This window comes from Herbiconiux daphne, assembly GCF_024979295.1.
In the GTDB taxonomy this organism is placed as follows: Bacteria; Actinomycetota; Actinomycetes; order Actinomycetales; family Microbacteriaceae; genus Herbiconiux; species Herbiconiux daphnes.
This window is the reverse complement of the sequence record NZ_JANLCJ010000001.1, coordinates 281,743-335,176: the sequence shown is the minus strand read 5'-3', so window position 1 is coordinate 335,176 and position 53,434 is coordinate 281,743. Positions and strand designations below refer to the sequence as shown.

Here is a 53,434-nt window from a genome sequence, read left to right as displayed (position 1 = left end):
ATCCGGCCGAGCAGATCGACGTCGGCGCGATCGCCGCCGCGCGCCGTCACGACCTCACTCTCGCGGATGTACGACCGCGCATCCTCGCTGATGTGCTGACCGACACCGATTTCGTTGTCACTGTCTGCGACAACGCCCACGAAGAGTTGGGCGTGACCGGGAACCTCCACTGGTCGATCCCGGACCCGGTTCGGATCGGCACCGTTGCCGCATTCGACACCACCTACACCGAGCTGCAACGACGCATCTCGGACCTCGCTCCGCGGCTCGCCGCATCCTGAAAGGGAGCACCCCATGAATCCCGCCATCACCCTCGATCAGCAGTACGCATTGAAGACCGCGGCCACCAGGCTCGAACGCGAGTTCGCCGGCACCTTCAACGTGGAGACGATCGAACGGTTCCTGCATTCCTCCTACGACCAGTTCGCGGGACGCGCGAAGGTCACCACGTTCTTGCCGCTGCTGGCCGAGAAGTTCGCCCGCCAACGGCTGAGTGCCCTGGCCCGGGTCGAGGGAAAGCACCTCGACGGCAAACCCACCGTGCTGTTCCTCTGCGTCCACAACGCCGGCCGATCCCAGATGGCCCTCGGGTTCTTCGAGCACTACGCCGGCGAGAACGCGGTCGCCTGGTCGGGTGGTTCAGAACCGGGCGACCACGTGAACGGGGAAGCGATCGCTGTAATGACCGAGCGCGGTATCGACATCTCGAACGAGTACCCGAAGCCGTGGACGGATGAGGTCGTGCGCGCCGCCGACGTCGTCATCACGATGGGCTGCGGCGACGCCTGCCCGATCTTCCCCGGAAAACGCTACGAGGAATGGGTGCTCGATGACCCGGCCGGGTTGACCGCCACCGATATCCGGCCGATCCGCGACGAGATCGAGCGTCGCGTGCTCGCCCTGCTCGACGAGCTCCACGTCGCCCCTCGATTCACCAGCTCGCACGCCTGACCCACCTCTCCTACTGAAAGCGATCCATGACCGCCACCCCCACCGTCCTGTTCATCTGCCAGCACAACGCCGGCCGCTCCCAGCTCGGGGCCGCGCTCCTCGGCCACTTGGGCGGCGATCGGTTCACCGCGACCTCGGCCGGGCTCTCGCCCGCCGATGAGGTGAACGCGGCCGTGGCCGCGACGGTGGCCGAGCTAGGCGTGGATATTTCGGGGAACGTGCCCCGCGCGGTCACGACCACAGACCTCGACGAGGCCGACATTGTGGTGCTGATGAAGCCGGGACTGGCTCTGCCGTCGACGCCGCGCGGCGAGCTGTTGGAATGGTCGTTCCCGAACCCGGAAGCGTGGGACGCCGACGCGGTGCGGCCGCTGCGCGAGGCCGTGTCGGAGAAGATTCAGTCGACGATCCTCGCCCGCTGACTCTGGCCTGCTGAACCCTCAGCGGGCCAGGATGCGCGCCGATCTGCGAGGAACGCGCAGCCCGCGCCTGCGAGGGCGATGCCTGCGAAGACGGCCGCGGCCATCGGGTAGGAGGCAAAGCCCACGCCGAGGGCAACCCCGGCGACCGGGGCGACCGCTGTTGCGGCCGTGATCGGCGCCGAGAACTCGCCGTTGAGGGCGCCCAGCCTGGCTGTTCCCCATCGGGCCGGCACTGCGGTCGCCTGCATCAAGGTGAGCGCTCCCCGAGCGGCGCCGGCCAGCACCGAAACGACAGCGATCGCCCACACCGGTCCCGGCACGACCCCGAAGAGAGCGAGGGTGAGCGCGACGAAGGCGCCGACGGCGAGAGGCCGATAGTGCGCTGGGACGGTGCGGGTCAGGACGGTCAGGCCGATTCTGCCGGCGACTTGTCCGACCCCCACGAGTGCGAACGCGAGAGCGGCGACCGCGGCTGAGTAGCCGCGCTCCGTGATGAGTGGCAGCAGGTTGAGCGTCACCGCGTAGGAGCTGAACGTGATCGCGGTGATTCCGCCGGCCAGGAGCACGAACCGGCGCGATCGCACGACCGGGCCTCTTTCTGCGCGGTTCGGCCGTGGGGTCGGTGGGGTATCTCGGGTGGTGGGCAGGAGGACGTGCAGCGGGATGGTGATGGCGGCGAGGATGCCGGCGAGCACGAGGTAGGTGGCCCGCCAGTCGAGCACGGTGAGCAGCGCGAGCGTGATCGGCACGAAGATCGTCGACGCCAGGCCGCCGGCGAGGGTGAGGATCAGCATCGGTTTGTCCCGGCCTGCGCCGTAGTGGCGGGCGATGACCGTGAACGCGGGCTGATAGAGCACCGCGGCCTGAGCGACCCCGATCAGCAGCCACGCGGCCAGGAACGCCGGCACCGTCGCGGCCGTAGCGAGCAGCACGAGGCCGAGCACGGCGAGCACCGATCCTGCGGTCATGACGACCCGCGGCCCCCACCGGTCCAGGAAGCGGCCGGCGAGGATGCCGACCGCGGCCGAGACGATCAGGCCGGCCGAGAAGCAGGCGGTGATCGTGACGACGGTCCAGCCGGTGTCGGCGCTGATCGCTCCCACGGCTGCGGGTAGGGAGTAGTAGAGGCTGCCCCAGCTCACGACTTCCGTGATGCACAGCAGCACCACGACCCGGTCAAGCCCCGACCACCACCTCATCGCTGCGATTTACACGCTGACGGGCGCGCGGCCGATCTGGATCAACTGCTGCTCCGGCAGAGCGCAGCAGCTCCCACCGATCGCGGTCCCAGTCGAATCAAACAGGCCCGCTCCCCCACACACACCCGTGTCGGGCAGCACCAGCTCGACCCGGGCAGCGGCCTCGTGGTCACCGGCAAGCTCCGCGACGACGGAACGCACCTGCTCATAGCCGGTCATCGCCAGGAACGTCGGAGCGCGCCCGTAAGACTTCGCGCCGACCAAGTAAAAGTTCGGCTCCGGCTGAGCGAGGTCGGCGGCGCCGGTCGCAGCGACCGAGCCACAGGAGTGCAGATTGGGGTCGACCTCGGCAGCGATGCGCACGGGTGCCTGCAACGTCGCGTCCAGTTCCAGTCGCAGCTCCGACAGGAACGACAGATCGGGCCGGAACCCGGTCAGCACCGCAACGTGATCGGCGGCCGGGAGGGTGCGGCCATCCTCACTCGTGAGCAGCACCTGGTCGCCGTCGCGATCGATCTTCTCGACCCGGAACCCTGTCACCATGTCGATGAGGCCGGCGTCGACGAACTCTTTCGCGGTGATGCCGAGCTGGCCGCGAGCGGGCAGCTCGTCGGCCTCTCCCCCGCCGAAGGTGTTCCCAACGGTGCCGCGGCGCAGCACCCAGGTGACCTTCGTCGACGGGTCGCGCCGCGCGATCCGGCCGAGCGCGATCACGGCCGTCACGGCGGAGTGCCCGGAACCGACGACGACGCTGTGCTTGCCCTCGTACTTCGTGCGGGCCCGGTAGTCCGGGATGCGGTACTCCAGCAGCTCCGCGACTGGGTGCTCCCCCAGCGCGGGCAGCCCGTCGGCGCCGGCCGGGTTCGGGGCCAACCAGGTGCCGGAGGCGTCGATCACTGCGCGTGCATCCACGCGGTACTCGGCGCCGTCGGTGGCTTCGATGTGTACGGTGAAGGGCTGCTCTGCGCGTCCTGCGTCGACCAGGCGGTCGCGGCCGCGGCGCGAGACGCCGACGACCCGTGATCCGTAGCGGATGCGGTCGCCCAGCTCGGCGGCAAGCGGGCCGAGGTAGCTACTGATCCACTGCGCGCCCGTGGGGTAGCCGGTCGTGGGAGTCTGCCAGCCGGTGGGCTCGAGCAGCCGGGCCGCGGCCTTGTCGACCAGCTCGCTCCACTCGGAGAACAACCGCACGTGCCCCCACTGGGACACCGCCGCCGCGGCACTCTCGCCGGCCTCGAACACCAGCACCGGCTGGTCGCGCTCGACCAGGTGCGCTGCAGCAGCCAGCCCTTGGGGGCCGGCACCGATCACGACTACGGGTAGCTCGTTCCGCACTGATCCGCTCCTCACGCATCGATGAAGTTCGATGTATCGAGATTGATCGATGTATCGACGTTTGTCAATATGACATGCAAGAATTGGTCCATGATGATCGCTCTCCCATTGCTGACTACGGATGCTGCCGCCTGCTGCAGCCCGGTCACCGGGGGTGTACTGACGTCCGATGAGGCCGAGCGGATCGCCCACACGTTCAAAGCGCTTGGTGACCCGACCCGGGTGCGGTTGCTGTCGCTGATCGCGGCGAGCCAGGGCGGGGAAGCGTGCATCTGCGACCTCACCGAGCCGGTCGGCCTGTCGCAGCCGACCGTCTCGCATCACATGAAGCTGCTCGTCGACGCGGGCCTGGCCATGCGCGAGCAGCGCGGCCGCTGGGCCTACTACCGGGTCGTCGACGACGCCCTTGACCGAGCGGCCCAAGCCCTCCGCCCATGACCGGCCCGGTGACCATCCGGCCGATGACCGCCTCCGACTGGCCGGCCGTCGAGGCGATCTACCGCGCCGGGATCGCCACCGGCAACGCGACCTTCGAGGCCGAACCGCCGAGCTGGGAGCACTTCCACGCCGGCAAGCTCTACGCCGGCCGCCTCGTCGCCACCGACGACACCGGGACCGTGCTCGGATGGGTGGCCGCATCCCCCGTGTCAACCCGGGAGGTCTACCGGGGCGTGGTCGAGCACTCCGTGTATGTCTCTCCCGCGGCCGCCGGACAGGGCATCGGCCGACAGCTCGTCGACGCCTTCATCAGCGCCGCAGAAGGCGTCGGCATCTGGACGATCCAATCCAGCATCTTTCCCGAGAACGCCGCCAGCCTCACCCTCCACAATCACGCCGGCTTCCGCCGCATCGGCACCCGTGAGCGCATCGCCTTGATGACCTACGGCCCGTGGGCCGGCCAGTGGCGAGACACCACCCTCATCGAGCGCAGGAGTGCTGCCCACGAGTCTTAGAGAGGAGCTTGCACGAATTGCGCAACGGCCTGTTGCGCAAATCTTGGCTACTTCACGCAGACCCGCGCCTTGGGCAGCGAAAAGGGGCGGTGACATGAATCAAGCCATGTGCGCCGCCCCCTTCAAGGGAATCTTCCGCGAGCACCCCGTCACCCACGGGCGAGAGTGTTCGACAGAAGGTCGAACTCAGTTCACTGCGACGAGTTCCTCTTCTACCGCGACCAACTCGGCGATCTTCTTGGCAATGTCTGCCATCGAGTCATCGGCGGAATCGAGTCCATTCCTGGATCCGAGCAGCGGGCTCACCTTCCGGAGGTCGTCATAGGTGGTCTCATGCACCACCGGAATGAGGAGATCGCGGGAAAGGAGCTCCGAAAGCTCCTTGTCCGAAACCCCGCCATTGTCGACTCGCTTGAGCAACGCCGGGGTTACAAGGACGAGGCCAGTGCGAGAGCGAGCAAGACCTCGATCGATCTCGCGGAGGAACGGTTGGCCCAGAACGATGTCCTTCTCGCTGAACCAGACCGTCACCCCCACCGCTTCGAGCAGGTCGTGAAGCTCGGTGGCAGCTCCCCGCCGATCATCCCACGCGTGACACAGGAAGACGTCGCGAAGCTCGGGCGCTGGTGCCGCCCTGACGACAGCATTCCGGTAGGGCGTCAGTGACCGAACCTGCTCCGTGGTGTAACTCACTGAGGATGCGCTCGGCTGCCAGCTAGGCCGGCTCCTGCCGCTAGACGAGCTACCTCCCCCGCTGCCGCCTCCGCTCGATACCCGCGAGTATGACGACGTCGGGTACGAGTATGCCGGGGGCGAGTAGTAGCCGTAGCCGCGTCCCCTGCCGCGACTGCCACGGCATACCGGGCAGTTTGCTGCTCCGCTCGAAGTTCGGTGCCCCTCCACGGGGGCTGTACATCCACTCATTGGCGTTCTATCCATTCCGGAACGTCACGCCGTCCGGATCCTGGTGCCCGCGTGTTAATCCATTTCACGGGCGCCAAGCCGGGGTATCCTCGAAGTGAATCCGGACCCGCCAAGATTGAGATTCACTCCGAGGAGCCCAGGAACGGCGTCAGCCCGACTTGGGCTTTTCATTTGTTCCACCTCAATTGTCCTGGCGATACCGGACATCGAAGTCGACGACACGCCGAGGCCATTCTTTAAGTTCCCGCGGCGCCGTGCGATCATATTTGGCCCATAGCATGGCCCTCCGACACTCCACCTGAGTGTTTGCTGGTCGCGTAGGGGCATGCGCGAGCCCGCCGCCGGAGCCCCTTCACTCCGCCGGCCTGCGATGGCAGCGCGCTGGCGAAAGTGCTATCGGTACCTGAAGTGGCGCTGGCCGGCCGGCCGCCTCACCCGCCTCGAATTCGCACCCGACCCCATACGGCCCACGCGCCAGCGGGCCAACCAACCCCCTCCCGGATCAATGACCCCTCCGTCATGACGGGATTTCCCAGGCTGAGGAGAGTCGCTGCGTCCGTTCGCGATACCCCGTTCACTCAAGATGCGAACACCGGCCGGCAGATAACGCGATGGTAGCTGTCCTACCTCCTCGTGCTGCTGGTCTTCATCCCGGGCCTCCCAGGGATCGTCGGAGCGATCTTCGCGAGAACCTGGGTCGTGGAAGTTGGAACGCCCGAAGCTCAGCTGCAGGAGGCACTCACCTTCGGGTCAGGGCTCGTGGGGCTCTTCATCTGGGTGCTGCTCTTCGAGCGGCGCAGCATCCCCTCCCTCGGCTTCCGACACCCCGGGCGGGGTTCGCTCACGCTCATGGCCGGCATCGGCGCAGGCATACTGCTCAACACCATCCCGACCGTGTTCCTGTGGGCTGTCGGCGCCTACGTGCTCGTCGACCCACCGACCGGATCACAGTCCAGGGAGCCAGATGGCTCAACAAAGCCCGCTCGAGGTGATGGAGCAGGTCACGCTCATGATTGAAGCGACGGCCGCGAGTGACGACGAGCTCAACGACGAAGGCGATACGCAAGAGCCCCTTCACGTCGAGCGAGTCACGACGAGAGCCGCCGGTACCTGTTCCCAGAGAACTGAGTGCCGAGGGGCCGTCTCGTACATCACCCCATCACCGGAATCTGTTCGGACGGGTTAAATGAGACCCACCGCGGCGGCGTGTCGATGTGTCTCGGCGGCAATCGGTGCACGATCGGCTGTCGGAATAGCCGCACGGCCTAAGCGTTGCTGCTGCCGCGCTCGAACTTGACCACGGGTGTGTCGAACGGGCCGCTGATCGAGCAGAACGTGGCCGTCGTCAATTCGCTGGTGTCGGACTCCCAAAGCACGTGCATCATTAGCGCGTTTGGGTCGTCTGACACGTCGGTCGTGATCTTCTCTTCGGCAATCGGGTTGGTGTCGGCGGGGTCAAAGGGTTTGAATGTCCCGGTCATGCCCGCCAGGTCGTCGGTGGCGTACTGAACGCACGTCGCGTAGGCCGCTTCAAGGTCGTATGACCCTGCCGCTTCCGGCTCCGCCGCGGGGGTCGGTGTCGCCGTGGGCGTCGGAGTGGCAGTCGCTGTGGGGGTCGGGGTGACAGTAACGGTGGCTGTGGGGGTCGGTGCCGGCGTAGATGTACACCCGGCCATCAGGATCCCAGCGGTCAGAGCGGCAGTGAGGAACATGAGGCGTGCAAGGCGGCTAAGTCTCATGGTGCGAGCGTATGACGACTGTCGATCTTTGCCCGCCACTCCTTGATAACGGTCCGCTCTCCGATCCCCTATCGAGACGCCCCGCTGCCGTCGCCGAACTTCTTTCCGATGACCGGGTCAAAACGGAGTCATCTCAGCCAGGATGGTTTGAAGCTGTTTGAGTCGAGGGGGACGCCATGACCGATTCGAATGTGTCCGAGCGATTGATCACCTCACGGGTGGTGGAGGCTGCGATCTGGGGAATCCCGGGCGTCAATTCGCAAGCCATGCTCGAGGCATTTACCACAGCCGTGGGTGGCGGCCCGAACCAGCTGCTGTTCTGGCCACGGCCCAGCGATTGGACAAATCAGTCGCTGACTCCGAACACCGACGCGTTATACCTGATGCCCTTCTATGACACCTCTGAGACAGGGCCCCTGGTGCTTGAGATCCCGCCGGCGGATGACGGCTCGATTGTGGGGTCTGTGATGGACCTGTGGCAAACCCCTCTCGATGAGGTCGGCCCCGCCGGCCGCGACGCAGGCCAAGGCGGCAAGTACCTGCTCACTCCCCCGGGCTACAAGGACACCATCCCGGAGGGGTACTTGCTGCTGCCGTCGGAGACGTTCCAGGGGTATGCATTGCTGCGGTCGATCCCAGCCAGTAACTCAGCAGCAGACCTCGACGCCGCGGTGGCCTACATGAAACGGGTGCGACTCTACCCGCTCGCAACAGACGCAGACGGCCCGAGCGCCGATGCTCCGTTCGTCGACGGCACCGGCGTCATCTTCGACTCCACCATCCCGTACGACCTCCGGTTCTTCCAGTCGCTGGACCGGATAGTGCAGAAGGAACCCTGGATCGACCGCGACCGCCGCATGATCGACCTCCTCGCGTCAATCGGCATCCGCAAAGGTCAACCGTTCGCCCCCAATCGCGAGCATGCGGAGCGGCTGCTGGCCGGCCTGGCCGATGCCCGTGAGTGGTTGGATCAGCAGTACGAGTCGTTCTCCCCGTTCTTTCCGGGCACGCATTGGTTCCTTCCCGGCGATCCCGACCTGATGCGCTCCTGGGCGGTGAGCTGGGGCGACCCCGACCACTACCCCGCCGATGCGCGCGGGGTGATCTACTACTGGGGCTTCAGCTCCCTGAAGCACGCCGGAACCGGCGGACACCAGCTCTACACCTTCACCACTCGAGACAACAACGGTGACCCCCTCCACGGCGCCGACTCTCACACGCTGGCTGTTCCGCCGAACGTGCCGGCGGCGCAGTACTGGTCGGTCACCGCGTATGACCGTGCAACCCACGCTCTCATTCGCGAGGTTCCCGTTGCCAGCCGTTCCTCGCTCGAGTCAGGGCTTGCCGCGGCCGATGACGGGACGGTCACCATCTACTTCGCACCCACCGCCCCGGACGGGTTCGAGGGCAACTGGATACCCACGCGACCTGATAAGGACTTCGAGCTGATCTTCCGGTTCTACGGAGTCGAGAAAGCAGTCGGCGATGGCACCTGGGCCCTCCCCGACGTGCAGACCGCCGGCGCACGCTCATGACCCAACCCGCGCTGGCTCCCCACCGCTTCACCATGCGCTACTGACCGGGAGGAAGGAAAATCGTCATGGGCTCAGTCATCGGAGAGGTCCTCCCGCTCGCGCTCGGTATCGCGATCAGTCCCGTCCCGATCATTGCCGCGATTCTGATGCTTCTGTCACCGAGGGCACGGGGCACCAGCCTCGGGTTCCTCACGGGCTGGCTGCTCGGCATCATCGTCGCGGTTGTGGCGTTCGCCCTCCTCGCGTCCGTCCTCCCCGACGACGACTCGGATGCGTCCAAGCCCATCGCCGGGGTCATCAAGATCATCTTGGGGGTGCTGCTCCTGCTGCTCGCGATCAAGCAGTTCCGATCGAGGCCTCACGGCGATGCAGAACCGCCGTTGCCGAAGTGGATGTCGGCCATCGACACCATGACCCCCGTCCGCGGAGTAGTTCTCGGTTTCCTGCTCTCCGGGCTCAACCCGAAAAACCTCCTGATGGGTGTCGGGGCCGGCGTCGCGATCGGCTCCGGCACCCTCACCTTCGGGGAAGACGTGGTCGTGATCGTGATTTTCACCATCATCGCGGCGTCCACGGTCGCCATCCCGGTGATCGGCTACCTAGCGGCCTCCGCGAAACTCGCCGGCCCGCTCGAGTCACTCCGCAAGTGGCTCGTCCCCAACAACGCCACCGTCATGGCGATCCTGCTCCTCGTCATCGGCGTGGTGATGATCGGAAAGGGCGTCGGCAATATCTAGGGCGGCGGCCGACCATCGCTACCCGCGGAGCACCTACGACCGTCCGGTCAAGCATCCCCTATCGAAACACTGTCTGTCGCTCGATTTCCGTTCTTGTGTCGATTTCTGTTCGCGTCATTCGTCCTTTGGGTGAGAAGGTCGAACAGCGGCCTTCTGGCAGATGTCACTGAACGAGATAGGGAATCGAATTGACCAAGTACATGCTGATCTGGCGAGCGACCGACGAGTCGATGGCGGCCATGATGAACACCGACTTCAACGAGATGCTCGAGTCGATGGGTCGCTTCAACGACGAGCTCATCCGAGCCGGCGTGCTGCTCGCCGCTGAGGGCCTCGACGACCCGAGTCAGGGTGTCGTCGTTGACTTCACCGGCGAGACCCCCGAGGTCACTGACGGGCCGTACGGCGAGACGAAGGAGCTGTTCAACGGCTTCTACATCATCGACGTCGCCTCGATTCAGGAGGCCGTCGAATGGGTGAAGCGTGCCCCGATGACCGTCGGGAGCAAGGCCGAGATCCGCCGGGTGCCCTCGATCGACGAGTTCCCCCAGGACAACGAGTGGGTGCAGAAGGAGCGCGCCTGGCGTGAGCAGACCGGGCAGCTCTGACGCCAGGGCCGCCGTCGACGCGGTCTGGCGGATGGAGTCCGCCCGCATCGTCGGCGCCCTCGCCCGGTACACGGGTGATTTCGAGTTGGCCGAAGACTTGGCTCAGGAGGCGGTCGCGGCGGCGCTCGTCTCCTGGGCGGTCGACGGGGTGCCGGCCGAACCGACCGGCTGGCTGCTGACTACCGGCCGGCGACGCGCCATCGATTCCTTCCGCCGCCGTGGGGTGCGCGACGAGCGTTACGCGTTGCTCGCCCGCGATCTCGACGAGGCGGCGCCGGGCCCGGACGCGCTGTTCGATCCGGATGCGATCGATGACGACGTCCTCGCCCTGATGTTCGTCTCGTGCCACCCGCTGTTGTCGAATGACGCGCGAATCGCCCTCACCCTCCGGGTGGTCGGCGGGCTCACCACGAGCGAGATCGCCAAAGCCTTCCTCGTTCCCGTGCCCACCATCCAGGCTCGGATCACCCGGGCCAAGAAGACGCTGTCGGCGGCGCGCGTGCCCTTCGTGATTCCCGAGCCCGGCGACCGTGCGGCTCGCCTGGGCTCGGTGCTGCAGGTCGTCTACCTGATCTTCACCGAAGGATCATCGGCCTCCAGCGGCGACGAATGGATGCGCACCGATCTGGCCGGCGAGGCCCGGCGACTGGCCCGGAGCCTGGTCGCGCTGCAGCCGGAACCGGAGGTCTTCGGTCTGCTCGCGCTGCTTGAGCTGACCTCCGCCCGCTTCCCCTCCCGCCTCGACGCCGACGGCAACGCCGTGCTGCTGGAAGATCAGGACCGTGGCCTTTGGGACCGAGCGGCGATCCGCCGCGGCCGGGCCGCGCTCGGCCATGCGGTCGCCGCGGGCCGGGGCCTCGGCTACTACGGTTTGCAAGCATCCATCGCCGAATGCCACGCGGTGGCGCCGTCGGTCGCTGAGACGGACTGGTCGCGCATCGTGGTGCTCTACGACGCCCTCGGCCGGCTCAGACCCTCCCCGATCATCGAACTCAACCGGGCCGTGGCGGTCGCGATGGCCTCGGGCCCGCTGGAAGCACTGTCCCTGGTCGATGACCTGGCCGCCCGGGGCGGGATCGCGGGCTCCCACCTGGTGCCGACCGTGCGCGGAGAACTACTCGCACGTCTGGGCCGCACGAACGACGCCCGTGTCGAGTGGCAGCGCGCCCTCGCATTGTGCAGCAACGGAGCAGAGCGGACCGTACTCGAGCGGAAAATTTCCAGCGGAACCATTTCCTAGCCGGGCGAATGCCGCGTCCGGTCGCCGAACCCCTGTCAAGACGACTCAATCTGGGATGCTGCAGGTAGGGCACCCTTGCGGGCTATTTCACCGTGCGGGAATCCAGAAACGGCAGGCCGGCAATACGTGCAGATTTTGTTGCTGCGCGCTGGCCGACCACCTTACGTCCTTAGCTAGGCGCCAAATGCACCGTGGCTTTGTGGCGAGCATCATGGGGGGGTATGTTCGAGAATTTCACCGTTGAAGACATCTCAACCGACGACGCCCGGTTGCACGTCCGGCACGGGGGCGACGGACCTCCGGTACTGCTTCTCCACGGGCATCCCCGAACTGGTGCAACCTGGCACAAGTTTGCGCCCCGATTAGTCAGCGCCGGATACTCGGTAGGTAACCGAGTCGCTTGAGGGTCTCGACGTTGCGGATGTACATCGGGACGTCCATGACTCCGCGAGGCACGAAAGTGCCTGGTCCGCGAACCGCGAGCTCCCGGAGTCTCACGAGGCACCCTTCTGCGCGTGCTTTCACGTCGATCACAACCCGGGTCTCACCGAGCGGCCATCCCGCCGGTTGGACGACCATTCGGTGCGGAGGGTTCCATTCAAGAACGGTCGTCGTGTCGTTGATGAGGAGCGGCGATACTCCGAATGAGTGATGCAGTTGACTTCCGACGTGTGGCCATGCTTCGTTCACGTCACGCATGCGGGATGCGCCGACCACCCACACCGGGAACAGCCACCCATCAGCGAGGACCTCGAAGAGGTGTTCAGGAGTGCAGCGAATGTGTCGGACGTTCGTTGACATCAGCGGGTTTCAGAGGATGGGTTTTCCGCCGGTGACGGCGATCACGGCTCCCGAGACGTAACTGGCCTCGTCCGAGGCAAGGAAGACGTAGGCGGGTGCGAGTTCGGCGGGCTGTCCGGCCCGGCCGAGGGGTGTGTCGGCGCCGAACTTCTCCACCGCTTCCGGTGGCATGGTGGCCGGAATCAGCGGCGTCCAGACCGGTCCGGGGGCGACGCTGTTGGCGCGGATGCCCCGCTCGCCCAGCTGCTGAGCGAGCGACGCGGTCATGCTGGCGATCGCGGCTTTCGTCGCCGCGTACGGCAGCAGAGTCGGTGAGGGCTGGTCCCCCTGGATCGATGACGAGCCGATGATGGAACCGCCCGAGGACATGTGTGGGAGGGCGGCCTTGGTGATGTGAAAGAAGGCGCTGAGGTTGGTGGCGATCGTGCGGTCCCATTCCTCGTCGGGGATCTCTTCCGTGGTTTCCCGGACCATCTGGAACGCCGCGTTGTTGACGAGGACGTCGATGCGTCCGAATTCGGCGACCGTACGGGCGATCAGGTCGCGGCAGTGGGCCGGGTCGGCGAGATCGCCCGGTACGAGCAGGGCTCGCCGGCCGGCCTTCTCGACCCAGTCGCGGGTGTCTTCAGCATCCTCATGCTCGCTGAGGTAACTGACGACGACGTGCGCGCCCTCGCGGGCGTAGGCGATGGCGACCGCTTTGCCGATGCCGCTGTCGCCGCCGGTGATGACGGCGATCTTGCCGTCGAGTTTGCCGGTGCCGGTGTAGCTGGTCTCGCCGTGGTCGGCCTTCGGCTCGAGGGCGGCCTCAGTGCCGGGAACTTCCTGCTGCTGGGCGGGGCGCTGGGTGTCTTCACTCATGAGGTTCTGCTCTCTGAATCGGTTTGGGCGCACGTCGTGCTGCAGTATCCGGGCCGGCCGGCGGCCAGGCTCGAGCGCAGCGTTACGGTGAGGGGGCAGTCGGGGTTGAGGCATGGGCGTCGCCAGTCCTCGCGCGGCGTGGTCCGTCGCGCGGGTTCCGGCATCATCGCCGTGCCGTTCATGCCCACCAGTGAACCCCTCCGTGCTCTGAACCGCCAGGACGGCGGGAGGGCGCCCCAGGGTCGCCCTCCCGCGTCACGTCACTTGGTGGTGGGGCCGTAGAACGCCTCGACGTCGGCCAGTTCCTGCTCGGCCGTCTTCTGGATGAGGGCGAGTAGCTCCGGGTCGAGTCCCGGCGCGAACTCCTCGAGCCGCTCGGGGGCGATGAATGACGGCGTGCCGACGGGGGCCTGCTCGGCTGCGACCAGCGTGGTGCCGTCGTTCGACGGGCTCGCTCCCTGGAAGATGCGACCGGCCTCCGATTCGCCCTTCAGGTCGAAGGAGAACTGGCGGCTCTGCAGTCCCAGGTCGAGCAGCTCCTTGACCTCGGGGAACTTCTCGGCGTTGGTCTTCGGAATCGGCAGCGTCTTCTTCCAGTCGATGCCGAGGGTCTCGAGGGCCTTCGCGTAGGCGTTCTCGTGGGCCTGGTCCCGCACGATCAGGTAGGCGATCGTCGAGCGGGCCGTCTTGTTGGCCGTCATCTCGTAGATGCGGCACTTCTGCAGCCGCCCGGTCGACTCGAGCATCAGGTTGTAGAGCAGGTCGAGCACCAGGTTGCCCGAGTTGTAGACGTAGCTGCCGAGCCACGGGTTGCCGGCCGCGTCCACAGGCAGTGCGCCCTGCGCGCCCACCAGGTAGTGGTGGATGTTGCTCGTGTCGAGTGCGATGTTCAAGGGAGTGGCGCCCTTAGCGCCGGGGGTGTCGAGGGGGTCGGTGAGCTTGCCCTTGTACTCGGGCGAGCCATCCAGGAGCCGCGAGATGGTGGTGCCGATCAGTTCGACGTGGCTGATCTCCTCGGTGCCGACGCCCTGGATGAGGTCGCGATACGGCTTCGCCGCGGGACCCCGGAAGTTCATCGCCTGGAAGAGGTACTGCATCATCGTGCGCATCTCGCCGAACTGCCCACCGAGCCCTTCCTGCAGCGCGTTCGCTGCGGCGGGGTCGGGCTCGTCGACCGCAATGTCGTTGATCCATTCCTGAGCGTGGAAGTACATGGGTGATCTCCGTCCGTGGACAGCAACGGTCTGTTGCTGTCCTTCCCACACTGCGCCGATGATCGGTTTTCTCTGCCCCCTTGCTTTTGGGCGCGAAGCTGCGGCGAGAACTGGCTGTCGGGCCTATGCGCGTGCTGTGTGTTACAGCTGCGGCAGCTTGGCGATGGCGGCGTCGGCTTTGTCTTCGCTGACACCGAGGTCGTCGATCAGGAGTGCTCGCGCCGGCCCGTGGTCGCCGCGGCGGAGGGCCTGGTAGGCGGCGTCCGCGGTTGCGCCGAGCTCGGGGGTGGGCTGTTTGGTGACGCCGAGCTGGTCAGCGAGTTCCTGCGCGGTAGTGACGCCGTAGGCGGCTTTAAGGGCGGCGGGGAGGCGGTAGCTGCCGAGAGGTCCAAGGTCCATGAGGTGTCCTTCGTTGTCGTGGTGAAGTCACCGTACGGCTGATGTTTCTCCCTCGCGCAGGCTCGACAACAGTGCGACCGAGGAGTACGCATCGTGGCCGTCGCTCTTCCTCTTGCGCGATCGGGGCCTGTCAAGCCCGCGCCGCGTTCCGCGGTTTGGCCGACACTGACGGAGACGAAGGGATTCACCATGGTGAACAAGACAGCAGCCGGTATCGTCGCCGGAGGAGCCGTCGCTGCGATTGCTGCGGTCGTCATTCGACGCACGGCGGGGGGAGGTCAAGGCTCTCCCGGTCACGGCGCCCGGTGGCGGGTCGTCACCATCAACCTCGAGGCGGCCGATGTACTCCCGGGCGGCATCCTGCCCCCGCCGCTGGCGGAGCTTGAAGAGCTGATCGAGGTACGCACAAGCCCGGCGCCAGGCGGGCGGGGAACCGAACTCGCCGCACGCGCACTACCTCTCCCCGACGCCAGCGGCGACGATCTTCCCGGCCTCATCCGCCGCGCCCTCCGCGAATCGAAGCAGCTGCTCGAGACCGGGGAGCTCCCCACCAACGAACCCCAGCCCGAGGGCCACCGCCCGAAGACCCCGGCCGGCCTGCTGGTCGACGCCGTCACCCGACGCTCACCCGAGGAGGGAGTGCTGTGAAAGCGCTCTGCTGGACAGGAATCAACAAGCTCACCGTCGAGAACGTCGACGAACCCACCATCCTCAACCCCTCCGACGCCATCGTGAAGGTCACCCTCTCGGCCTCCTGCGGCTCCGACCTGCACCTGCTCGGCGGCTACGTGCCCGGCATGCGCGCCGGCGACATCCTCGGCCACGAGTTCATGGGCGAGATCGTCGCCGTGGGCTCCGGCGTGCAGCAGCGGCAGGTCGGCGACCGCGTCGTCGTCTGCTCGTTCCTGAGCTGCGGCAGCTGCTGGTACTGCCTCAACGACCTCACCTCGCTGTGCGACAACACCAACCCGCATCCGGGCCTCGGCGAGGGCCTGTTCGGCGCGTCGACCGGCGGATGCTTCGGCTACAGCCAGATCACCGGCGGCTTCGCGGGCAGTCACGCCGAGTACATCCGGGTGCCCCACATCGACACCGGGGCCTTCCTCATCCCAGACGGCGTCACCGACGAGCAGGCCGTGTTCGCCTCGGATGCGGTGCCCACCGGCTGGATGGGTGCCGACCTCGGCGGCGTGAAGCCCGGCGACGTCGTGGCGGTCTGGGGTGCCGGCGGGGTCGGCCAGATGGCCGCCCGCGCCGCGATGCTGCTGGGCGCCGAGAAGGTCATCGTGATCGACCGGCTGCCCGAGCGGCTCGAGCAGGTCCGCACCGTGATCGGCGCCGAGACCCTCGACTACTCCGACGGCCACGTCATGGCCGAGCTGCGCGAGCGCACCGGCGGCCGCGGGCCCGACGTCGCCATCGAGGCCGTCGGCATGGAGGCGCACTCGGAACGCCCCGACTACCTCTACGACAAGGTCAAGACCGCCCTCAAGCTCGAGACCGACCGGCCCACCGCGGTGCGCGAGGCGATCATGGCCGCGCGCAAGGGCGGGAGCGTCTTCGTGCTCGGGGTCTTCGGCGGCTTCGTCGACAAGTTCCCGCTCGGCGCCGTCATGAACAAGGGACTCACCCTGCGCTCCGGCCAGCAGCACGGGCACCGGTACATCCCCATGCTGCTCGAACGGATCGCGGCCGGCGAGATCGAGACCGGGCACCTCGCCACCCACGTCATGCCGCTCGCGGAGGCCCCCCGCGGCTACGAGATGTTCAAGACCAAAGAAGATGGATGCGTGCGCGCCGTATTTCGGCCGTGACACGTCCTGCTGCCTGAACGCCGGGACGCGAAAGCCCCCACCCGTGTTGTGTTCGGGTGGGGGCTTCGGGCGTTCTGGTCAGGCGCGGCGGTTCTTGCGGCCGAAGATGAGGCCATAGATGAGTAGCACGATGATCGAACCGCCGATGGCGAGAGCCCAGGTCTGGAGCGACCAGAACTCCTCGAGGTTCGCGTTGAACAGCAGGCCGCCGAGCCAGCCGCCGAGCAGGGCGCCGATGACACCCAGGATGAGGGTGATGATCCACCCACCGGCCTGCTTTCCGGGGAGGATGAGGCGGGCGATGGCGCCGGCGAGGAGACCGAGGATGAGGAAGGCGATGAAGCTCATGGGCAAGAGTCCATTTCTGTAGGGGGCGGTTTGAGCTTGGCCCGCGAATTCCATCGTCGCAACGATAGGGCGAGGTCCGACAGCCCACTAGTCATTGCAGCGGGGCGGGGTTGCCCTGGGATCGATGCGCGGCGCGGCGTAGGCTCCGCATCATGTCGCCGACTTCGGCTCCCCACAGCAGAGCACTGCTCACCGCGGGTATCATCGCCACCGCCATCGGCGCTCTCTGCCTTCTCGCTGGTGGCACGTGGATCGTGGTGTACGTGGTGACCGGTGGCGCTGCCCCGGTTCGACATCTCGAGAGCGCGAACCTCTTGATCGGTGGGGGCGCCGTCCTGATGGGACTCGTGCTCGGTTCCACGGGTGTGGCGATGACGCGGCTCAGCAGGCGCGGCGAGTAGCCAAGCGCGCGACCGCGATCGAACCTTACCCGCCCTGTAATCGACCGAACCGTGAACTCACGTCCCACCCGTGCCGTAGGCGGGCTCTTGCTGTTGTCAGGCCGGGTAGTCGTCGAAGTCGAGGAATGCGAGGTCGCTCCACGGCCCCGTGTCAGCGTCGATGTGGTGGATGGGAATGTCGTGGATGGAGACGTGCATCGCCGGGGTAATGAGAACAGCGACGTCGTGGCCTGTTTGAGTGAGCTGCACGAATCCGCCTCCGTCGCGTGTGGCCGCGGTGACGTCGCGTTGCAGTTGCGCGGAGTCGGTACCGTCTCGCAGGCCGTACCGTTCGATATCGACCCAGACTGTGACCATCTCAACTCCTGTTGACGCGTTGTGCTTGCGCCACGGTGACGTCTCTAAGCCCATCGTACGCGCACGGGTCTCGCGCGACGTGGGCTTGCTATTCGACGGGTGAAGGCGCACGCGCGCGTGGCGCCCCCGTGGCGAAGGGCGAGAGCGCGAACCTTACGTTCGGGGATGCCATTCTGTTGCGACTGGGGTTCGGGTGTGGTCGGTGCGGCGATGACGCGGTCCGGCAGCGCGGCTAGTCGCCTTGAGCGATCTCGTCGGCGGAGGGCTCCGCGAATGGTGGTGCGGCCTCGTCGGGGGCATTCCAGGCTTTCACGATTGCCCACGCGACGGCGGCGATCGGGACTGACAGCACGGCGCCGACGATTCCGCCGAGGATGGTGCCGGCCGTCAGCGCCACCAGGATGACCAGGGGGTGCAGCTTCAGCGAGCGGGCCTGCACGACCGGTTGCAGGAAGTTGCCCTCGAGTTGGTTGACCAGGATCACGATGCCCACCACGATCAGCGCAGCGACGGGGCCGTTGGCGACGAGAGCGACGAGAGCGGCGAGGATGCCCGCGACGGTTGCGCCGACGATGGGGATGAACGCGCCGATGAACACGATGACCGCCAGCGGCAGCGCGAGCGGCACCTGCAGGATGCTGAGTCCGATGCCGATTCCGGCAGCGTCGACGAACGCGATGATCGCCGTTCCGCGCACATACCCGCCGAGGGTTCGCACGGCGGTGGCGCCGATGCGGTGACCTCGGGCAAGGCTTCGGCCGTGGAACGGGCGGAGGAAGAACGCCCAGATGCGGCCCCCGTCTTTGAGGAAGAAGAACAGCACCACGACGGCCAGTAGGGCGCCGGTGATGAGTTCGGCGGCGACGGAGACGCCGGCGAGGGCGCCGGTGCCGAATTGGCTGCTGGTGACGAATCCGGTGAGAGCGTCGCGGGCGTTGTCGAGTTGAGACTGCTCGATCGGGAGTGCCCCCGATTGCAGGAAGTCGCCGATGTGGTCGATGCCTTCGACGGCGGAGCTGGAGAGGTCATCCCATTGCCCGCGGACAGCGAACACGATGAGGGTGACGATGCCGCCGAACACGACAATGCCGCCGATGAGGGTGACCCAGGTAGCGACCATCGCGGGCAGGCCGCGGCGCCTCATCCATCGAATCACCGGTGATAGTGAGGCCGCCAGGATGAGGGCGATCAACACGGGGATGACCACGAGCTTCAGTTGTACGAGTGCGAACACAATCACGGCAGCGAGGGTGAGCCCGAGCAGGATCTGTGCGCTCCGGATGCCGACTTCACCCAACCGATCGGTCAACAGCTCACGGATCGTGGGCCGGGGCCGTTTCGTGTCAGGCGGCACGGGTGTGGGGGTGATGGGTTCGTCTGCAGTCATGTCACCACCATCCCACTGCCTCACGGTTGACGGTTCGGAGAGCGCTTGGGCTTTCGTGCGTTGCGAGCGGGTAGTCAACTCCAACCCAGAACAGGTGTCAAGCCGCGTGCGGAATTGGATTTTGCGAGTTGGCTCGGATTCACCGGTCGTGTTGGTCGGTGATCGAGAGGAAAGACTATGTCGGAAAGTTATGTTCCTGTGCCGCCGAGCGGCTTCGAGCCCGGTGCGAACGATGACCAGGGGAAAGTCGACACCGCTAAACAGGAGGCCGCCAACCTGAAGGACACTGCCACCGAGCAGGCGAGCAACGTCGCGGGGACCGCCAAGGACGAGGCGAAGAACGTCGCGCACGAGGCCAAGTCCCAGGCAAAGGACCTCTATGCCCAGACCACGTCCGAGCTGAAGGAGCAGGCGGGCGTGCAGCAGCAGCGCGTCGCATCCGGGCTGCGGTCGATCGGTGACGAGTTCGGCTCGATGGCGAGCAACTCGGACCAGCAGGGCCTCGCCTCGGATCTGGTGCGCCAGGTCTCTGACCGTGCCGGCAGCGCCGCGTCCTGGCTCGACGGCCGCGACCCCGGTTCGTTGCTGAACGAGGTCAAGGCGTACGCGCGGCGCAAGCCCGGAACCTTCATTGCCGTCGCGGCGATCGCGGGCGTTGTCGCGGGCCGTCTCACCCGGTCACTCGCCGCCGCAGCTGCGGACGAGAAGGAAGCCGAAGCATCCGCACCGTCCGCCGCTACCACTGCCCCCGTGGTGACCCCTCCCCCCGTGGTGGACCCGCCGGTCGCCGCCCCGGGACTGGTGGATGAGACTCCTCTCTACACCGAGCGGGCCTCGACCCTGAACGATGACGGGTACACGCTGCCGGGAGATGAGTACCCGCGATGACTGACGACTACACACCGTCTGAGCAGAAAGCGGCGAACACGTCGCTCGGCGATCTGCTCGGTGAGGTCACGAAAGACCTCTCCACGCTGATGCGGCAGGAGCTCGAGCTCGCGAAGGCCGAGTTGAAGCAGTCCGCGACCCGTGCCGGGAAGGGTGCGGGGATGCTCGGTGGCGCCGGTTACGCGGCGAGCATGGTGATCCTGTTCCTGTCGATCGCCCTGTGGTGGGCGCTCGGCACCCTGATCGGCGGCGGCTGGTCCGGCGTGGTCGTGGCCCTGATCTGGGCGATCATCGCGCTGATCCTGTTCCTGGTCGGCAAGAAGCAGCTCAAAGAGGTTAACGGCGCACCTAAGACCGTCGAATCTCTGAAGAAGATCCCTGAGACATTGAAGCGAAATGAGGAGAACCGATGACTGATTCACCTGAAGAGATCCGTGCCCGCATCGAGGCCACCCGCGCCGAGCTCGGCGGCGACGTCGACGCCCTGGCCGACAAGGTCACCCCCTCGAAGATCGTCGGACGTCAGACCGACAAGGTCAAGGGCGCCGTCGGGTCGGTGAAGGACCGCGTGTTCGGCGTCGCCGACGACGCTCACTCGTCGCTGTCGGACAAGGGCTCCTCGGCTGCCGGGGCAGTCTCCGATGCCGCGAGCACGGCGAAGGCGAAGGCGGAGGGCAACCCGCTCGCGGTGGGTCTGATCGCGTTCGGTGTCGGCCTTCTGGCGGCGTCGCTGATCCCGGCGTCGACGAAGGAGAAGGAAGTCGCCTCCGACCTCAAGGACAAGGCGCAGCCCCTCATCGAGCAGGCGACGGACGCGGCCAAGGAGGTCGGCCAGAACCTCAAGGAGCCCGCCCAGGACGCCGCCGCCGCAGTGAAGGACGCCGCGACCGGCGCCGTCGACAACGTCAAGTCCGAGGCCACCTCGGCTGCTGACGAGGTCAAGGACCAGGCGCAGCAGTCGAAAGACACCGTCCAGAACAGCTGACGGTAGTCACTCCCCGGACGGCGGTGGATGCGGGGGCCCCCTCGCACCACCGCCGTTCTGCCTCCTCGACCACACGCCCACCCCGGATCTCGAACCGAAGGACTCCTGATGAGCACCGACGCCTCCCAGAGGGTCAACAAGAACGCCCCAGACCCCGACGACGCCAGGAAGGCCGACGGCCCCACCGACCTGAAGAAACGCTCCTGGGTGTATGTGCTGAAAAAGACAGCCCGGGAGTTCTCGGCCGACCAGTGCACTGACATCGCCGCGAGCCTCACCTACTACGCCGTCCTCGCCCTGTTCCCCGCCCTCATCGCGATCTTCTCGCTCCTCGGCGTCGTCGGGCAGGGGCAGGCCGCCTCGAACGCGATCCTCGGCATTGTCGACGACGTCGCCCCGGGCGGCACGGCCGACATCATCCGCGGCCCCATCGAGCAATTCGCATCCTCCCCCGCCGCCGGCTTCGCCCTCATCAGCGGGCTCGTTGTCGCCATCTGGTCGGCGTCCGGTTACGTAACCGCGTTCAGTCGGGCCATGAACCGCATCTACGAGATCGAGGAAGGCCGCCCGTTCTGGAAGCTGAAGCCCGTGCAGCTGCTCGTCACCGTCATCGCGCTCGTGCTCATCGTGATCGCCGCCATCATCCTCGTCGTGTCCGGACCCGTCGCCGATGCAGTCGGCTCCGCCCTCGGCATCGGCGAGACCGCCACAGTGGTGTGGTCGATCGCGAAATGGCCGGTGCTCGCTCTAGTGCTCGTGCTGATCCTGGCGATCCTGTACTACGCCACCCCGAATGCGAAGCAGCCGAAGTTCCGGTGGATGAGCATGGGAGCCCTCCTCGCCCTCATAGTCCTGGCGATCGCGACCGTGGCGTTCGGGTTCTACGTCGCGAACTTCTCCAACTACGACAAGAACTACGGCTCCCTCGCCGGCGTCGTGATCTTCCTGCTCTGGCTCTGGATCGTGAACAACGCCATCCTCTTCGGCGCCGAATTCGACGCCGAACTCGAGCGCGGCCGCCAACTCCAGGCCGGCATCGCCGCCGAGGAAGACATTCAGCTTCCGCCGCGCGACACGAAGAAAAGCGACAAGATCGCCGCGAAGGAGCAGAAAGACATTGAGGAAGGACGCCGCATCCGCCAGCAACACGGCGAGTAACCCGCCGTTCACCCGCGGACCGGCAGTCTATGCCTGCCAGCCGGGGATGTGAACCCGGCTGTGGGAACCGGTTTCGGTGGCTCACTGAAGAACATGCCCACGTCAGTGGGAATGAACACTCGAGAAGGAGAATGCCATGATCGACAGCAGCAGGCTCGACGCTCTCACCGGCGCCACCGTTTACGACAACGACGGCGACAAGATCGGCTCCGTCGGCCAAGTCTTCCTCGACCCCGCCACCGGAGGCGCCGCCTGGATCACCGTGAAAACCGGCCTGTTCGGCACCGGCGAATCGTTTGTGCCGGCCACCGAAGCGAACTGGGACGGCGACGACGTGCGCGTGCCCTACGAGAAGGACTTCGTCAAAGACGCCCCCCGCGTCGACACCGACGGCGAACTCGACCAGAACGACACCGACAACCTCTACACCTACTACGGCTACAACGCCGGATCGGCCGACTACGACAGCCCCACCGACACCACTGTCGGGCACGACACTTCGGGCCCGAACACGGACGATGCGATCACCCGCTCGGAGGAGCACCTCCGTGTCGGCACCGAACGAGTCGAGACCGGGCGGGCCCGCCTGCACAAGTACGTCGTCACCGAGCAGGAGACCGTCACCGTCCCTGTCAGCCACGAGGAGGTGCGGGTCGTCACCGAGCCCATCACCGACGGCAACATCGGAGACGCCCTCGACGGGCCCGCGATCAGCGAAGAGGAGCACGAGGTTGTCCTCACCGGCGACCGGGTGATCACCGACACCGAAGCCGTCCCGGTCGAACGCGTGCGTTTGGACACCGAGACGGTCACCGAGCAGGAGACCGTCACCGGCGACGTCCGCAAGGAACGCATCGACATCGACGGCGACACCACCTCAGGCACCACGAACACCGACGGCACCGCGCCGCGGATCTGATCCCGACGCTGCGAAGGAGGGCATGACGATGACGAACGACAACACCAACCCCGACCGCACCACCCCGCCACGCGGGTCCGTTCCCGCCACCGGTGGGTCGGTTCCGGCCGGGGGTTCGGTTCCGCTCGAGGAGCGCAGCACACTTCGCGAGGAAGTCGTCGGCCGGGAGAAAGAGAAGTTCGGCGGGTTCAAGTTCGGGTCCGCGTTCTTCGGCTGGCTGACCGCTACCGGAACCGGCGTCATCCTCACCGCCCTCCTCGCAGCCACCGGCGCCGCCATCGGTCTCGGCGTCACCGACAACGGCCAGAACCTCGACGAAGGCGACACCACCACCATCGGGATCATCGGCGCTATCGCTCTCGTCGTGGTGCTGCTGGTGTCCTACTTCGCCGGCGGTTACGTCGCCGGCCGGATGGCCCGCTTCGACGGCGTCAAGCAGGGACTGGCCGTGTGGTTGTGGGCGGTCGTCATCGCCATCGTCGTGGCCATCATCGGCGCGATCGCCGGCAGCCAGTTCAACCTGCTCGGGAACCTCAACAGCTTCCCCCGCATCCCCATCAACGAGGGCGCCCTCACCACCACCGGCATCATCACCGCCATCGTTCTCGCCCTTGCCAGCCTCGCCGGCGCGCTCCTTGGCGGGGCGGCCGGAATGCGGTTCCACCGCAAGGTCGACCGCGCCGGCCTCGGGCGGTGACCCGGATGCTTCCTTCTGCGAACATTCAGAGCATCGTCGGCGCCACCCTCTACGGCACCGACGAGGAAAAGATCGGACGCATCAGCCAGGTGTTCGTCGACGCCACCGACGGGCATCCCACCTGGGCCGAAGTCCACGTCGGGGCGCTTGGCCGGCACACCACGTATGTACCGCTGCACGAGGCCACCTGGGAGCACGACGACGTCTACGTCCCCTACGACAAGGACCTCGTCAAGAACGCTCCCCGACCCGATGGCGACAAAGGCCTCGACACGGAGCAGGAGCAAGAACTTACCCGGCACTACTCGGGCGAGCCGCCGACAGCAACTGACGCACCCCCAGCCGTGACCGACGACCTGGAAACTGACAGGGACCGCGAAGTCGACCACGGCACCGCACCCGACCGCGCCGCCCCGACGCAGGAACTCGATGACGACCGTGTGCTCTGGGAGGAGCGACTCGTCGTGTCAAAAGAGAAGGTGCCCGTGGCTAAAGTGCACCTCGAGACCACAACCGTCACCGAGCAGCACCAGGTCACCGCCGACGTCCAGAAAGAACGCGTCGCCGTCGACCAACGGGACACACTCCCTCCCACCCAGGACTAGGTGACCGACACACCTACGAGAAAAGGCCCGCCCCATCATCGGGGTGGGCCTTTTTGCGCTGACCGCGCAACTAGTTCTTGAACGCGTCCTTCACGTTCTCGCCAGCCTTCTTCACATCGGCACTGGCCTGATCGCCTTTGCCCTCCGCGACTTTGGAGTCATCGTTGGTGGCCTTACCGAAGGCTTCCTTCGCCTTACCACCCAGATCCTCAGCGGCGTTCTTGATCTTGTCGTCTGCACCCATCAGGGCACCTCCCGTCATCTGGACCGCGACTGCGGCACCACTAACCACCATGCTCCCCCGCCCGTCATGACGCCACACAGCGCTAACCCGACGTCGACAATCAACAAACCCGAGCTGTGGGAGTCGATGTCAAGTCCCCTTGCGGCGGTTGCTGTGGCGTGCATCACAGGCAATTGTGGAACTTGTATCGGTAATCGCGGCTCTCGATCTCGGGGGCATCCACCGAGTTATTAAGACGGTCATTCGCCTTGGTTTCTCATAACCATCCAGGCGGATTTTTCATGGGCTATCTCTATATCGGACCCACCGGGTTCATGACACAGATCGACGACCGGGCGTTAGCCCATCTGAAGGTCATCATTCTGACCGAGTTGCGCAACGGCCGCGGCGTCGCCCTCTCGCTCCGCCACGAGCCAGCTGAGGGCTCTGGGCGAGAGACGTTCTGGGTGCACCCGGGAACGGATGTGCGATTCCAGTTCCTCGGCGGCCGGGCGCCGCGCCTGAATCACACCTGGTTGCGGGCGATGGCGGACTCCTGCACATCCGGCACCGGCCTCTACATCATGAATGAGCCCGAAGAACAGCTCGCCCCACCGTCACCACGCGTCGAAGTCCCAGAACGCTAGACCCGCATCATTCGCGGTCTCACCCACAGCCCGCGTCACCGACGGGTAGTCCGTGACCGCGACGGGGACGTGTGCGGTCACAACGGCGGTCACGAGCACGCCGTCGATCGTCGCGAACCTGACAAGGCCCGCGCCGGACCGGGCGGCGTTCAGGGCGTCGTCAAGGACCCGGGCGGTGTCTTCGTGGTCGGCGAGACGGTACCGCTGATCACCGATAGTGAGCATCATCCGGCACGTCCCTCCCGATCGCTCGTCTCCGTAAGTGAACATCACACCGACAGCAAAGCGAGAGGGCTTGACAGCCCCAGCGCGCGAGGAGGCCTTGCCCTCCTGTCGGACTCGGGTTCGCCGAGCTGTCCTATCAGCTCTCAGCGGGCTGGTGGTTTCCGAGGTCACGCAGGAAAATTCCCCAGCGCGCGTCGGCATCTGCTCCCGAATGGAATTGTCCCAGCCAGGCGTCGAAAGCCGGCGTTCCCACGAGCTTGATCTCGACCCGCAGAATGTGGTGGGTTCCGTCACGGTGAACCTTCGGAACGAGCGACACGATGTGCTCGGGATTGATCCACATTCGCGCACTGCCGGCTGGACCATCCCGATCGGGCAGTGAAACGAAGCGCGGCATAGGCCCAACAGTGCCGGGCTCTCGCCTCGATCTGCAAGCTTCGCCGACAAGTCCAGCCTCGGATGTGAGTTGGAGTTGTGACGTGGGTTCGAGTTGTATGGGGTGGATCGACGTCGGTGCCCTCGACCTCGCATAGCGGGGGATGCATGTTGCATCCGATTGTGGACCGTAGCTGCTCGTGCTCTCCGCCGAACCGGGCCCCGGCTTGCCAATCGCTTCCAGTCGCCTGCTGACTGGGCAGCGACGCACCCGCCGGTTCTAACCTCGATTGATCGTGCCGGGGTGGAGAGGTGGTCGTACTGTCGGAGCGTGCTTTACATCGCGCGCGGAATTGAAGACGACCACTATTGGGTCGTCCAAGAGATTGACGGCGCCCTTGTCGAAACGCCCTGGCGGGTTGAGAGAGAACCTGACGGCTATCGGCTCAGTCATGCTGACAACAGTGCAGAAACGGCGCGAGTGTTCTCTTTTGGGGCCTTTCAGACCCCGGAATTGGCTGTGCAGGCTCTCCGCGCCGCCCTTTCGTAGGCGACGAGCGGACGCACTAGCGGTCTACACCGTCTCGGAACGAGTTGGTGGCCCCTGGCTGGCGGTGTCCTCGCTGCTGGCCGCCGGGCTTGGTGTGGGGATCTCGACGGTGAAGCCGTGAGTGAGTGGGTGGAGCGCGTCTTGTGGGCGGAACTTCGCGCGGCGCAGTGAGGTGAAGACTTTCTGTCGCATCTGGTCGATGTGTTGCTCGTGGGCGCGGAGCTGCTGGCGGAGCTCAGCGGCGTATACCTCGGCTTCTACGAGTTCGGGCACCAGGCGTTCGACAGTGGGGGGTCGTTGAATATCGATGGTGGTCCCGGGCGCGATCCTGCCTCCGGCCGTGCGGGTGGCTTCGCCAACGCGGCTGGCAGGTCGGCGAGTTCGTCGACGTAAGCCCAGCCGCGTTGGCGTCCATGCTTGGCGCGGGCTCCCCATTGGCCTCGCCCGTTCCACCACAGGATCAGCTCGGTGGGCGTCTCGTCTGCTGTCACAGATGTGTCTCCTGCAGTTGGGCTGCCGCGCGCGGGGCGCTTGCCTTTGATGAGTGTGCTCGAGCTGGGTTGACGCCTAGGTGTCAACGTCGGGCGGGAGCCCCATCCCGCCGGTGGGTGCGTTTCGGGTGTCGAGCCAGTATTGGTGTCGTTTGAGGGCACTGCCGACGGCGGAGCGGATGACCCAGTACGCGGCGAAGAGCACGATCGCGACGGGGACGGCGTAGGCGAGGATAGCGATGAGGATGCCGGAGAGGTTGAAGCCGCTGGAGATCATGCGTGGCTCTTTCAGTTGGTGGTGAGTTGGCCGTCGGTGAATCCGACGTCGATGTGGAGGTGTGTACAGGTGTCATCGAACTGGGTGAAGTGCGTGGTCCCGATCGTGGTGCCGGCCTCGGCACGGCAGAGGAGTTGGCCGACGCGGGCTCCGTCGGGCATGACGGGGTCGAGGGCGCTGATGAGTCGGAGGGAGTTTCCGTCGGCGCCGGTGAGCCCCTGCCCGTTCAGTCGGTAGAAGTCGACGGCGAGCCCGCCGCCCTCGAAGTAGTGCGAGGAGGCGGTGCCGGCGCCCTCGATCTGGCCGGTGCATTTTCGGTTGATGTCGGAAACGCCGACCTGGTCGAAGACCTGAAGGGAGAGCACGAGCACCTGGAGGATACGAACGTCGACGCTGCAATCCGGGACGGCCTGACCTTGGGCGATCCATCGAATTTCCTTGATGTGATCCGGTGTGGACCCGATGAGTCGGCCTTGATCGGCGGCTTCGACGAGCTGCTGCGCGAGCTGCCTTGCGTCTCCGCCGATCGCGCAGGCTCCCGCTCCCCCGGTCGAGACGAGTCCTTGCACGATTGCGGTGGCGGGGGCGTAGAAGGGTGTGTAGTAGTTCGGGTCGGCGTTGATCTGCACGGCGTGCGCCGCGAGCGTTGGTTCCATCGTCTGCCACCCGGGCACCCCCTCGAGGCGGGTGAAGAAGGCGGTCGCGGCCTTGAACGGGTCCATCCGGTCAGCGAGCGGGCCGTAGCTGCGTTCTTGCTGCTGGAACAGCCCGACCGAGTCCGCGATGGTCCCGTCGGGGTTGATGGCGTTATCGCCGTGGTCGAGGTTGCGGAGGGTCGATTCGCCGATCGCGGTCATCACACCGATCGTCTGGGCGGCGGCGGGGAGCTGGAGCTCCGCGGCCGCGTTCATGATCTGCGCGGCGTTCTCAAGCTGTTCGCCCGAGAATCCGGCGATCGACTGGCTGCCGGCGGTGCCGGTGTCGACGTCCCCGCTGCCGCAGCCGGCTCGCGCGTCGGGTGCCATGCCGAACAGCACCGCGGTCGCCGTGAAAACGACGACGGTGGCGGCCGCGAGGGCGGGGAGTTTCCAGCCCATGCGGTTAGCCCTGGATGCCGGCTGCGGCTTTGAATGCTTCGTCGGTGTCGGTGATCTGTGTCTCCCACGGGGACCGGATGTGCTGCACCAGCGTCTCCGGTCGGGAGGCGTATTTGAAGATGTGGTGCCCGTCTGCCAGGCGCTCGATCTGCTGCGCAGTGTCGGTGCCGAACGCGAACGTGCGGGCAGCCCAGAGCGCGTCTTCGCGGAGGGTTTGCCTGTGCACGTGCACGGTCTGCGCTTCCTGGATCATGGCCATACCGGGCGATCCGGGTGGGATATCGGTGCCTTTGTGGAACACGAACACGTTTGACAGGCCGAGGCCGCGGGAGAGTTTCTGGTTCGAGCGGGCGAGTTGTGCGGAGGGGCCGGCGGCGATGTGCCAGCCCTCTTCGTAGATGCAGTTCGTGGCCCAGCCGCGGTCTTCGCGGAGCCTGCCGAGGAGCCACATGTGCCCGATCGCCATAACTGCCGGCACGGCCGGGCCCTGGTCGGGGAGTTGTGAGATGTCGAAGGCGGTGAGCTTGCCGCGGAGGTCGACGTTCTTCGAGGTTTCCCCGTCGAGGAGGCCGCCGTAGTCCTGCAACAGCGTGTTGAGCGTGAACCGCACAGACAGGCCCGCCTGATGCAGGGCGTCGATGGCCTGGGGTGAGAGGCCGGCGTAGTCGTCCATGTCCGCGACCCGCGACAGGTTCGGCAGCACATCTGCCAGGGTCGGGGTGCGACCGTCCTGGTACTGATTGACGGTGCGGCGGAGCGCGGCGCGGAGAGCTTCTTCTTCCCACTCGTTCAGTGCCTGGTCTTCGCGGGCGAGACGGGCGACGACGTTGAGGAGCTGCATCTGCCCGACCATGCCAGTGCCGCGGCTGATAAGCGGGTCGAGGAGGTTCAGGCGGGTGCCGGAGCCGTCGACGGCGAACTTGATGGGCTCGTGCCCATACGCCCGCGCCAGCTCGGCATACTCGCCCTCTCCCCCGCGATCCTTCTTGTCGAAGACCACAGCTCGTCGCTTGTTCAGCAGCAACGGCCGGATCACATAGACGGTCTTCGTCAGCGATGACTTCCCGGAGCCGACGTCACCGATCACGACCACGTTCGGGCTCGACACCAGGCGCGGGGTCGCGTTGTAGGCGGTCACCGGGTCATGGGCGATCATCGTGCGCGAAAGCACGTCCCGGCCGATCACGACACCGTTGGTGCCGGTCGGTGCGCCGATGATCGCCGTGTTCAGGATCTCGGCCTGCCTCGTCGACGTCGGCGCACCCGGGAGAGCGGGCGCGTAGAAGCCACGGCGGGCCACGCTGAGCTTGGTGCGGAGCCGCGACCCGGGCATCGTCCACGGCACGATCTCGCGCGCCTCTCCGGTGGCTTCATCGACCTGGGCCGCCGTCTCGACGGGCGGAGCGAACGCGCGCAGCACCGGCATCGTGTGCCAAGCCTTCGCGGCCGCCTTGGGTTCGGTCTTGTCTGCGGCGTGTGCGCTCACAGCGCCTCCCTCTCGCTCTTGCCCGCGAGGGCGTTGATGAACCTGGAACCGAACGAGGACCGGCCCGGGATGAGCCCACGGCCGATCGGCCACGTCGTGCCGGATGCGGCCGCCTGATAGGAGTCCTGCCACTCCAGCCGCTCGATCCCAAGCCCAGTCCCGCACGTCTCCTCCAAAGCGCGGGAGGCGCGCATGAGAGCATTCCGGTCTCTCTCGGAGATAGTGACGTAACCGACCCAGGCGCCGCCGTGATGAGGCGAACCGTGGGCCAGATCGAGCGCCCGCCGACGAGCTGCAGACAGGTTGGCTCCGGTCTCATCGTTCTCGACGCGACCCTTCTGGGCGTCGTCGAGTCTGTCGGCGCGGTCGCGCGTGAGGTCCTTCGCGGTCGCGGCTTTCGCCTCGCCCTTGGGCACGAGGTGCAGGTGGAACGACAGGGTTCGGATGAAACGAATGTCGGACCCGGTGAGCAGATCGAGCGCCCACAGCTGCCCGCGGGCACCCATCGCCATATTCTCCGACCGGATCGCGGCCGTGCGATGCCACCACTGCACCGGCGTGCCTATGATCGGGTCGATGTCCTCGACGATCTGCGCCGAGAACTCATCATGCGACGCGACACCGAGACGGGCCGGGTCGACACCCTTGACGAGGTCGATTGGTCGGGATGGGTTCTGCTGGTGCAGCATCACCGCGGCCAGGCGGCGCGCGGTGAGCACGTCGACGTGGCCGACGCGGGCCTCGGTGAGTCCGCGGAGCGTCGACGCGATCTCCTGCCGCATCAACCCGCGCCACCCGTCGCGGCCCTCGCCGTACTTCGCGGCCGCGTCATGGAACGCGGCCGTGATCGGCCAGGAGACGGTGAAAAAGTGACGTTGCACCATCGCGTCTTCACTGTTCAGGCGCAGCACGTTCTCGTAGGAGCGCACGGCCTCAGCGGGTGCGTCCGGATCAAGGGAGCTGAGTACCCAGAACTCCTGCATCGCCGAGTCCGCCGGCAGCACACGAGTGGTCATCTGCACATCGCTGACCAGGTTCATCGGCGTCGCCCGCGACGCCAGGAACAGGCCGAACGCCTCGGCTGCGCGGCGGAGCTTCGCGGACGACTCCGACCCGGATACCTGCCCGGTCGCGGTGAACGTGACCGACAGGTACGGCTGCTCGCCGAGCGGGGCGTGCCAGGCGATTCCGGGTTCGTTGTGGCCGCACTGCAGCCAGCCCATGCCGTCGGCACCGTCCGGGTGGCTTCGCATGATCGTGAGCTGCCGGGCGGCCTCCCACTTCTCGGTGCGGCCGCGGGCTTGCGCTGCGGCTTGTTCGCGCTGGTCCCACTCGGCGACGTCGAACGGCTCGAATGCGTCGGTTCCGGTCTTCACCCGGGCCCGCCACCGTGCCCGTCGGGTGCGCCGGTCGAGGATCGACCCGCGGTGCGTGCGCTGGGTCAGGAAGAACACCACCAGGCCCACCCCGAGCCCTAGCGCGAGGCCCCAGATGCCGAGAATGGGTGTGAGGACGAGCATGGCGAGGAACGCCCCGAGGAGGCCCACGATGCGGGTCTTGGAGACGGTGCCGCCGAAGAACGAGCGGTGCCCGCTCTCGCCGCCGATGTGGCGGGCGGCATCGCTGTGGAGTTGTTCCGTGGTCACTGGCCGGCTCCTTCGTCATCCATCGTGTCCAGCGACTGCTGCGCGGCCGCATCGGTGTACTCGACCGCCTTCTCCCCGACCTTCGCTCCTGCCGCCACCGCACCGGCCGCCACCAGCGTCGGGACACCGATCACGGCGCCGACGCCCGTTGCAGACTCCCCGGCGCCGGCCGCAGCAGTTCCCGCGGCGATGCCTTCACCTGCCCCGGCCACACCCGCTGCAGCACCGGATGCTCCGGCCCCTGCACCGGCGGCCGCGCCAGCTCCACCAGTGGCGCCGCTGCCTGCTCCTGCGGCTCCGATGCTGGCTCGCTGGGCGGCTGCGGCGCCGAGCCCTCCGCCGCCGGCGCTCGAGGCGGGCAGCTCATCCATGACCCCGGGTGCTGCCTGTGATTCGCTCGTTGGGCTCGCCTGTTGGGTGGCTTCGGGGTGCTGCTTGTCCGTGACGGAGGTGAGTTTGTCTGAGCCCCATGAGCCGGGATCTTTTCCGGCCCCGTTGTTGCCGCCTGTGCCCAGCGGGATCACGGGCGCGAAGCTCTTCAATAGCAACGGGGAGAACGCGGCGATGAACAGCGCGATCACGGCGACGATGAGCCCGACAAGGGACTGGAGGGAGGCGTTGTTGCCGAAGGTGTTGACGCTCGAACCCATCATCTGGAACGCGACTCCCAGCAGCAGGAACAGCAGCGGGTGGGCGGCGAGGATGCCGACCCAGAGGCCGATGACGCGCAGCCCGAATCGGCGGTGGTTCTCGTCGATGATCCACACGATGCCCAAGGGCACGATGACGCCCATGAAGTAGAGCGCGACGAGCTGCACGATCAGGATGCACAGCACCAGCAGCAATCCGATGAGCATCAGGATCATCAAGATCGCGGCAACGGGCACCCCGCCGGCCATGCCGACGGGGTCCGCCTCGTCGAGCATCGTCTGGAATCCGTTGATGGTTTCGTCGATGCTGCCGGTGATGCCCCAGCTCATGAACACGCTCGAGAGCGAGTGGAAGAAGTTCACCAGCAGCAGGCCGATCAGCGGCCCGAACATCGCCCCACCGAGAAACAAGGGTGTGTATAGGCCGAGGGATTCGGCCAGGGCCCGACCCGACTGCTGGCCGCGTGCTGTGCGCACGAGCTGCATGAGCAGAATGACGACCATCACGAGTATCGCCGTCGCGAACGAAATCGCGTAGGCGCTCAGGAACCAGTGGACAGACAGGTCGGGCAGCGTCGCCGACGTCAACGCCGGCAGCAAGTCATTGGCGAGACTCTTCGACGCGTCCCGCATCGCCTCAAACGTCTTGCCCCACGGGTCTTGGAAGAACCCGAGCACCTGACCACCGCCGTTGATGACATCCCCGATGCCGCCTGCAGCGCAGTCGATCCAGTTCTGGCAGTCGTTGTCCATCAGCAGCCTCCGGTGAAGGTGGTTCCGATCGCGTAGAGGTCTTGCGTCGTGCGCGAGATCGAGCCGCTCTCGAGCTTCCAGGTGTCGTCTTCCCAGACGAGCGCCAGCGTTGATGACGATCGCAGTTGGGCACTCAGCTCACCGTCGACGACGTACCCCGCGCCAACTGACACCTCGACGCGATCAGGCTCGGCCGACTCGACGTGCCAAACCCCAGGGACAGTCGACAGGTAGAACGGCGTGCCGTTCGGCACGACGCCCGACGAGTTGTTCTGTCCTTGGGGCAGAGCGCCGGTCAAGTCGCGGAACTGAGGGGTGGCGGTAGAGGCGAAAAGGATCGGCTCGACCTGTGCTGCTTCATCGGCTGACACAGATGGGTCACGGAAGGTGAAACGCACCATTGCCGCGGCCAACTCGACAGCTCCGTTGGTCGTGTGGGGTGCTGCCGCCTGCGCCGCGAGCAGCATCGCCGCGTTGCGCTCCGGTCCGCCGAGGCATCCTGTCGGTTCCTGGTCCATCACGACCGTGGTGCTGGGCGTTGGGGTCGGCACGGGTGCGGCATCGACCTGGGTGGTCGGTGCCGGCCGGAGGGCGATCACGAGCACGATGACCGCGGCCGCGATCACGGCGGCACCGGCGATGAACCAGGGCCAGATGCGGCGCGGTGGTCGTGCTTCGGCACGCATGGATCAGTTCCCGAAGACAGCCAGGATCGCCCCCACGACAACCGCGAGGGCAGCGAGGATCCCGAGAGCGATACCGGACACGAGTGCGCCGGTGCGGCTGGTCTTGTACTCCATCGGGTTGTTGCCGGCGGAAGCGGTCGCCATCGACGCAACGTTGACGATCAGGAACACGACCGCGGCAACGATCGCCAAGCCCCAGAGGCCCGCGAGGAGCTTCTGCCAGAGGGCGGTGAACTCGGCGCCGAAGATGGCGAAGTCCGGGATGATGCCGTCGATCGGGTTGTCGATCGCCAGCACGCGGGTGGTGAGGCTCATGATTGTCTCCTTCTGGCCTACTTGGTGTTCTTCTGGATGGTGTGAACGACTCCGGCTGCGGCCGCGGTGAATGCGGCCCGGGTGGCCGGGGATACCTTGCTGAGGGTGATTTGGCCGCGTTCGGCGATGTGAGGGTCGTAGGGGATGGTGAACACTCCCCCGACGCCGGCGCGGTCGATGATGTTGTCGAGACGGGCGACGAGCTGCGGGTTCTCCGGACGTCCGTCGACCAGGCGCACGATGATTGCCGTGTTCGCGAGCTGGGCACCCTTCGGGCTCTCCGAGCGGAGCCGGTCGAGCATGGCGACGGCCTCGAGCACGACGTCGGCCGAGTTCAGCACCGGCACGACGAGCGCATCCGTTGTCTCTATCGCGCCGGCGAATGCGGAGCTGGTCGGCTGGTTCCCGGAGTCCATAACCCTGATGGCGTAGAACTCATCAATGACCCGAGCCGCCGACACAACATCGTCGTGGGTCAGCGGGGCGCGGTTCCCGACGGAGCCGATGATTGAGGCGTAGCTGGTCTGCGGAGCGGTGTAACCGGCGAGCTGGCCCGCGCTACGGATGCCGTCCGAGTCCCGCACCAGCTCGGCCACACCCCGCGACGGGTTTCCCTCGGCACGGAAGGAGAGCGTTCCTCGGTCGTCGGAGACTTCCAGGACTGCGACCGATCCGCCGCGGATCGTGGCGAGCAGCCCGCCGAGCACGATCGACGTGGGGGTCTTGCCGCTGGAGCCCTTGGGGTTCGCGACGAGGACCCCGACGGCCTCCGTGCCGACGAACTGCCTGATGACGGTCTCCCACTGTCTGAGCTGTGTGGCCGCCTGTAGGTGCTGCTTCTCGGTCTCGCCGGGCTCCATCTTCAGCCCGAGTCGGCTCATCATTCCGCGCCACCCCTGGGTGGCGGTGGGTGCTTTCTCAATTGTGCTGATGACTGCCAGGTCGTCCAGTGGTTCGGGCGCGAGCTCTGCCTGGAATTCCGCATCCGTGATCGGGGCCGCGTGGACACCGGCTGTCCGCGCGGGCTCCTCGTTTGCTTCGATTGCCGTTACAACGTCGGCCGCAACCGGAGCTGGGGCGGTCACGATAAGCGTGCCTTCGCTGACGGCCATGAGGTCCGCTTGTGGGGCTGCGTCTTCGACGTAGCCGGCGGCTTTGTAGGCCCCTGCGAAGTGGGATGTGCGTGACTCACCGACAGGTACTGAACTCATCTTTGGGACTCCCAGTCTCATTTCGTGCGTAGGAAAGTTGTAGACAACCGACGAGGCTGGCCCTATGATCCGCAAGCTCATCGGTTGCCAGCCCGACATTCGCCTATCCGCTCGGCATGGCTTGACTCCCGTCACTCGCGGCCCATTTCCTCACATCTGGCCGAGCGCGCTCGACACCTGTCATCATTTATACCCCCCGAAGAGGTGACTTCTGGTTAGGCTAGGCCGAACGAGCAACACCGAACGCCAAGCCGCTACCTCACACTTAGATTGCGAGGTTGCGGCGCTGATCCGCTGCGATCACGTGGGCCAGGGGTGGCTCAGTTCGTGCACGTTCACTCAGTGATCGCGCCACAATGGAGCCATGCCGAGCCGTCGAGATCCGAGCGACATGCCTGAGCGCGCCATGGTCGCGTATCGCGCTATCGCGGGGAGTTCGCGGTTGATCGCTCTGCGGTTCCTGCTCGATCACCCGGAGTCGACTGTCGCTGATATCGCCGAAGCGACCGGCGTCAGCCTTGCCTCAGCCCGAGTGTCTCTGACGGATCTGGAGCAGGCGGGTTATGTGAGTGCTGATGTCGAGGGTCAGCGAAATGGGCGAACGGTGCGGTACTCGGTCAACCGCGGAGCGTTCGTTGATGACCTCGGCGTGCTTTGGTCTTGGATGGTCCGCTGACCCAGCGTTGAGCCTTCGCAGCATGGAAGCTGCGTCTTTGAACCCCCTCGCATGATCTCCTCCAGTAGTGCGGGTTTGGTCGCGTAGGTGCGTCGACTGCACGCGCGGTGCGCGTGGTGTGAGCGCCCGCGGTGCGGGGCCTACGTGGAGCCGCGTTGCGGCCGCTTTTCGGTTTGTTTGAACTTTCCGGCTGCCGACCGTAGCTCCTCCCTCGGCTGCGTTCGCAGATTTTCGGACGCGCCCTGAAGGGCTTATCTCGCCCGAAATTCGGCGCACTTCGCCTCCTCCCTCGCCATCGATCTCTGTGCCGGAAGGCAAACAAAAATGATCGATCTGAGGAGACAACAACCATGACTGCAACCTCGACATCACATCCGTTCCCCGCTCCACTGGTGGACGACGACACCGCGGCCCGCGTAGCTTTGGCCGCCGCCGGTGTGAGTGGAGACATCGCCGTTTCCATCGGCATCCGTGTCTTCGGTGGAGCATCCCGCTTCGTTGCGGCAGTGCACGACCAGCACGATGCGATCGTGCCGCTGACCAACGCTTCCCGGAGCCGTATCCGCACGTACGCAACGGCAGCGCACGTGGTGCGGATCTTGGAGAGGACGGCGAAACGCGGCCTGGGGATACTTACGCCTCTGCACGACAGTTGGCCTGCGCAGTTCGGCGCAATGCGTGGCGCGGCCCCGCTGCTGCTGTGGGTCCGTGGTGATGAGTGGGCTCTCAGCGCACCGTCGATCGCGATGGCCGGCGCGGCGTCGCCGAGCCAGCAGGAGAGGCAGACAGCGATCGAGCTGGCCACCGGTCTGGCATCGCGCGGATGGGTGCTCGTGTCCGGCACGAACAAGGCCATCGACAGCCTTGTCTGGCGTTCCGCGGAAGCGATGAAGTCCCAGTCGATCACCCTTTCCGCAACGGGGTTTGCCGAGCAGCCATCCGCGACGCGGTTCGGTGTTCAGGTCTCGGAGCTGCCGCCTGGCTTCGAGGCGTCGATCGAGAGCCAGCGCCGCGCGAAGCAGCTCGTCGCAGCGATTGCAGGGAAAGTGATCATCGATGAAAGTTCGGCCTCGTCGACCAACTTGGCGATGCTCCACGCTGCGACCGCGATGAAGCGACCCGTCGGTCTGCTTCCGTGCACCCTCGGTAGCCGAGACGTCTCGCTGCCTCCGCGAACGGGTCCGCTGCGAGGAGCGACCGTCATCACCTCCATTCGTGATGCAGATCACTTCCACTGAGCGCACCGGTCACGGGAGCAGCTTCAGGCAAAGAGCAGCGCGTGTCCGATAAGACCGATCGCCACCGTGGCGACGATCAAGAGAGTCGCGAGCAGCCAGGCGGCCACCGCAAGACGAGTTAGAGAACGAGCGGTCCGCCCCCGAAACGGCAGCACTCGCGGGACGACGAACAGGATCGCGCCGACCGCCATCACGACGAACGCGGCCAACATGACCGCCTGCATCAAGATCCCCTCTCCGTGTGTCATCAGCGTTGCACTGACCGCCGACGTCATAGAGGAGGAATGGGGGTGCGCGAGGGGGCCAGCCCCCTCGCCGGATCATGTGGGTGACCGGATGCCGCATCCGGTCACCCACACATTCCGTCACACTTCTGCTGGCTCGTCGAGTTCAGCGGGAGCCAGGATGTCGGCGAGTTGGTCGACGGCCTTGAGGACTCGGGATGCGGTGGAGCGGATGATGTCAGTATCGCCCTCGGCCCATCCGGCAATGTAGCCGATGCTGTAGGCGCTGGTGTCGAAACCGAGGAGCCCGGCGATGACGTAGGCGACGCTCTCGGCTTCGGTCTCGTTCAGGCCGCGATGCGCGGCATAGTCCTCGAGGTCATCCACATGCCTGAGCTCGATGTGCGCCGTCTCGTGAATGAGGGTCTTTGCTGCGTGTTCTGGCGCCAGGCCCTCCCTCACCGCCACCGTTCGAGTGTCGGGCTGAGCGTAGCCATTGACCTGTCCGGCGAGCGGTTTGCGCTGCACGTCCCAGCCCTCGGCCGCAAGGTACTCGGTGAGAGTTTCGATGACGCCGTGATCGTCCAGCCCGGTGAGCTGTTGTGTGATCGTGGTGGGGTCAGCTTCGCCGTCGATGAGGTCGGTTTGGCTGATGTCGAACACGGAGAGGATCGGGAACCGGCGGGTGATCTTCTCGACGTCGTCGCCGTTGTCATCTTCCTCCGTGGTCTTTTTCGTCGAGTAGCCGAAGATCCGGATGGCGTGCTCGCCCTTGCGGACTTGGCGGCCGAGTTGCTGCCATTTCCGGAATCCGGCGACTCGGGTGGCGTCGGGCCGCTGTCTGAGGATGAGGAGCACGTTGTTGAGGCTGTAGGCATGGAAGGCTCCCGCGAACTGCAGGAACCTCTCCCACTGGGCGGTACCGCGGAGCGCCTCGACCTGGGCGGCGATGTTCTCGTGGAGGGCCTCGGCCTGAGCGCGGCGTTCCTCGGGGCTGGTCTTCGTTCGTGTGGTCATTGGTCTGTTCGTCTTTCAGTGCGTGGTGATCGTGTAGCCGGGAAAGAGTCCGTCCTGCATCAGTGCGAGCTCTTCGATGGTGGAGTTCATGAGGTCGTGCTCGCCGAATGGGCCTAGACCCTTCTCCCAGCCCTCTCCGTACTGGTGATCGAGCCAGACGGACGCGAGATGCACCTCGTTCGCTCCGGTCAAGATGGTTCCGTCCGGGGTGGTGAGCGTGAGCACCACTGCCCCTACCGGTCCGAGGCTGTGACGCCGCGCTCGGCGAGGAGTTCCCGATTTGCGGGTGTGACGTTCGCCCATCCGACGGGAGAAAGCACGGCAACGGGATCGCCATCCGCGTCGTTCAACACGACGCAAGCGCGCGTGTCGAGCAGCTCGCCGGTTCCGGGGCAGAAGATGGCTGTCTGCACGAGGTACTTGACCATCTCAGCGCGGAGGATCTCTTCAAGATCGTTCATGGCACTCTCCTTCGTTAGTCGGCCAACGGGGCCTGACGGTGTCGATATCTGTTGGTGCCAGATCGTTTTTCTTTCCGTTCCGGCACAGAGATCGAGAGCGCCCGCAGGCGGCGGAGAGAGCGAAGGGAGTGGTTGCTAAGCGGAGCCGTATGGCGGAGTCTGCAAAAAGCGACCGCAGGGAACGCAGCCGCCGGAGGGCGCTATGGTCGGCGGCCGGATCGGAATGAATTCCCTAAGGGATGCACGCGCAGCGTTCCGTTTGCCACGCCAACGGCGGGGTCTCACCGGGGAGCGTGAGGGGCAAGCCCCTCACGGCCGGCCCTTGCAGGCCGGCCGCCGGTCATCAGAGCAGCTCTGCTGCATTGGTGAGAAGGCGCGCCTTGTTCTCTCGAATGAGCACATGGCAACCGGCGGAGGCCGAAGACGTGATCGGCCCGGGCACGGCGTACACGGGAGTTCCCGCCTGGGTGGCGTGTGCGGCTGTGTTGAGCGCTCCTGATCGGGTTCCGGCCTCCACGATGATGAGCCGCTGACCGAGAGCGGCGATGATGCGGTTCCGCTGCAGGAATCGCCACCGCGTCGGTGTGGTCGTTGGAGGCAGCTCACTGATCACCGCTCCCCCGTTGGCGGCGACGCGGGCGATGAGGTCGTGGTGGCCAGCCGGGTATGGGCGGTCAACACCCCCGGCAAGCACGGCGACAGCCGTCCCCTCTTCGGCCAGCGTGGAGCGGGTTGCCGCTCCATCGATGCCATATGCGGCCCCGGTGATGATCGCGTGCCCTTCTCTCACCAGATCGGAAGTCAGCGTCATCGCGGCATGCTCCCCGTAGGGCGTGGCAGCGCGAGATCCCGCGATTGCTGTGGCGTGCTCGCGGTTCAATGCGGAGGGGTCGCCGTCGCACCAGAGCAGGAGCGGCAGCCCCTCACCGAGCGCGGTTAGGCGATCGGGCCACTCGTCGTCTTCCGGAGTGATGATCGCGAACCCGAGGGTCTCGGTCAGGTCAAGGCGGCGGGCAACACGCGCGGCGTTGTATTGGGTCCCGGCCAGGCGAGCGAGCTGGTCGGGTGCAGAGGGTGTGGTGGTTTTCACGACCAGTTCGAGGGCGCGAGTCGCTCCGTGCTCGGCTATGAAGGCTCCGGCCTCGGTGTCGCCGGGGTGGATGATGACCGACCATGCGGCGCGGGCGATCGTGTCATCGCTGTGTCGACGTGGTGCGCATGCGGCGCGGCGGATCGCCTCGATCGGGTTGTGGATGCCGCCGGTGGTGGGCGTGAGATCGGTTCGTGTGCTCTGAACTGCGTGCTGTTCGCCAGTCATGCTGGATGTCCTTTCAAGATGGTCGGAGGGGGCGCAAGTGCGCCTCCTCCGGTGAGTGGTCAGAACGGGTTGGGCTCGTCGGTGGGCTGCTCTGCGGTGTCCTCGGCCCGGGGGGTCTTGGTGTAGACGGTGGTGCCCCAGGTGAGGTCGTGGCCGATCGCGTCGGCGTCGATCTCGACGTTGGTTCCGCTCTTGTCTTCGGTCTCCCAGGCACGAACCCGGAGTTTGCCGGTGACGATGACTCGCTCGCCTCGGCGGATGCTCTCGGTCACGCCCACGGCGAGCTGACGGAATCCGGTAACGGTGTACCAGTTGGTCTCGCCCTCGACCCATTTCTGAGACTCCGAGTCGTAGCGGCGCTGGGCGGATGCGAGCCGGAAGCTCGCGATATCCAGGCCCGCCTGGGTGACGATGTGGCGGGGGTCGGTGGCGACGATCCCGGTGATGGTGATGGTGTCGGACATGATCTGTGGTTCCTCTCGTTGGCTGATCATTTTTTGTGCCTTCCGGCGAGAGATTCGATTGCGAGCGGAAGCGGCTGGAGTGCCCGGAATCTCGGACGAAGTAAGCCCGCAGGGCGCGTTCGAGATTCCGGGCACGCAAGTCGTGGAGCGAGCTACGATCGGCAGCCGGAAAGCACAAAAATCACGCTGTGAGATCAGCGCCGCGAAGCGGCTCCGATTCGGTCAAGACTGACGCCGGCGCCGCCGGCGTTCCGCAATCGAAGCCCTTGACCTCAAGTCGGCCTCCGTGCCGACGCCGCGAGCCGGCCCGGACCGGCAGGGAGAGGATGCTGCCGATCCGGGCCAGTGTTGCGGCTACTCGTCGAGCGAGTCGAAGTCCTCCGCGGGCAGGTCGTCGCCGTCGAAGCCCGCGTCTTCCACCTCGTCATTGGCCCCACTCGGAGCCTCATCTGCTACGCGCTGAGCGGCCCTGGCGTGTTGCAGTTCGGCGTGCTTGTCGATCACGATCTGCTCCACCTCGGACAGTGGGTAGCCCCACGCGCCGATCTGGGTGAAGTACGCGGCCGAGTCCCGGTCGGGCGAACGCCAGGTCTGCACGCTGGTTCCGCCCTCGATCGCGCTGAGAACAACCGCCAGCGACACATGGTTCGCCTTCGTGGGGGTCGCCTCCACGATTCCGGCGAGCTTGTCCGGTGCGAAGTAGGAGTCGCCCCGGTCGAGGTCGAAGAACTCGTGCGCGAGCTTGTTGCCGTTCTGCAGGCCTCGGGCGAGATCGGCCGCGAACTCGGTCATTCCTCGGGCGATGAATCGGGTCGCGTCCTTCGGGAGCGTCTTGCGGTTCACCAGTCCGGCGAGCCAGGCCCGTCGGACGGTTTCGGCTGACTTCCACGCCTTGTTGTTGGCGATCAACGTCTTGCGTTCGGCCTTCTCGTCTTCGCTCATCGGCTGCCGCACGGTGCCGTTTGAGGCCAGCTTCTTGAAGCCTGCCGCCTTGAACCCGTCGGTGGGCACGTAGTACGACACCCGAACCGTGACGTCCCAGTCGGTGTCGACGTACACGGCGCGACCCTCGACGGCTTCGATGTCCGAGGCGGTGGCGCGCTCACCGTCTGCGGTCGCGAGCTCATCGATGCTGGTGTGCTCGTCGGCCTGCCAGGTGACGGGCCGCCGCTTCAGAACGCGGAATCCGCGCCCCTCGGCCTTATCGGTCGCGGCGGCGACCGCCAGGGCTCGTGTTCGCTCGTCGCGGGCGCGCTGGGCGGCGTGCTCGAACTTAGCCGGGTCGCTGGTCGCAACCTCGATCAACGAATTGACGATGGTGTTGTCGCCTTCGAACTCGATCAGGACCGCTGCCTGATCCAACGTCAGATCGTGCGTGCTGATGGCCGAGGCGGCGGTCGCGTTTTCGGCCACGTTGATGCCCGCCTGGACGATGTCCCGTTTCACTCCGACCCGCATGGCGATCGTCGCCACTGAAAGGCCTTCGAATGCCAGCTGCTGGTAGGCGGCTGCGCGGTCGCCGTCGGTCAGTTCCTTGCGCTGGTCGTTCTCCACGATCTGCTCGATGATCCGCTCAGCGGTCTTGTCGTCCGCGTTCGTGATGTACACGGGGATTGTCGCGATACCGGCTTCGCGAGCGCCGAGGGTGCGCCGCTGACCGGCCCTCACGAGCACGTTGCCTTGCGGGTCGCGGCGGGCGAGCACCGGCATGAGCACGCCGAACTGCTTGATGGTCGCCACGAACTCCTTGTCCACGGGGGCGCTTGGGCGCACGTTCGCTTCCAGGATCAGCGCCTGGGGGTCGATGTGCTCCAGCGTGCCGGTCGCGGTGATGGTGTCGGTCATGTCTCTCTCCGTTCAACTGTTTGTTCGCCTGTCTGGCAAGCGCAGCGATGGAGAGTGGACGGCCCGGAGTGCGTGCCGATTCGGGCGAAATAAGCCCCATAGGGCGCGTCCGAATCGGTGGGCACGGAGGGCAGGGAGCGAACTATCGTGGAGTGGCCAGGCAGACGAACAATCCACGAGGCGGTGCCGCGCAGCGGCTCCTACAAGGTCGCCACAGGCGACTCGGATGTGTCCGTTATCGCTTCGGGATGGTGACCGCGGAGCGCCACACCCATGCCCGGTGCGTTCCGCCGCCTTGGGTATCCCACTCGACGAGAACCATCCGATCGTTGTAGGCGAGGACCTTGCCTGACACCTGCACCGTCCACGCCGGATACCTGACCCACGCGAGAACCTGCGGGGTCTGATCCGCCGGAGGCTGCTCAACCGCCTGACCCGTGGACTTCTTCTCGTCCTCAGTAAGGGAGATCGGCTGAGGCTTCACGAGCACGGCGTTGATCGCCTTATCGGTCAGATCGGAGCCGTGTCGACAATTGCTTCCCATCCCGCCAGATTAGAACATATGTTCGATTACCGCGTAGGGCTCTCCTCGGCAACCGGGGAGTCAAATTCGCTGTCCGAGGAGTCCACGTCCTTGTCGGCGACGGTGTTGCTGGTCGCCTCGGTCACAAGCCCGGTCGCAGGTCGAACGACATTCTGGGTAGGGAGTGATCGGAATGGGGCGATTGCTCCTCCTTGGACGATCCAGTAGGAGCCGGCGGATGCTTCGCGGACGTCTTGGGGCGGGATCACGAAGGAGTGCTGCGCTCGCGCGGTGCCGAGTTCTTCTCCGGTTGCGCGGCCCGATGCTTCCATTCGCATGACGGTGCCGGCGTACTTGACGATGTCTTCGGGATCCTTGGAACGCCCGAAGATGAGCGCCGCGCCGCTGGTGAGCGCGCGGCGCCGGCGGGTGTCATCGTTCGAGACACCCGCGGGGCTTTGCACGGCGAGGATGAGTCCCATGCCGGCGCTTCGTGCCGTTTCGAAGAGGCTGGATGCGGTGTCACCGGGGTCTTGTGCTCCGGTGACGAGCTGGGGGAATTCGTCGACGATGACGAGCGCAGGGGTTTTGTCGCGGCTTTCGAGGCGTCGGGCGATGAAGTTCCGCAGGTCGAGCATGAGGAGATCGCCAAGACGCGCCTGCGCCTCATCGACCGGCGAGAGCGGCACCACGCTGAGCGCGGCCTTCGGCGAGGAGTACGACCACCCCTCGGCGCTGATCCACCGCTCGAGGGGGCGGAGCGCGACCATCAGCGATTGCAGAGCTCGGGTGCCGGCGGTTTCGCCGGTTCGGTCGACGGGTTTGGTGACCAGGCCGAAGTCGTAGTTGTCACGCACGTAGGGGTTGGGGTTGGTCAGCCGCTCTCGAAGATCGTCGACGCCGGTGATCGGCGATCTGTCCTGGACCGCTTGAAGGACGCCGCGGATCTCGTCGAGGTAGTGCTGGTTTGCGCCGTCCGGGGGTGGCATCAGCCGCATGAGCTTGGCGGTGACCTGTTCGGCGGTGCCATCGAACAGATTCCATTGCCCGCCGGCCACAGCGGTGTGACCGTAGCTCTCCGCGAGGGCCACGAGCTTCTCGGCGTCATCGGGGTCACCCTTGGCGTCGAGCATGAACACCGGCCAGCCCGCCTCCAGAGCGCAGAGGACTGCGCCGTTGATGAAGACGGTCTTCCCGACACCGGACTCGGCGACGAGGAGTGCCCGGACGGCGGACGCGCTTTCCGGCAGAACCGCGTATCGGCCCGTGGGGTCGACCCAGTCGGGCACTCGGCGTGCGTCGTGGAAGCTCTCGGCAAGGGACTTCACGGTGCCGTGAGTGATCATCCCGAACGCCTGCCGTCCGCCCACCTGGAGGGGGACGGTGACGGCATTCTTCGTGGCGCCGGTGATCCGGCCCGTCGTACTGTCGAGTTGCACGCCCATGCGCCGGGCGGCGGCCGCGTCCGCGGCGCGCTTCCGTGCGGTCTCGATCCGTTCTTGGCGAACGACGTCGGAGACGCGGCGCGTCCGCACCTCGCGGGCGATCTGTCGCCGACGAATCGACCAGGTGAGAGGCAGGAGCAGCACCCCCGAGAGGAGGTTCAATGCCAGCCAAGGTCCGAACATCGGCAGGAGCTTGGCGCCCCAGTCGTCGCTGTCGAAGAACACGGCGGCGTCACCGCTGCTGATCCAGTGCGTCAACCAGACGGTCTCGACAGCAAGCAGAGCGCCGACCAGCGCCGCCCCGATCGTGTTGACGATCCACTGCCAGCGCGTGACGATCCAGAACCGCTGCTTCGTGGCAAGCATCTGGGCTCCGCGGGCGAACACTGTCGGCACCACGAGCGGAAGTGCCACGAGGGCGACCGCGATGACGAAGACGATCTTGAGGATCGCTGAGAGAGTCTCGCCGAGCGGGTCGGGCTCGGCCGGGGGCTGTTCGTCCTGGTAGCTCACGCTCTGCTGCTTTCCATCGATCGTTCCAGGTTGTCGAGGCCGGGGAGCTCGGCCGAGACGACGCCGCCGGCGACGGCGTCCGAATCCGCCGCCGTGTCGGAGTTCCAGAGTCCGAAGTCGGGTCCGTCCCAGGTGCCGCGCACGTCGATGACCGGCATTGTGAGCAGCTTCGGGCGGAGCGCGTGGAACAGATGCCGGTCGGCCTCGCGGGAGACGACGCGGCTGACTTCGGAGGTCCCGAAGTAGACCACCCTTGTCACGCCTTCCCGATCCATCCGCGCAGCATGGTTCCGGAAGATCTGCGGGTATCGGTGCAGCGTCTTCGGTGTCAGTTCGACCTCGACGAGCTCGATCTCATCTCCCCGGATGGCGACTCCGTCGGCTTGATGTTCCCCCCTCGACGGAGCAACCCGGTCGCGCGCCCAGGTGTAGCCGTGGGCAAGATATCGAGCGGATACTGCGGCGACCGCGACCTCGTGCCGGGCGGTCTGGCGATACAGATTCGGGTTTGATCTTCCGATCGCCTGGTGCGTTGCCCAGACGACCGAACCGTCACGAAAATTCGGTCGGGCGCGACCGAGCAGACCGACCTCGACCAGGCGTGCGATCCACATGTTCGCCCGCCTCGATGTCACCGGAACAGAGCTACCGGAAAGCCCGCCAAGCGCCCACCGCACTGCATCCACATCGGCGACCCTGACCACGCCCAACCACTCCAGCATGTCCACATCACGCTTCGTCATCTGCATCCGACTTCGCCCTCCACGACCCCCACCGAGCGACTCCAAATCGCCGCACTTTCTACTTCTCCCCCACCACCTATTTCTCTCTTTCTACTTTTCATTTCTCTTCCCTCTTCTTGCCTGTGCCACTGCTACCCCTTTACTTCCCAACCTCCGTCAAATTGCAACGAAGTTTGGGGGAGGTTGGGAAGCGAGCCCTGCTTGGGGGTAGCAGTGGCACAGGCAAGAAGAGGGACAAACCCTTCCGTTACCTATTCCCGCTCGAGGAATAGGTAACGGAAGTACCCCAGACACACCCTCGGAGGCGCATACCCTGCCTGTGCAACACATGTCGTCGATGCTAGAGATGACCCCTGAATGGGGGTGGGAGTGCTTTGCGCGTGTCACGAAACCGACCCGGAAGCGTCGGCAGCGTGGGCCTCGAGACTACTCAGAAGTTCGTCTTCGTCGCTCCCTGCGGCGCTGTCGATTCTCGCAAGGAGGAGGTCGACAGCGACGCGGATGAGGGTGTTGTCTGTGATGCGGGAGGAGCCTGGCTTCTTGGCTCGGTTGAGTCGGCGCGCGTGTTGCGTGAGTGCGTTCTGTTGGTCGTCGCGAAGCCGCGTTTCCTTGCGCACGAATCGCAGATAGCCGGCTTGTCCAGCCGTCCGGATTGGCTCGGCCTCGACTGCTGGTTGAGCCGGCGGGGCCGCGCGCGTTTTCTGGGGCGGGGCATCCTCGACGTTGCCGAGGAGGGCTCCGAGATTCGTGCGCGCCATCACGCACCCGTGTCTGCGTTGTGGGCCCAGATCGTCATGAGTTCGAGCGCGACGGCCCGGTAGTCGTCGATGGCTTTGGCGCTCTGTCGGGACTCGCGATACTGCGTCACGACCTTGCCGTCGATGGGGGCATCGGCGTGGATCTTGTACTTGCGGATCGCCCGCTTGAACCGCGGCAGCTCGAGGCCGTCGACCAACGATTCGGCATCGTCGAGCTGACCTGGGGCGCGCATGTCGACCTTGGACAGGAGCACCCGGTAGGGGGTTCCTGAGGGGTCGATGAAGGAGCGAATCGTGCGGACCATCGGCGGGATGCACAGGGCTTCCGGTTCCGTGGGGACGATCGCGAAATCCGCCACCGTCAGCACGGCGGTGAGGATCTTCGAGTCGGTCAGGTTGCCGGGCGTATCGACGAAGATCACGTCGAAGGGCAGTGCCCGGAGTCGTGCCAGCGTGTCGGGGTCGGTGTTGTCGGCGAACTCGAAAGGCAGGTCGTCTCCGGCTGTATCTGCCCACCAGGTCGTTGACTGCTGCGGGTCGACGTCCACGACGAGGACTCGAGAGTTCTGTGCAGCAATCGCGGCAAGGTTCATCGCCGTGGTCGTTTTGCCTGCGCCGCCTTTCTGGTTGGTCACCGCGACGATCTTCATGATTTCGTTCCTTCCGAAGTTCGGATGTTCCTGAGTTCGCGTGGTCCGGGCTTCGGCACTGCCGGAGTCTGGAAGTTCCAGAGAGCCGGAGATTTGGGGTTCGTCAGGACTTTCCACTTCCGCATTTCCGTTGTTCGTGAGTTCGGAAGCGCGGAAGACTGGAATTGCCGGAGAGCCGAGGTCGCGGTACTCGCGCGTACTGCTCGTGTTTTGGTCATTCCTGCTCTCTTCTTGTTAAGGGGACGAAAAACTCGCCCCCTGATTCGCAACTTTTTGGTCCCCTTAGGGGGCTAAAAAGTTGCCCTCTTAGGGGACCAATTAGTTGTCCCCTGGGAACCCAGCGGAAACGGGATCGGCTCCTGCGAGCGACGCGTCACCGGCGGTCGGGCACTGTTGAGCATCAGCTCGTACTCCGAGGTTTCGCCACGCCCGCCGACGCGAAGCCGCTTGATGGCGCCACGCTCGACCAGCTCCTTGATCGCCCTCTTGACCGCCCGCTGGGCAGCTTCGCCACCGTTATCAGGCGCCAGAAACCCGAGCGCGATCGCCGAGGACTCTCGGCCTGCGAAGTAGCGACGGGCCGGCTGGCTGTCACGGTCCTCATCCCAGCACTCGAGCGCCATGTGCAGGAAAAGCCTCGTCGCAGAGTTACCAAGCTCCAGCTGAGCCGCCACCAGCACGGCGTTCTTCGCGGCAAACAATCCCATCACCAGTCTCATGCGTAACTCGGCGTCGACGAGGTCCGATCCCGCGCGCTCGCCTCGACCCACGCGACGACCTCAGACCGCTTGTAGAGAACCGTCTTCGGAGTCGGCTTGTAGAACCGCGGACCACCACCGGTGTAGCGAAGCTGCGCAAGCGCACCCGTCGACATCCCGGTCATCTCACTGACGACCGCAGGCTGAATGAACTCCTCTTCCATGATCACTCCTGTCATATCAACGCCCTTCTGGGCCTTTTCTCGTTGTTTTGACGATAACTATTCTTCGTCGATTTGGCAAGCTCTCATTGAGCTAATCTGTCAAAATGACGAACGATTCTCCGAAGTCATCGCTAGGTGCAAGGGTGCGCGAGCTTCGTAAAGAGCGGGGATTCAAGTCGCAGAAGGATCTCGCCGACGCCATCCCAGGAGGCAAGGTCACTGCGGCAACAATCGACAACATCGAAACCGGCCGCAAGACGACCATCGACGTCAGTCAGCTCTTCAACATCGCGATGGCACTTCGAGTGCCGCCGATCTATCTACTCGCGCCGATACGAACGCCGGACGCGTCAGTGGATCTTCCGAACTTAAGCGCCTCGTTCGAAGGCATGACCGCGATCGAGTTCGACGCCTGGCTCGGCGGAATCGAAGCAGGCGCTTATCGCGCGAGTTCCATTGAGGAGCGCGACGCGGCAGCTGAGGTGCAGGCAGTTCGCACGTTGGACTCCCTTCGCTCTGAAATCACCAGATTCGAGGCAATGCTCGAGCTGCAGAGCGATGGGGAGGATCAGCGGTTCGCGCGTTCCACACAGGATCGCCTGGCGGAAGCGAAGCGAGAGGCAGCCCGAATCGAGGCGCTCCTCCGGTCAGCCGGCTGGGCTCTCGCATAATCAATGGGCGCGCCCGAAGAACGCAACGTAGAGACGGAGGTGAATCGTGGGCAGCATCCACGCCTACGAAACCGCTTCAGGCAAACGGTACCGAATCCAATACCGAACACCCGAGCGAAAGCTCACCGGGAAGCGCGGCTTTCGCACAAAGCGCGATGCTGAACTCTTTCTCGCTACCGTGGAAGTCTCCAAAGCTCGAGGTGAATTCATCGAAGCTAGCGCTTCGAGGTCCACGATCGGCACACTCGGCGCCGAATGGCTCGCCAATCAGCACCACCTCAAGCCTTCATCACTGCGCCCGGTGGAAATCGCTTGGCGACTCTATGTTGAACCGTTCTGGGGAGAGCGCCGGGTTGGTGAAATCCGACACTCTGAAGTGCAGAGCTGGGTCACGAAACTCACCAAAGGGGACGGCAAGGAGCGTTCAGCCACTACCGTTCTTCGAGCGTTCGGCGTACTTGCCGGCATCCTTGATATCGCCGTCAAGGATCGTCGCATTCTGTCGAATCCTGCGCGAGGCGTCAACCTTCCGCGAAAGTTGAAAGGGAAGCACAAGTATCTAAGCCACGCACAGGTAGACGCGCTTGCAGACAACGCAAAGGCACATCGACCTCTCGTGCTACTCCTCGCATACACTGGTCTGCGCTGGGGCGAGGCGACCGCACTGCGGGTTCGTGACATCGATCTTGTGCGCCGGCGACTCGACGTGCACGAGAACGCTGTCGAAGTCTCAGGCACGATCCACGTAGGGACTACGAAGAGCGGCGAAACGCGCAGCGTCCCCTTCCCGCCGTTCCTAACTCCGCTTCTCAGCTCAGCAGTGGGGGAAAAGACCTCCGCGCAGCTGGTGTTCGGCGACGGGGATAACTACCTTCACCAGCCCGATCGACGACGCGGCTGGTACATGTCTGCGGTCGCCCGGTCACAAGCCGCGGATGCCACCTTTCCGCGAGTGACCATTCATGACCTTCGGCACACGGCGGCGAGCCTTGCGATCAGCGCTGGGGCCAACGTGAAAGCCGTGCAAAGGATGCTGGGTCACGCTTCGGCCGCGATGACGCTCGACACGTACGCGGACCTCTTCGATGACGATCTCGACAGCGTCGCCATCGCTCTCAATGACGCGCGTTCACGATCAGTTGTAGTCAAGATGTAGTCAAGGCCGGATTTCCCCACATAGGAAAAGCCCCGCATTCCCATATTTACAGAGGACTACGGGGCTTTTTCAATGGCGGTACCGGTGGGATTTGAACCCACGGTGGAGTCTCCCCCACACAACTTTTCGAGAGTTGCACCTTCGGCCGCTCGGACACGGTACCGGGGACGAGTGTACGCGAGCGTCGCGCGTCTCGCCAATCGGCGAATCCGCGCAATAGTCTGAGGGCATGGGAATCACGATCTCCGTCGTCATCCCCGCCCGGAACGACGCCGATTTTCTGAGGCGCGCACTCGGCGCGCTCGCCGAGCAGACCCGCCCGGCCGACGAGATCATCGTGGTCGACAACGGCAGCACCGACGACACCGCCGCCACCGCCATCGCGCGGGGCGCACGGGTGATCGACGAACCGGTTCAGGGCATCCTGCGCGCCACCGCCGCCGGCTTCGACGCCGCGGCGGGCACGGTGCTGGCGCGCATCGACGCCGATTCCGTGCCCACCGCCGACTGGCTCGAACGCATCGAAAAGGTCTTCCTGCGCCCCGACGCCCCCACCGCCTACACGGGCCCCGGCGCCTTCTACGACATCAACGCCGCCGGCGCCTGGGCGGGCAAGACCTTCTACCTCGGCGGCTACGTGACCTGGATGACCCTCTTCCTCGGCCACGCACCCCTCTTCGGCAGCAACATGGCGATGCGCAAAGACGCCTGGGTGCGCATCCGGAACGACGTGCACCGCACCGACCGCCGCGTGCACGACGACCTCGACATCACCTATCACCTGCTGCCCGACATGACCGTCGAATACGACCCCACACTCGTGATGCCCATCTCCGGCCGCCCCTTCCACAGCTACAAGGGCTTCATGCGCCGGCTCGGCTGGGCGTTCCGCACCATCGGCGTCAACCTGCCGGGTCAGTGGCCGTGGCAGCGCTGGTCGCGGCGCCGGGCCTACTCGGCCGCCTTGGCGAACAAGGCCAGCAGGTCGCCGCTCAACTCGTAGGGCGCGTCTTCGCAGGGGCTGTGCCCCGTGCGGTACACCGAGATCGAGGCGCCGATCGCCTCGGCGAACCGCGCGTGGCGCTCCAGCGGCCACAGGTCGTGCTCGCCGACCGCGACCGCCTTCGGCAGCTCGAGCGCCGCCATCTGCGCCTCGAGGTCGGGGGCGTGCATCATGATCTGCATGATGTCGCGATGCGAGTCGCGCCGGGTCAGCCGAAAGCGGTCGCGCACGAACTTCAGCCGCCCGGGCTTCACCCGCAGCACGTTGACCACCACGCCCCAGCGCATCAGGTTCGCCGCCGCACCGGGTGACGCGAACCCTGCGAAAGCACCGATCCGCCGCACGCCGGCGAAGCTGAGCCCGGGGTCGGGCGGCGTGCCGAGCAGCGTGAGGCTCGCCACGAGCTCCGGGTGAGACGTCACCACGACCTCGGCGACCACACCGGCGAACGAGTAGCCGAGCAGATGCACCGGAGGAACCTCGGATGCCGCCCACGCACCCGAGGCCGCTGCGGCGCCGTGGCGCAGAAACGCGACCATGTCGTCGACGAACAGCTCGAGGTCGTAGTCGCGGCGCGGCGGATCGAGGTTCCACGGCCCCGCCGCGTGCGACTCGAACTGCCCGGCCAGGTCGTAGCTCTGCACATAGAACCCGGCTGCCACGAGCTCGGGCATGATGAAGTGGAAGTCCTCCTTCGACCCGGTCGCCCCGGCCACGAGCACGACCCGCGGATGCGCCGGGTCGCCCATCGAGACCACCGCCAGATCGCCGCTCGGCGCCCGGAAGGTCGAGGTCACGGCCCCGTCGGGCGGTGTCACCCAGTCGATGTCGGGGAGGTTCTCGTCGCGCAGCACCGCGCGACGCTTCGAGTCCAGGGCGGGGTCCAACACGCCCCCAACTTACCCTTTCGCCGCTTCGATCCGTGTCATCCTGGTGCCCACCGGAAGGCGGATGATGGCTCAGAGCGACGATCGGCGCGGGCACTGGGAGACGGCGACCTCGGTGCCGCTGGTGGCCCTGTCGGTGGTGTTCATCGTGGCGTACTCGGTGCAGGTGCTCGACACCGATCTGCCGCGCGAGGCATCCGTCGCTCTCACCGTCGTGATCGCCCTGATCTGGCTCAGCTTCGCGATCGACTACGTGGTGCGTCTCGTGCTCGCGGCCGACCGGTGGACCTACTTCCGGTCGACCCTGCTCGACCTGCTCTCGGTGCTGGTGCCGGTGTTCCGGCCGTTCCTGCTGCTGACGAGGCTGCGCGACATCCCCTATTTCCGTCGTCGCAGCGGCAACTCGGTGCGCACGACGGTCATCATCTACGCCGGGCTGTTCGTGGTGCTGTTCGTCTACTCCATCTCGCTGGCCGAATACGCTGCCGAGCGCGATGCGCCGGGCGCGACCATCACGAGTTTCGGCGACGCCGTCTGGTGGGCGTGCGTCACGATGACCACGGTCGGCTACGGCGACTACACCCCCGTCACGGTGCTCGGCCGGACGCTCGCCGTGGTGCTGATGTTCGGCGGAGTGGCCATTCTCGGGGTCGCCACGGCGACCATCGTGTCGTTCATCAACGAGAAGATCGGGCGCCAGCGGGCGCACTCCGGCGACCACTCCGGCGACCACTGAAACGGGCGCCCCCTCGAATTGGGGGTGTTCTCAGAAACCTCGTCGAGTCAGGCTGTACTTTTGGTTCGACTCGCGGGCGATGTTCGCCGCGCGTTCACTTTCACGTGCTTGAGTCGACGAAAGCACCACGGACGGGCGACAACCCTGGAACCCGCACCTCATCCGAATGGAAGTCTTGTGACTATCAGAACGGCCGAGTACCCGAGGCCGAACCATTTCCTCCTGCACCTGAGTGACACGCACCTCCTGTCGAGTGGAGGCCGCCTCTACGGGTCCATCGACAGCGAGCAGCAGTTGCGTGAGATCTTCGCCGAGCTGGAGGCATCCGGAGGTCGCCCCGAGGCCATTGTGTTCACGGGCGATCTGGCCGATCGAGGCGAACCGGATGCGTATGCCCGGCTGCGTGCGATCGTGGAGCCGGCCGCCGCGCGGCTCGGCGCCGAGGTGATCTGGGTGATGGGCAACCACGACGACCGCGCCTCGTTCCGCGAGGGGCTGTTCGGCGAGTTCCCGACCGATCGTGCCGTCGATCGCGTCTACGACATCAACGGGCTGCGCGTGATCACGCTCGACTCGACCGTTCCGGGCCACCACTACGGGCAGGTCACGGGCGACCAGCTCGACTGGCTCGCCGAGGAGCTCGCGTTCCCCGCGCCGCACGGCACCATCCTCGCCATGCACCACCCGCCGGTGCCGAGCGTGCTCGACCTCGCCGTGTCGGTCGAACTGCGCGACCAGAAGAGCCTCGCCGAGGTGCTCGAGGGCAGCGACGTGCGCTCGATCATCGCGGGCCACCTGCATTACTCCACCAACGCGACCTTCGCCGGCATCCCGGTCTCGGTCGCATCGGCCACCTGCTACACGCAAGACCTGAACGTCGAGGTCGGCGGCACCAAGGGCCGAGCGGGCGCACAGGCATTCAACCTCGTGCACGTCTACGAGAACACGGTGCTGCACTCGGTGGTGCCGGTGGGCACCTACCAGACCCTCGACTTCATCACGGCGGAGGAGACCAAGCGCCGTCTCGCCGCCGAGGGCGTGGTGATCGCCGAGGCGGTCAGCCCGCGGGTATCGC

66 protein-coding genes and 1 tRNA gene (3 of these 67 only partly in view) are annotated in these 53,434 nt (G+C 65.9%); 29 read left to right on the top strand and 38 right to left on the bottom strand.

The window, feature by feature from the left end:
• The 3 genes in view from N1032_RS01755 to N1032_RS01745 are tightly spaced (at most 26 nt apart) and all read left to right on the top strand, a layout consistent with a single transcriptional unit that may run on beyond the window.
• Nucleotides 1-281, top strand: partial view of an arsenate reductase/protein-tyrosine-phosphatase family protein gene (locus tag N1032_RS01755; RefSeq protein WP_259537094.1) — the 3' portion only. It extends 394 nt beyond the left edge of the window; only the last 281 of its 675 coding nucleotides appear in the window; its start codon lies off the left edge, out of view; it ends in the stop codon at nt 279-281.
• A gap of 13 nt (nt 282-294) precedes the next feature.
• The gene (locus tag N1032_RS01750; RefSeq protein ID WP_259537093.1) at nt 295-951 is read left to right on the top strand and encodes an arsenate reductase ArsC; all 657 of its coding nucleotides are present in this window, start codon (nt 295-297) and stop codon (nt 949-951) included.
• A gap of 26 nt (nt 952-977) precedes the next feature.
• Nucleotides 978-1,373 (top strand): arsenate-mycothiol transferase ArsC, encoded by a 396-nt coding sequence (locus tag N1032_RS01745; protein WP_259537092.1) that lies wholly within the window; start codon nt 978-980, stop codon nt 1,371-1,373.
• Here the strand turns inward: N1032_RS01745 and N1032_RS01740 are convergent.
• Nucleotides 1,349-2,572 (bottom strand): MFS transporter, encoded by a 1,224-nt coding sequence (locus tag N1032_RS01740; protein WP_259537091.1) that lies wholly within the window; start codon nt 2,570-2,572, stop codon nt 1,349-1,351. The genes N1032_RS01745 and N1032_RS01740 overlap by 25 nt on opposite strands.
• A gap of 9 nt (nt 2,573-2,581) precedes the next feature.
• Entirely contained in the window at nt 2,582-3,907 is a 1,326-nt protein-coding gene (locus N1032_RS01735; RefSeq protein ID WP_259537090.1) for an NAD(P)-binding domain-containing protein, read from the bottom strand.
• A 90-nt stretch (nt 3,908-3,997) separates the two neighbouring features.
• Here N1032_RS01735 and N1032_RS01730 point away from each other — a divergent pair, with 90 nt between their 5' ends.
• Both N1032_RS01730 and N1032_RS01725 read left to right on the top strand, forming a co-directional pair.
• On the top strand, nt 3,998-4,345 hold the full coding sequence (locus N1032_RS01730; RefSeq protein ID WP_259537943.1) for an ArsR/SmtB family transcription factor: 348 nt from the start codon (nt 3,998-4,000) through the stop codon (nt 4,343-4,345).
• A complete protein-coding gene (locus N1032_RS01725) occupies nt 4,342-4,860 on the top strand; it encodes a GNAT family N-acetyltransferase (protein WP_259537088.1) in 519 nt (172 codons plus the stop codon). Before N1032_RS01730 ends, N1032_RS01725 begins: the two co-directional genes overlap by 4 nt.
• Nucleotides 4,861-5,046: 186 nt before the next feature.
• Here the strand turns inward: N1032_RS01725 and N1032_RS01720 are convergent, their stop codons facing one another.
• Nucleotides 5,047-5,553, bottom strand: coding sequence for a toll/interleukin-1 receptor domain-containing protein (locus tag N1032_RS01720; protein WP_259537087.1), 507 nt, complete (start codon nt 5,551-5,553; stop codon nt 5,047-5,049).
• A gap of 930 nt (nt 5,554-6,483) precedes the next feature.
• On the opposite strand from N1032_RS01720, the gene N1032_RS01715 reads away from it, so the two are divergent.
• Nucleotides 6,484-6,801 carry a hypothetical protein gene (locus N1032_RS01715; protein WP_259537086.1) on the top strand — a complete coding sequence of 106 codons (318 nt, stop codon included), beginning with the start codon at nt 6,484-6,486 and terminating at the stop codon, nt 6,799-6,801.
• A 248-nt stretch (nt 6,802-7,049) separates the two neighbouring features.
• Here N1032_RS01715 and N1032_RS01710 read toward each other — a convergent pair whose 3' ends face one another.
• Nucleotides 7,050-7,265, bottom strand: coding sequence for a hypothetical protein (locus N1032_RS01710; RefSeq protein WP_259537085.1), 216 nt, complete (start codon nt 7,263-7,265; stop codon nt 7,050-7,052).
• Between the two features lie 434 nt (nt 7,266-7,699).
• Between N1032_RS01710 and N1032_RS01705 the strand changes: the two genes are divergently transcribed.
• The 4 genes from N1032_RS01705 to N1032_RS01690 all read left to right on the top strand — a co-directional run bounded on the left by N1032_RS01705 (nt 7,700) and on the right by N1032_RS01690 (nt 11,643).
• Complete coding sequence (locus tag N1032_RS01705; RefSeq protein WP_259537084.1) at nt 7,700-9,058, top strand: DUF1254 domain-containing protein; 1,359 nt, start codon at nt 7,700-7,702, stop codon at nt 9,056-9,058.
• Between the two features lie 65 nt (nt 9,059-9,123).
• The gene (locus N1032_RS01700) at nt 9,124-9,795 is read left to right on the top strand and encodes a GAP family protein (RefSeq protein WP_259537082.1); all 672 of its coding nucleotides are present in this window, start codon (nt 9,124-9,126) and stop codon (nt 9,793-9,795) included.
• Between the two features lie 188 nt (nt 9,796-9,983).
• Nucleotides 9,984-10,403, top strand: a complete 420-nt coding sequence (locus N1032_RS01695) for a YciI family protein (protein WP_259537081.1) — start codon at nt 9,984-9,986, stop codon at nt 10,401-10,403.
• Nucleotides 10,404-10,434: 31 nt separating this feature from the next.
• Entirely contained in the window at nt 10,435-11,643 is a 1,209-nt protein-coding gene (locus N1032_RS01690) for an RNA polymerase sigma factor (protein WP_259537941.1), read from the top strand.
• A gap of 810 nt (nt 11,644-12,453) precedes the next feature.
• Here the strand turns inward: N1032_RS01690 and N1032_RS01680 are convergent.
• From N1032_RS01680 to N1032_RS01670, 3 genes are all read right to left on the bottom strand, one after another.
• Nucleotides 12,454-13,305, bottom strand: coding sequence for a glucose 1-dehydrogenase (locus N1032_RS01680; RefSeq protein WP_259537078.1), 852 nt, complete (start codon nt 13,303-13,305; stop codon nt 12,454-12,456).
• 260 nt (nt 13,306-13,565) lie between these two features.
• Complete coding sequence (locus tag N1032_RS01675) at nt 13,566-14,519, bottom strand: manganese catalase family protein (protein WP_259537077.1); 954 nt, start codon at nt 14,517-14,519, stop codon at nt 13,566-13,568.
• A 141-nt stretch (nt 14,520-14,660) separates the two neighbouring features.
• The gene (locus N1032_RS01670) at nt 14,661-14,918 is read right to left on the bottom strand and encodes a hypothetical protein (protein WP_259537076.1); all 258 of its coding nucleotides are present in this window, start codon (nt 14,916-14,918) and stop codon (nt 14,661-14,663) included.
• Nucleotides 14,919-15,107: 189 nt separating this feature from the next.
• Between N1032_RS01670 and N1032_RS01665 the strand changes: the two genes are divergently transcribed.
• Both N1032_RS01665 and N1032_RS01660 read left to right on the top strand, forming a co-directional pair.
• Nucleotides 15,108-15,566 carry a hypothetical protein gene (locus N1032_RS01665; protein ID WP_259537075.1) on the top strand — a complete coding sequence of 153 codons (459 nt, stop codon included), beginning with the start codon at nt 15,108-15,110 and terminating at the stop codon, nt 15,564-15,566.
• Nucleotides 15,563-16,732: a zinc-dependent alcohol dehydrogenase gene (locus tag N1032_RS01660; protein ID WP_259537074.1), complete on the top strand. Its 1,170-nt coding sequence runs from the start codon at nt 15,563-15,565 to the stop codon at nt 16,730-16,732. Before N1032_RS01665 ends, N1032_RS01660 begins: the two co-directional genes overlap by 4 nt.
• A gap of 78 nt (nt 16,733-16,810) precedes the next feature.
• Here N1032_RS01660 and N1032_RS01655 read toward each other — a convergent pair whose 3' ends face one another.
• The gene (locus N1032_RS01655; protein ID WP_259537072.1) at nt 16,811-17,080 is read right to left on the bottom strand and encodes a GlsB/YeaQ/YmgE family stress response membrane protein; all 270 of its coding nucleotides are present in this window, start codon (nt 17,078-17,080) and stop codon (nt 16,811-16,813) included.
• Between the two features lie 152 nt (nt 17,081-17,232).
• Between N1032_RS01655 and N1032_RS01650 the strand changes: the two genes are divergently transcribed.
• Nucleotides 17,233-17,481, top strand: a complete 249-nt coding sequence (locus tag N1032_RS01650; protein WP_259537071.1) for a cell division protein CrgA — start codon at nt 17,233-17,235, stop codon at nt 17,479-17,481.
• Between the two features lie 96 nt (nt 17,482-17,577).
• Here N1032_RS01650 and N1032_RS01645 read toward each other — a convergent pair whose 3' ends face one another.
• Nucleotides 17,578-17,838, bottom strand: coding sequence for a hypothetical protein (locus N1032_RS01645; protein WP_259537070.1), 261 nt, complete (start codon nt 17,836-17,838; stop codon nt 17,578-17,580).
• A gap of 232 nt (nt 17,839-18,070) precedes the next feature.
• Entirely contained in the window at nt 18,071-19,225 is a 1,155-nt protein-coding gene (locus N1032_RS01640; protein WP_259537068.1) for an AI-2E family transporter, read from the bottom strand.
• Between the two features lie 177 nt (nt 19,226-19,402).
• Here N1032_RS01640 and N1032_RS01635 point away from each other — a divergent pair, with 177 nt between their 5' ends.
• The 7 genes from N1032_RS01635 (at nt 19,403) to N1032_RS01605 (ending at nt 24,477) form a co-directional block, all read left to right on the top strand.
• Complete coding sequence (locus tag N1032_RS01635) at nt 19,403-20,113, top strand: hypothetical protein (protein ID WP_259537067.1); 711 nt, start codon at nt 19,403-19,405, stop codon at nt 20,111-20,113.
• Nucleotides 20,110-20,526 (top strand): phage holin family protein, encoded by a 417-nt coding sequence (locus tag N1032_RS01630; RefSeq protein WP_259537066.1) that lies wholly within the window; start codon nt 20,110-20,112, stop codon nt 20,524-20,526. Before N1032_RS01635 ends, N1032_RS01630 begins: the two co-directional genes overlap by 4 nt.
• The gene (locus N1032_RS01625) at nt 20,523-21,098 is read left to right on the top strand and encodes a DUF3618 domain-containing protein (RefSeq protein ID WP_259537065.1); all 576 of its coding nucleotides are present in this window, start codon (nt 20,523-20,525) and stop codon (nt 21,096-21,098) included. Before N1032_RS01630 ends, N1032_RS01625 begins: the two co-directional genes overlap by 4 nt.
• Nucleotides 21,099-21,206: 108 nt before the next feature.
• Nucleotides 21,207-22,256 carry a YihY/virulence factor BrkB family protein gene (locus N1032_RS01620; RefSeq protein ID WP_259537063.1) on the top strand — a complete coding sequence of 350 codons (1,050 nt, stop codon included), beginning with the start codon at nt 21,207-21,209 and terminating at the stop codon, nt 22,254-22,256.
• Nucleotides 22,257-22,392: 136 nt separating this feature from the next.
• Complete coding sequence (locus N1032_RS01615) at nt 22,393-23,175, top strand: PRC and DUF2382 domain-containing protein (protein ID WP_259537061.1); 783 nt, start codon at nt 22,393-22,395, stop codon at nt 23,173-23,175.
• A 22-nt stretch (nt 23,176-23,197) separates the two neighbouring features.
• Entirely contained in the window at nt 23,198-23,872 is a 675-nt protein-coding gene (locus N1032_RS01610) for a hypothetical protein (protein ID WP_259537060.1), read from the top strand.
• 5 nt (nt 23,873-23,877) lie between these two features.
• Nucleotides 23,878-24,477 carry a PRC and DUF2382 domain-containing protein gene (locus N1032_RS01605; protein WP_259537059.1) on the top strand — a complete coding sequence of 200 codons (600 nt, stop codon included), beginning with the start codon at nt 23,878-23,880 and terminating at the stop codon, nt 24,475-24,477.
• A 70-nt stretch (nt 24,478-24,547) separates the two neighbouring features.
• On the opposite strand, the gene N1032_RS01600 is transcribed toward N1032_RS01605, so the two are convergent.
• Nucleotides 24,548-24,721: a CsbD family protein gene (locus N1032_RS01600; RefSeq protein WP_259537058.1), complete on the bottom strand. Its 174-nt coding sequence runs from the start codon at nt 24,719-24,721 to the stop codon at nt 24,548-24,550.
• Nucleotides 24,722-25,002: 281 nt separating this feature from the next.
• On the opposite strand from N1032_RS01600, the gene N1032_RS01595 reads away from it, so the two are divergent.
• Entirely contained in the window at nt 25,003-25,347 is a 345-nt protein-coding gene (locus tag N1032_RS01595; protein ID WP_259537057.1) for a DUF7882 family protein, read from the top strand.
• Here the strand turns inward: N1032_RS01595 and N1032_RS01590 are convergent.
• Complete coding sequence (locus tag N1032_RS01590; RefSeq protein WP_259537056.1) at nt 25,318-25,575, bottom strand: hypothetical protein; 258 nt, start codon at nt 25,573-25,575, stop codon at nt 25,318-25,320. The two genes, N1032_RS01595 and N1032_RS01590, sit on opposite strands and share 30 nt — an antisense overlap.
• Before the next feature lie 133 nt (nt 25,576-25,708).
• Nucleotides 25,709-25,969, bottom strand: coding sequence for a hypothetical protein (locus tag N1032_RS01585; protein ID WP_259537055.1), 261 nt, complete (start codon nt 25,967-25,969; stop codon nt 25,709-25,711).
• 309 nt (nt 25,970-26,278) lie between these two features.
• Between N1032_RS01585 and N1032_RS01580 the strand changes: the two genes are divergently transcribed.
• Nucleotides 26,279-26,497: a hypothetical protein gene (locus N1032_RS01580; RefSeq protein WP_259537054.1), complete on the top strand. Its 219-nt coding sequence runs from the start codon at nt 26,279-26,281 to the stop codon at nt 26,495-26,497.
• A 567-nt stretch (nt 26,498-27,064) separates the two neighbouring features.
• On the opposite strand, the gene N1032_RS01575 is transcribed toward N1032_RS01580, so the two are convergent.
• The 8 genes from N1032_RS01575 to N1032_RS01540 are packed head-to-tail and all read right to left on the bottom strand — an operon-like array spanning nt 27,065 to nt 35,109.
• The gene (locus N1032_RS01575) at nt 27,065-27,265 is read right to left on the bottom strand and encodes a hypothetical protein (RefSeq protein WP_259537053.1); all 201 of its coding nucleotides are present in this window, start codon (nt 27,263-27,265) and stop codon (nt 27,065-27,067) included.
• Between the two features lie 11 nt (nt 27,266-27,276).
• Complete coding sequence (locus N1032_RS01570; protein ID WP_259537052.1) at nt 27,277-28,362, bottom strand: hypothetical protein; 1,086 nt, start codon at nt 28,360-28,362, stop codon at nt 27,277-27,279.
• 4 nt (nt 28,363-28,366) lie between these two features.
• Nucleotides 28,367-29,848: an ATP-binding protein gene (locus N1032_RS01565; protein WP_259537051.1), complete on the bottom strand. Its 1,482-nt coding sequence runs from the start codon at nt 29,846-29,848 to the stop codon at nt 28,367-28,369.
• The gene (locus N1032_RS01560; RefSeq protein ID WP_259537050.1) at nt 29,845-31,494 is read right to left on the bottom strand and encodes a hypothetical protein; all 1,650 of its coding nucleotides are present in this window, start codon (nt 31,492-31,494) and stop codon (nt 29,845-29,847) included. The genes N1032_RS01565 and N1032_RS01560 overlap by 4 nt, the downstream gene beginning before the upstream one ends.
• Nucleotides 31,491-32,897, bottom strand: coding sequence for a hypothetical protein (locus N1032_RS01555; protein ID WP_259537049.1), 1,407 nt, complete (start codon nt 32,895-32,897; stop codon nt 31,491-31,493). The genes N1032_RS01560 and N1032_RS01555 overlap by 4 nt, the downstream gene beginning before the upstream one ends.
• Nucleotides 32,897-33,583, bottom strand: a complete 687-nt coding sequence (locus N1032_RS01550) for a hypothetical protein (protein ID WP_259537047.1) — start codon at nt 33,581-33,583, stop codon at nt 32,897-32,899. Before N1032_RS01550 ends, N1032_RS01555 begins: the two co-directional genes overlap by 1 nt.
• Before the next feature lie 3 nt (nt 33,584-33,586).
• A complete protein-coding gene (locus N1032_RS01545) occupies nt 33,587-33,898 on the bottom strand; it encodes a hypothetical protein (protein WP_259537046.1) in 312 nt (103 codons plus the stop codon).
• Nucleotides 33,899-33,915: 17 nt separating this feature from the next.
• Nucleotides 33,916-35,109 carry a MinD/ParA family ATP-binding protein gene (locus N1032_RS01540; protein WP_259537045.1) on the bottom strand — a complete coding sequence of 398 codons (1,194 nt, stop codon included), beginning with the start codon at nt 35,107-35,109 and terminating at the stop codon, nt 33,916-33,918.
• Nucleotides 35,110-35,473: 364 nt separating this feature from the next.
• Between N1032_RS01540 and N1032_RS01535 the strand changes: the two genes are divergently transcribed.
• Nucleotides 35,474-35,785: a winged helix-turn-helix domain-containing protein gene (locus N1032_RS01535; protein WP_259537043.1), complete on the top strand. Its 312-nt coding sequence runs from the start codon at nt 35,474-35,476 to the stop codon at nt 35,783-35,785.
• Between the two features lie 350 nt (nt 35,786-36,135).
• A complete protein-coding gene (locus N1032_RS01530; RefSeq protein ID WP_259537042.1) occupies nt 36,136-37,023 on the top strand; it encodes a DNA-processing protein DprA in 888 nt (295 codons plus the stop codon).
• Between the two features lie 23 nt (nt 37,024-37,046).
• Here the strand turns inward: N1032_RS01530 and N1032_RS01525 are convergent, their stop codons facing one another.
• The 14 genes from N1032_RS01525 to N1032_RS01460 all read right to left on the bottom strand — a co-directional run bounded on the left by N1032_RS01525 (nt 37,047) and on the right by N1032_RS01460 (nt 47,906).
• Nucleotides 37,047-37,247, bottom strand: a complete 201-nt coding sequence (locus N1032_RS01525; protein ID WP_259537041.1) for a hypothetical protein — start codon at nt 37,245-37,247, stop codon at nt 37,047-37,049.
• A 141-nt stretch (nt 37,248-37,388) separates the two neighbouring features.
• Nucleotides 37,389-38,264, bottom strand: coding sequence for an ArdC-like ssDNA-binding domain-containing protein (locus N1032_RS01520; protein ID WP_259537040.1), 876 nt, complete (start codon nt 38,262-38,264; stop codon nt 37,389-37,391).
• Nucleotides 38,265-38,279: 15 nt separating this feature from the next.
• Entirely contained in the window at nt 38,280-38,489 is a 210-nt protein-coding gene (locus N1032_RS01515; protein ID WP_259537039.1) for a hypothetical protein, read from the bottom strand.
• Nucleotides 38,490-38,497: 8 nt separating this feature from the next.
• Complete coding sequence (locus N1032_RS01510) at nt 38,498-38,725, bottom strand: hypothetical protein (protein WP_259537038.1); 228 nt, start codon at nt 38,723-38,725, stop codon at nt 38,498-38,500.
• Between the two features lie 343 nt (nt 38,726-39,068).
• The gene (gene dprA / locus N1032_RS01505) at nt 39,069-40,043 is read right to left on the bottom strand and encodes a DNA-processing protein DprA (RefSeq protein ID WP_259537036.1); all 975 of its coding nucleotides are present in this window, start codon (nt 40,041-40,043) and stop codon (nt 39,069-39,071) included.
• Between the two features lie 59 nt (nt 40,044-40,102).
• Nucleotides 40,103-40,507, bottom strand: coding sequence for a single-stranded DNA-binding protein (locus N1032_RS01500; RefSeq protein ID WP_259537035.1), 405 nt, complete (start codon nt 40,505-40,507; stop codon nt 40,103-40,105).
• 354 nt (nt 40,508-40,861) lie between these two features.
• Entirely contained in the window at nt 40,862-42,352 is a 1,491-nt protein-coding gene (locus N1032_RS01495) for a ParB/RepB/Spo0J family partition protein (protein WP_259537034.1), read from the bottom strand.
• A 235-nt stretch (nt 42,353-42,587) separates the two neighbouring features.
• Nucleotides 42,588-42,896 (bottom strand): hypothetical protein, encoded by a 309-nt coding sequence (locus N1032_RS01490; protein ID WP_259537033.1) that lies wholly within the window; start codon nt 42,894-42,896, stop codon nt 42,588-42,590.
• A gap of 26 nt (nt 42,897-42,922) precedes the next feature.
• Nucleotides 42,923-44,833: a type IV secretory system conjugative DNA transfer family protein gene (locus tag N1032_RS01485; RefSeq protein WP_259537032.1), complete on the bottom strand. Its 1,911-nt coding sequence runs from the start codon at nt 44,831-44,833 to the stop codon at nt 42,923-42,925.
• Complete coding sequence (locus tag N1032_RS01480; protein ID WP_259537030.1) at nt 44,830-45,582, bottom strand: hypothetical protein; 753 nt, start codon at nt 45,580-45,582, stop codon at nt 44,830-44,832. The genes N1032_RS01485 and N1032_RS01480 overlap by 4 nt, the downstream gene beginning before the upstream one ends.
• A gap of 377 nt (nt 45,583-45,959) precedes the next feature.
• Nucleotides 45,960-46,337 carry a hypothetical protein gene (locus N1032_RS01475; RefSeq protein ID WP_259537029.1) on the bottom strand — a complete coding sequence of 126 codons (378 nt, stop codon included), beginning with the start codon at nt 46,335-46,337 and terminating at the stop codon, nt 45,960-45,962.
• Entirely contained in the window at nt 46,334-46,984 is a 651-nt protein-coding gene (locus N1032_RS01470; protein WP_259537028.1) for a ParA family protein, read from the bottom strand. The genes N1032_RS01475 and N1032_RS01470 overlap by 4 nt, the downstream gene beginning before the upstream one ends.
• Nucleotides 46,985-47,274: 290 nt before the next feature.
• Nucleotides 47,275-47,703, bottom strand: a complete 429-nt coding sequence (locus N1032_RS01465; RefSeq protein ID WP_259537027.1) for a hypothetical protein — start codon at nt 47,701-47,703, stop codon at nt 47,275-47,277.
• The gene (locus N1032_RS01460; RefSeq protein ID WP_259537026.1) at nt 47,700-47,906 is read right to left on the bottom strand and encodes a helix-turn-helix transcriptional regulator; all 207 of its coding nucleotides are present in this window, start codon (nt 47,904-47,906) and stop codon (nt 47,700-47,702) included. Before N1032_RS01460 ends, N1032_RS01465 begins: the two co-directional genes overlap by 4 nt.
• 104 nt (nt 47,907-48,010) lie before the next feature.
• Here N1032_RS01460 and N1032_RS01455 point away from each other — a divergent pair, with 104 nt between their 5' ends.
• Nucleotides 48,011-48,577 (top strand): helix-turn-helix domain-containing protein, encoded by a 567-nt coding sequence (locus N1032_RS01455; protein WP_259537025.1) that lies wholly within the window; start codon nt 48,011-48,013, stop codon nt 48,575-48,577.
• A 46-nt stretch (nt 48,578-48,623) separates the two neighbouring features.
• Nucleotides 48,624-49,733, top strand: coding sequence for a tyrosine-type recombinase/integrase (locus tag N1032_RS01450; RefSeq protein ID WP_259537024.1), 1,110 nt, complete (start codon nt 48,624-48,626; stop codon nt 49,731-49,733).
• A 73-nt stretch (nt 49,734-49,806) separates the two neighbouring features.
• On the opposite strand, the gene N1032_RS01445 is transcribed toward N1032_RS01450, so the two are convergent.
• Nucleotides 49,807-49,896 (bottom strand) — tRNA-Ser (locus N1032_RS01445).
• Between the two features lie 66 nt (nt 49,897-49,962).
• On the opposite strand from N1032_RS01445, the gene N1032_RS01440 reads away from it, so the two are divergent.
• A complete protein-coding gene (locus tag N1032_RS01440) occupies nt 49,963-50,736 on the top strand; it encodes a glycosyltransferase family 2 protein (RefSeq protein WP_259537023.1) in 774 nt (257 codons plus the stop codon).
• Here N1032_RS01440 and N1032_RS01435 read toward each other — a convergent pair.
• Entirely contained in the window at nt 50,685-51,626 is a 942-nt protein-coding gene (locus tag N1032_RS01435; protein WP_259537022.1) for an alpha/beta fold hydrolase, read from the bottom strand. The genes N1032_RS01440 and N1032_RS01435 overlap by 52 nt on opposite strands.
• 61 nt (nt 51,627-51,687) lie before the next feature.
• Between N1032_RS01435 and N1032_RS01430 the strand changes: the two genes are divergently transcribed.
• Together N1032_RS01430 and N1032_RS01425 are read left to right on the top strand one after the other, a co-directional pair.
• Nucleotides 51,688-52,359: a potassium channel family protein gene (locus N1032_RS01430; protein ID WP_259537020.1), complete on the top strand. Its 672-nt coding sequence runs from the start codon at nt 51,688-51,690 to the stop codon at nt 52,357-52,359.
• Nucleotides 52,360-52,536: 177 nt separating this feature from the next.
• Nucleotides 52,537-53,434 carry the 5' portion of a phosphodiesterase gene (locus N1032_RS01425; protein ID WP_259537018.1) on the top strand. The gene runs 47 nt beyond the window's last position, so 898 of the gene's 945 nt are visible here — the first part of the coding sequence; it begins with the start codon at nt 52,537-52,539; its stop codon lies beyond the right edge, outside the window.
• A protein-coding gene (locus N1032_RS01420) for a stealth family protein (RefSeq protein WP_407932991.1) crosses the window boundary here: on the bottom strand, nt 53,417-53,434 show its end. The gene runs 1,605 nt beyond the window's last position; only the last 18 of its 1,623 coding nucleotides appear in the window; its start codon lies off the right edge, out of view; the stop codon is at nt 53,417-53,419. The two genes, N1032_RS01425 and N1032_RS01420, sit on opposite strands and share 65 nt — an antisense overlap.

What these genes read in the sequence shown, in the direction of transcription:
- N1032_RS01535 (WP_259537043.1), top strand. Translation starts at nt 35,474, where the DNA reads ATGCCGAGCCGTCGAGATCCGAGCGACATGCCTGAGCGCGCCATGGTC.
- N1032_RS01725 (WP_259537088.1), top strand. Translation starts at nt 4,342, where the DNA reads ATGACCGGCCCGGTGACCATCCGGCCGATGACCGCCTCCGACTGGCCG.
- N1032_RS01610 (WP_259537060.1), top strand. Translation starts at nt 23,198, where the DNA reads ATGACGATGACGAACGACAACACCAACCCCGACCGCACCACCCCGCCA.
- N1032_RS01640 (WP_259537068.1), bottom strand. Translation starts at nt 19,225, where the DNA reads ATGACTGCAGACGAACCCATCACCCCCACACCCGTGCCGCCTGACACG.
- N1032_RS01675 (WP_259537077.1), bottom strand. Translation starts at nt 14,519, where the DNA reads ATGTACTTCCACGCTCAGGAATGGATCAACGACATTGCGGTCGACGAG.
- N1032_RS01595 (WP_259537057.1), top strand. Translation starts at nt 25,003, where the DNA reads ATGGGCTATCTCTATATCGGACCCACCGGGTTCATGACACAGATCGAC.
- N1032_RS01620 (WP_259537063.1), top strand. Translation starts at nt 21,207, where the DNA reads ATGAGCACCGACGCCTCCCAGAGGGTCAACAAGAACGCCCCAGACCCC.
- N1032_RS01745 (WP_259537092.1), top strand. Translation starts at nt 978, where the DNA reads ATGACCGCCACCCCCACCGTCCTGTTCATCTGCCAGCACAACGCCGGC.
- N1032_RS01605 (WP_259537059.1), top strand. Translation starts at nt 23,878, where the DNA reads ATGCTTCCTTCTGCGAACATTCAGAGCATCGTCGGCGCCACCCTCTAC.
- N1032_RS01575 (WP_259537053.1), bottom strand. Translation starts at nt 27,265, where the DNA reads ATGATCTCCAGCGGCTTCAACCTCTCCGGCATCCTCATCGCTATCCTC.
- N1032_RS01480 (WP_259537030.1), bottom strand. Translation starts at nt 45,582, where the DNA reads ATGCAGATGACGAAGCGTGATGTGGACATGCTGGAGTGGTTGGGCGTG.
- N1032_RS01530 (WP_259537042.1), top strand. Translation starts at nt 36,136, where the DNA reads ATGACTGCAACCTCGACATCACATCCGTTCCCCGCTCCACTGGTGGAC.
- N1032_RS01520 (WP_259537040.1), bottom strand. Translation starts at nt 38,264, where the DNA reads ATGACCACACGAACGAAGACCAGCCCCGAGGAACGCCGCGCTCAGGCC.
- N1032_RS01670 (WP_259537076.1), bottom strand. Translation starts at nt 14,918, where the DNA reads ATGGACCTTGGACCTCTCGGCAGCTACCGCCTCCCCGCCGCCCTTAAA.
- N1032_RS01510 (WP_259537038.1), bottom strand. Translation starts at nt 38,725, where the DNA reads ATGAACGATCTTGAAGAGATCCTCCGCGCTGAGATGGTCAAGTACCTC.
- N1032_RS01655 (WP_259537072.1), bottom strand. Translation starts at nt 17,080, where the DNA reads ATGAGCTTCATCGCCTTCCTCATCCTCGGTCTCCTCGCCGGCGCCATC.
- N1032_RS01705 (WP_259537084.1), top strand. Translation starts at nt 7,700, where the DNA reads ATGACCGATTCGAATGTGTCCGAGCGATTGATCACCTCACGGGTGGTG.
- N1032_RS01545 (WP_259537046.1), bottom strand. Translation starts at nt 33,898, where the DNA reads ATGAGCCTCACCACCCGCGTGCTGGCGATCGACAACCCGATCGACGGC.
- N1032_RS01600 (WP_259537058.1), bottom strand. Translation starts at nt 24,721, where the DNA reads ATGGGTGCAGACGACAAGATCAAGAACGCCGCTGAGGATCTGGGTGGT.
- N1032_RS01500 (WP_259537035.1), bottom strand. Translation starts at nt 40,507, where the DNA reads ATGTCCGACACCATCACCATCACCGGGATCGTCGCCACCGACCCCCGC.
- N1032_RS01495 (WP_259537034.1), bottom strand. Translation starts at nt 42,352, where the DNA reads ATGACCGACACCATCACCGCGACCGGCACGCTGGAGCACATCGACCCC.
- N1032_RS01570 (WP_259537052.1), bottom strand. Translation starts at nt 28,362, where the DNA reads ATGGGCTGGAAACTCCCCGCCCTCGCGGCCGCCACCGTCGTCGTTTTC.
- N1032_RS01525 (WP_259537041.1), bottom strand. Translation starts at nt 37,247, where the DNA reads ATGCAGGCGGTCATGTTGGCCGCGTTCGTCGTGATGGCGGTCGGCGCG.
- N1032_RS01590 (WP_259537056.1), bottom strand. Translation starts at nt 25,575, where the DNA reads ATGATGCTCACTATCGGTGATCAGCGGTACCGTCTCGCCGACCACGAA.
- N1032_RS01635 (WP_259537067.1), top strand. Translation starts at nt 19,403, where the DNA reads ATGTCGGAAAGTTATGTTCCTGTGCCGCCGAGCGGCTTCGAGCCCGGT.
- N1032_RS01645 (WP_259537070.1), bottom strand. Translation starts at nt 17,838, where the DNA reads ATGGTCACAGTCTGGGTCGATATCGAACGGTACGGCCTGCGAGACGGT.
- N1032_RS01465 (WP_259537027.1), bottom strand. Translation starts at nt 47,703, where the DNA reads ATGAGACTGGTGATGGGATTGTTTGCCGCGAAGAACGCCGTGCTGGTG.
- N1032_RS01740 (WP_259537091.1), bottom strand. Translation starts at nt 2,572, where the DNA reads ATGAGGTGGTGGTCGGGGCTTGACCGGGTCGTGGTGCTGCTGTGCATC.
- N1032_RS01455 (WP_259537025.1), top strand. Translation starts at nt 48,011, where the DNA reads ATGACGAACGATTCTCCGAAGTCATCGCTAGGTGCAAGGGTGCGCGAG.
- N1032_RS01550 (WP_259537047.1), bottom strand. Translation starts at nt 33,583, where the DNA reads ATGCGTGCCGAAGCACGACCACCGCGCCGCATCTGGCCCTGGTTCATC.
- N1032_RS01440 (WP_259537023.1), top strand. Translation starts at nt 49,963, where the DNA reads ATGGGAATCACGATCTCCGTCGTCATCCCCGCCCGGAACGACGCCGAT.
- N1032_RS01585 (WP_259537055.1), bottom strand. Translation starts at nt 25,969, where the DNA reads ATGCCGCGCTTCGTTTCACTGCCCGATCGGGATGGTCCAGCCGGCAGT.
- N1032_RS01700 (WP_259537082.1), top strand. Translation starts at nt 9,124, where the DNA reads ATGGGCTCAGTCATCGGAGAGGTCCTCCCGCTCGCGCTCGGTATCGCG.
- N1032_RS01490 (WP_259537033.1), bottom strand. Translation starts at nt 42,896, where the DNA reads ATGGGAAGCAATTGTCGACACGGCTCCGATCTGACCGATAAGGCGATC.
- N1032_RS01630 (WP_259537066.1), top strand. Translation starts at nt 20,110, where the DNA reads ATGACTGACGACTACACACCGTCTGAGCAGAAAGCGGCGAACACGTCG.
- N1032_RS01555 (WP_259537049.1), bottom strand. Translation starts at nt 32,897, where the DNA reads ATGGACAACGACTGCCAGAACTGGATCGACTGCGCTGCAGGCGGCATC.
- N1032_RS01750 (WP_259537093.1), top strand. Translation starts at nt 295, where the DNA reads ATGAATCCCGCCATCACCCTCGATCAGCAGTACGCATTGAAGACCGCG.
- N1032_RS01650 (WP_259537071.1), top strand. Translation starts at nt 17,233, where the DNA reads ATGTCGCCGACTTCGGCTCCCCACAGCAGAGCACTGCTCACCGCGGGT.
- dprA (WP_259537036.1), bottom strand. Translation starts at nt 40,043, where the DNA reads ATGACTGGCGAACAGCACGCAGTTCAGAGCACACGAACCGATCTCACG.
- N1032_RS01430 (WP_259537020.1), top strand. Translation starts at nt 51,688, where the DNA reads ATGATGGCTCAGAGCGACGATCGGCGCGGGCACTGGGAGACGGCGACC.
- N1032_RS01625 (WP_259537065.1), top strand. Translation starts at nt 20,523, where the DNA reads ATGACTGATTCACCTGAAGAGATCCGTGCCCGCATCGAGGCCACCCGC.
- N1032_RS01665 (WP_259537075.1), top strand. Translation starts at nt 15,108, where the DNA reads ATGGTGAACAAGACAGCAGCCGGTATCGTCGCCGGAGGAGCCGTCGCT.
- N1032_RS01690 (WP_259537941.1), top strand. Translation starts at nt 10,435, where the DNA reads ATGGAGTCCGCCCGCATCGTCGGCGCCCTCGCCCGGTACACGGGTGAT.
- N1032_RS01470 (WP_259537028.1), bottom strand. Translation starts at nt 46,984, where the DNA reads ATGAAGATCGTCGCGGTGACCAACCAGAAAGGCGGCGCAGGCAAAACG.
- N1032_RS01730 (WP_259537943.1), top strand. Translation starts at nt 3,998, where the DNA reads ATGATGATCGCTCTCCCATTGCTGACTACGGATGCTGCCGCCTGCTGC.
- N1032_RS01540 (WP_259537045.1), bottom strand. Translation starts at nt 35,109, where the DNA reads ATGAGTTCAGTACCTGTCGGTGAGTCACGCACATCCCACTTCGCAGGG.
- N1032_RS01680 (WP_259537078.1), bottom strand. Translation starts at nt 13,305, where the DNA reads ATGAGTGAAGACACCCAGCGCCCCGCCCAGCAGCAGGAAGTTCCCGGC.
- N1032_RS01710 (WP_259537085.1), bottom strand. Translation starts at nt 7,265, where the DNA reads ATGACCGGGACATTCAAACCCTTTGACCCCGCCGACACCAACCCGATT.
- N1032_RS01460 (WP_259537026.1), bottom strand. Translation starts at nt 47,906, where the DNA reads ATGGAAGAGGAGTTCATTCAGCCTGCGGTCGTCAGTGAGATGACCGGG.
- N1032_RS01615 (WP_259537061.1), top strand. Translation starts at nt 22,393, where the DNA reads ATGATCGACAGCAGCAGGCTCGACGCTCTCACCGGCGCCACCGTTTAC.